The sequence below is a fragment of the Pseudophaeobacter sp. genome, assembly GCF_048267565.1.
GTDB classification, from domain to species: domain Bacteria; phylum Pseudomonadota; class Alphaproteobacteria; order Rhodobacterales; family Rhodobacteraceae; genus Pseudophaeobacter; species Pseudophaeobacter profundi.
The window spans coordinates 337293-383330 of sequence record NZ_JBLWXG010000004.1 but is presented as its reverse complement, the minus strand read 5'-3'; the positions used below and the strand labels follow the sequence as shown (position 1 = coordinate 383330).

The window sequence follows — 46038 nt, the reverse complement described above, 5'->3', positions numbered from 1 at the left end:
AATCCGACACATGCGTGCAGCGATGACATCAGGTCATCAGTAAGACTGCGAAGAGAAGCGTGACCCGGATGAGTGACAAAGACCCAAAGGAAAGAAGGAAAACGAGCTTGACCCAAACACCCAATTAGAGAAGCGGACAATTATCTTGACGTCCGACGCCGCGTCGCAGCTTCTTCAAAGCTGGCCTTGGGCCTGAAAATCACCGTTAGGTCATTCAGTTCCAACCGAACTCTTCGACAATGCGAGCTCTGTAAGCGGTTGCAATCTGATCGGGTGCTTGGCGAACGTACTCTTCAGCCCTAGCGGCAGAATGTCCCGAAAGACCGCCTAGGTGCGAGATGACATCCTCGACAGAAGGATAATCGTTGTTCTGCTTTGTGACTGGAGATTTGGGGGGTAGACCAGTCCATACGACGCCCGCGAGACCAAGCTTGTTTGCCCAAGCCCCAACTAGCTCAGCGCCAAGATGACCAGATGAACTATCACAAGTCCAGAATGCTGCATTCTTTGTGCTTGGGAGGCCTTCGCGGTTGGCGAGCGCTTGGCGCGCTTCCTCCAATGAAGTAGATGAGAGCGTGTTCCAGAGCGTCGAACACACAGTACCCCGCTCGCAAACAACAAGTGTCATACGACCGTCACTAGATTTTCGCGCGAACTCAAGCGGCATCTTGGGCCCGTCTTCGTGCCACTCATGGTAAATGGGTAGATCGCCTGGCTCCCAAATCAACGACCCCCAACCGAGGCAAGCAAATCTAGTCCTGTCCATACTTCCCTTCATTTTCATGCCATTCGCGGATGGTTTTGGTCAGGTTTGACAAGGCAAGCCCTCGACTGGTCCGGACATCGAGCATCGAAAAGCCTTCCGCGAACTTCACAAGATTTTCCCCGTCCAATAGGAACTCAAATTGCCCGCTCGAGTACTCGTTCTCGCGGTCATAGTCTACGACTCGCCAGCTTCCGAGATCTTCGCCATCGCGAGTGATGACATCGCCATGCGCCAGCTTGGGCTCGTATCCGCTGTCGAGCCATTCATCGTGGCCGACGAAGTTTATCGGGTAAATCAAATCCATATGTTGCAGGTTAGACCAAATCTCAGGCAGTACAAGTGGAGTATAAAATAGGCCGCTTGCTCCTCCGGCCCATTGCAGACTCTCGACATCACACTGGAGTGCTGCAGTCGCAGCCCGCTTTGCCACCATTCGCTGCGAACGCAATACGGATGGCACCACATTTGTCACTACAGAGACGGGCGAGCCTTGTCTTCCATTACCAGAGTGAACACATATAAATTGTTTTCCAGAGATCTTACCATTTCAAACCAAAAAAAAGGCAAACCAGATGAGCAGTGAGCTACCACTTCCAGAACAGCTTGGTGGAACCCGAGATCACGATGAACAACATCCTTGGGTAGGGCTTGTGGGGCGCGGCAGAAGCGGATCGAGTTACGCAACGTGGCGAAAAGGTGGTTTTAGTACAACTGGAAATCCGGGCTTGGCCTACACCTTTGCCACACAAGAGGCTGCCTTGGCATTTGCGAACAGCTTTCCGTTTGGAGGAAAGAAGTCCGCCAAGCGACTAACAGTTTTAGGCAACCCAACATCTCAGGGCGACCGATACTGGCAGCGGTGAAAATCGGACAATGCCATACGATGCGTGTTGTTTAGCGGGTTCGACCCAGAGCTGCCATTCGTCGGGTTTGCTATCTCTGCAGTACAGCTTCCCAAAACCGGCCTCTGGCGGCATCGTGCAGCATGATCTGGCAGGCCAAGGTCGACTGTGCGGAAAGAAGCCAGCGTTTAGTTGCGGAGATTCAGTAGATCAGTGTCTTCAAGGCATTTAGTAGGTACGCATCTTGGTAGTGTCCCGCCACGAAGGACAGCCCGACCGGGCAACCTTCGACGGTCAGCATTGGGGCAGAGACTTCAGGCAACCGTGCCACGCCAGAAAACGCGGTAATGGTCATCGTCGGATCATAGAATTCCATAACGGCCTCAAGCGTATTTAGAGACCCTTTGAGCGGTGCCTTCTTTGGCGTCGTAGGAAAACAGACAACCGTATCCTCGGTGAAAAACGCATTAATTCGTTTGAACAGATGTTCGCAATTGGCGATATTGTCCAGAACCGCGACGCGGTCGAAAGTGCGGACGTTCTCATAGGCCATCGCGAAAGTGGCACCCAGTTCGGGTTTGCAGGCTTCGATCCAGTTTCCCACGGTGCTCTGAAATTCGGCAGTTTGCAGGTCGCGCAAACCTTCCATATTGCAGGCATTCAACGGGGCATCCTCTCCTATAATCTCGGCAAAGCTTACAGGCTCAAGCGTGATCCCGCTGCGATCTGCAATCTGTTGAAGAGCCGTCTCGGCCTGACCGCGAACGGCAGGATCGGCGATTTCGAGTGCATCCTGTAACACGACGATGTGTTTCGGCGCCGGGATGTTTGTCGTGTGTTCGTTGAGCAGAACGCGCATCGCTCGGTCCAGCACGTCGAACCGATCCGCCAACACCCCTACGGTGCTCACGCTTGGTTGGAAGGGCAGGACACCGGCCTCGGAAACTCGGTGAAGTGAAGGACGCATACCCCACAGACCGCAGAGGCTAGCGGGCACGCGGATTGATCCCCCAGAATCCGTGCACAGCGAGAAGTCCGCGAACCCGCCCGCCACCGACGCGGCAGAGCCACTGGATGAACCGCCCGGTACTCGATCCGGCGCCTTTGCGTTGCGCGGCGTGCCGAAGTAGAAGCTCTCCCCATCAAGGCTATAGGTGAACTCGTCCGCGACGACCTTCCCTATGCACCGCGCGCCTGCGGCAAGCAATTGGTCGACACAAAGCGCGTTGTGAACCGGCGCCACGTGGGCATCACGCCAAGTAGGACTTCCATACGATGTTCTATACCCCGCAAGATCTATGTTGTCCTTCACGGTGAATTTCAGGCCATCCAATATCCCCTCGCATAGCGGCGGCAAATCGAAATGTTCGATGAAGGCGTTCGAAGGATCGTTTGTGGCAATGCTCATTTACGTATCGTTTTTTTTCGAGTGCAGACTGGGGGGGGGCGGCGCAATGTGCTGATATCCCGGCAAACTGCTGCCGTGGAGCACTCAGGTGACCAAGGCTAGGTTAGCTTTTCGGCTATCGAAGCACAATGACCGAACAGGGTTCAAAGCCGACTTGCGGCGACGCGGCAGGTCGCGTGACTACCTTGTGGCAGACCACCACGACGCTTTGGCCCAATGCTGCCGTTCGGCGGGTTGACAATCTCTGCTGTGCAGCTTTCCCAAAGCCGACGGTCGCGCCCTACGCCTGACGCTATCGTACCCGGTCGTGAGTCGCCATTCGCCAAGATGGTCTCGGTGCAACGCCGCTTCTCCGAACCAGCCTTTCGTGAGTCCTGGACCCCAAATCGCCACTTCCTGCGAATCCGTAAGCGCTGCCGGGACCCTGCCCAGAAGCGTCCGCATTTGCAGACCCATCGAGCCTGAGACTAGGCTACCCCCGACTGGCGTGCAGCCCGACCAACCGCGACAACAGGATCACTGTATAGAGCGTCCCCCCAATAGCTTCGAATGCGACGAAGGACTGGGCATAGAAGCCCACCGGCGTGATGTCGCCATAGCCCAGCGTGGTCAGCGTGACGTAGCTGAAGTACACCATCTGCTGCCAGTCGATTGCCGCACGGGAGCTTGCCACGAAAGACCCCGGCACGCACCATTCGATGAAGGCTAGTACGGCGGCAAAGCCCGAACCGATCACAAGATAGAGCGAGGTTGCGGAGATCAGTACGTCGGTCATCACAGTCTTGGCCCCGAAGGTGTAACGCGCCAGTGCGACGACCATCCCGAGGTGATAGGCAATGGAGGTCAGATAGACAGCCAGCGCCGCGCTGCTGGAGGGGGCATAGGAGTTCAAGAGGCCCGCGATAAATACGGCAAGCCCTGCGCCTCCAACGAAGGCACGCAAGGTCTGGTTATCCGTAAGCGCCCAGGTCGCCACCACGAAGATTGCCGCGTAGAAGGCATAGAACAGCGCGGGCCAAATCCCACCCGCTGTCGACAGCGGATAGGTCAGGTTGTGGATCAGGATCGCGGCCAGAAAGCCGGCATTGGCGACGACCTTGTTCTGGGCAGTGGGCAGTGTCAGCACTTCAATCTGCCTTTCGATGGCCCAGAGCTGCCATGACCATCACGATCAACAGAACGCCCGTACCGAGCCACAACCCGTTCAGGTGCAGGTTCAGTGCCAGCCAGCCCCAGACCGCAAGCGCCGCTACGGCCAGCAGGTACAGCCCACGCAAGCGTTCCGCCGTGACCCGGTGGAAAATCGTGCAGCCAAGAAGAAACAGAGACGGTCCGGCAAAGGCGATGATCGCGGTCTCGGCATGGATCGCGTCATGGGGATGAGCCACGATCATCTCAATGGCGACGGCGGTCACGATGGCACCACAGACTGCGACTCCATGCGCATAGGCCAGACCCGCGCGCGCGAGGCTTGTGTGATCCGTCTCATGTTCGAATCGATGTTCGCCCGGCTCGGAAAGATCGACGAAGTAGATCCACCACAATGTCACGATCAACAGGAAGCCGATCAGTGCGGCGGCACCCGTGTCCAGATGGATCTCATGACTGACCAAATAGCCGCCCAGCAGCAGGATGGATTCCCCGAGCGCGATGATAAAGATCAATTGGTTGCGCTCGAAAAGATGCAGCCCTTTCAACGTCCAGCTCGACATCGGCGTCGCGCCTTTGCCGGGCAGCCAAAAACCGACGTAGGGCGCGGCATAGTCGATCAAAACGGCGACGATCCAGAGCTCCAGACGCGCGGATGCGATGAACGCTCCCAAGATCCAGAAGAGACCGGAGATCGCGCTCCATGCGCCAAGCTGGGCATAGTTTTGCCCCATGACCTGACCGCGAAACACAATGGCCATATAGCCCGCCCGGATCAAGGCCATGGCCACATAGGCAAAAGCGAAGAGCGCCGCGCGTTCGCTGAAAGCCTGCGGCGCCGCCACTGCCATCAGAAGCGCGCAGCCCATCAAGATGACCATCAGCCCGCGTCCGCTGGGATGATCCGGGTTGACCCAGTTCGCCGCCCAAGCGGTGTAATTCCAGGCCCACCAGACCGCGGCAAACAGCGTCACATATTCCAGCGCCCCAAGCCAACTCGCATGTTCGAGGAGGTAATGGGAAAGCTGGATGATGGTGAACACATAGACGAGATCAAAGAACAACTCCATCGTCGTGACGCGGGGCGTGTCCTCGGGGCGGAGCGCCCGTAGGGCGTTCGTCGGAACAAGGCGGTGCAATAGGGTAGACATGAATGCTTCCTGTTGAGTTTTCGCGATTATCCATAAAACCCGCCTGCGTTCAAATACCGGCGTTCCTCGGATGTTAGTGCGCGTTCGAAGATCAGCTGCCTGTGGGGGAAACATCCGAAGCGTGCGATGATGTCGCGATGGCGTCTGGCCCGGTGAAGTCCCAAAGGCAGATAGCGGCGATGCAGCGCGACCGATTGGTCCTGATCCTCCAACGTTTCGGAATGCGCGAAAGGCAAAAGCATGAACAGGCGGAGGTCCTGCGGTACTCGGTCGATGAAGCCCTGCCGCCAGGCATAACGCGCCACGGACAGGGCCTTAGGATCTGCGCGATACATGCCCCGGGTGCCACGGAACGCATTGCGTGGATATTGATCAAGCAGAATCAAAAGGGCCAGACAGCCTTCCGGCGTGTCTCGCCACCAGGTGATCACCTCGCCGATCCGGGGATCGATCATGCCCACCGCCGCGCCAGAAGCCAAGCGACAACACAAGGGATGCCAAAGACGGCAAGGAAGATCGGCAACTCTTCCGTCACGGCATATCCGGCGCGGGCCACGCCGATCCAGAGATTGGCTGCGGAAGCTATCACCCACATAATTGCATAGACAGGAAAAGCCCGGCGCAGAGACGTGCCACGCCATAATGCTATGACATAGGTGATTGCCAGCAGGACAAAGCCGCCAAAGATCACGAGAACAGTATGCATATCGAAATTCCTGTGCTGGGCGGACCTTCGATTTTAAAGGCGGCGAGGCGCCACTCTGGCCCCGCCGCCCCGGGCGCTATTCGTAAACCGGAACCACTTAACTGCCCCGACGGCTTACTTGGTCGTGTAGCCGCCATTCACAAGGATCGTCTGGCCGGTCATCCACCATCCGCCCGAGACCATAAACGTAATCCAAGGCACGATATCCTCGATGTCGGTCAGACCGGTCTTCGAGAAAGGCGAAAGCGCGGCGGCGGTCTTGTGATATTCCACCGCCTCTTTTTCCTCCGCCGGATAGAAGAACGGAGTGTCCATCGGCCCCGGTCCGATCGCGGTGACCGAGATTCCGCGACCACCCAGTTCCTTCGATGCTGCGCGGGTGAAATGCTCGACCGGTGCCTTCAGGCCCTCATAGGCCGCGTAGAAGGGGGTGTAAGCCCCTAAAAGCGAGGTCACGATGGTGCAGATTTTGCCGTTATCATTGACGTGCTTGCCAGCCTCTTTCAGGAAGAAGAAGGCGGATTTGACGTTGACCGCGCAGGACTGGTCGAAAATCTTTTCGCTCACCTCGGCCATCGGTTTCTTCACCACCATGCCGACGGTGTTGATCGCGATGTCGGGGCGACCGACGGCAGCAACCGTATCCGCGAACAGCTTTTCCATCGCTGACGCTGAGGTCAGGTCGGCCTGAAAGGCCACCGCTTCGGCGCCTGCCGATTTGATTGCCGCAACGGTGTCTTCTGCCGCCGCTTTGGTGGCGTCGCTGTTGTAGTGAATGGCAACGGCTTTAGCGCCGGAGTGCGCGAACTCACGCGCCAGCAAACCGCCCAAGTTTTTCGCGCCGCCGGCGATCAGAACCACTTTTCCTTCAATGCTGTTTCTCGACATCTGATTGTCCTTTCCACGTTGTGTGCGTCGTTCGGAGCGACGCCTTGCGTGGAATATGGCCTGTCACTTCATTCAGATAATCACACCCTTCTTGACATCATCCGCCAGAAATGACGAACAATAGGCATGGATCGAATTCAACAGATGCAGGTGTTCGTTCAGGTCGTGGAAAGCGGGAACTTTACCCGCGCCGCGGAGGTGCTCGGCTTGCCCCGCTCAACCGTGTCCAGCACGGTACAGGCATTGGAGGACAGGCTCGGCGTACAACTTCTACAACGCACCACCCGCGTGGTGCGACCGACGCAGGAAGGATTACAATTTGCCGACACCGCCCGTAATCTGGTCGATGCGTTCGCACAGGCCGAAGGACAGTTCCGGCTGCGGCCCGATGACATTTCGGGACGCCTGCGGGTTGATATGCCCAGCCGGATCGCACGGCGTCTTGTCATCCCGCATTTGCACGACTTCCGCGCCCGTTATCCGGCGGTGACGCTGGAGATCAGTGCGACCGACCGGATGATCGATCTGGTGTCCGAGGGGATCGACGCGGTGGTGCGTCTGGCTGTTCTGGAGGACAGCGAGTTGATCTGCCGCAAGATCGGTGATGTTCCGATGCTGACTTGCGCCGGGGCGGAGTATCTCGCGGAATTCGGGGTGCCGCAAACGCCCGCCGATCTCGCGGAACATCATCTGGTCAACTACGCGCTGCGCATGCCCGCAGCCTCATCCGAATGGGAAGGTCTTGAGGACGGACGTGAGATCAATGTCGCCATGCAAAGCCACCTTTGCGTCGACAATGCTGAAAGCTATGTCGCAGGTGCGCTGCACGGGCACGGGCTGGTTCAGGTTCCCGTCTATGACGTAGCCGATGACATTTCAGCAGGCCGACTGGTCGAAGTATTGACCGAGTTCCGGCCCTCTCCTGTGCCGATTTCGATCCTATATGCGCGCAGGCGTCATCTCGCCCCTCGGCTCAGGGCGTTCATGGATTGGCTGGAGGAGGTGTTACAGGCAGAAGGTGTTGTTACCAACGTCCGAAACGGTCGAATTCAGCCCCAAGAAGTCTCCGGACTTTCGCTCAAGAGTGTCTATTCTTCCTAATCGGTGGGAATGGTCGCCGCCACCCGTAACAATAGCTTCGTTTGCATCATTTGTATGAGGAACTGCTATCTATACGTTCATTGGAAATCTCCGCCAATTGCGCTGTGCGTTGTTTGAATGACGGCTTGTGCTGTTTGACTGCGAGCGCCACGCTGTGTTGCTCTCAGTCGGCTTGCCGCCCTTCACGTCGGTAGCATCCCTACCAGTCCCCGGCTTTGGGTATGTCTCATCCGCGTTTGCAGCGAATGGCGGCTTCGCTTCCGATCCCGAAACGGCTATGGAGCCGAGTATCGCAACACGTGGGGCGTTTGAGCACACAGGAGGTGTATTTGCTGGGGAAGCTTGCCCTTACGGTGGAGCCCGTTGACCGCGAGACGCTCCCGTCGCTGTTTTCGTGCATGGCAATCCTGAATGGAACCGACGCTGCCAACTTCGCCCTCGATCTCGGTACCACCTTTCGGCGTATCCTGGAGCAGGACGAAGAGACCGTCGCGATTTTTGCAGAACGCGCAGGGCTGTCGGCCACGCAGCTCGCCGAAATGCTCTCCTAGACAGGTGAACGCATCGGAGACGTCCGGATGCGATTTCGGAAGGAAGTCTTTGTCTCGCGGGCCCTACGAAACCCGATCATTCGGGGCTGTCCACTTTGCATACGTGAGCATGCAGCCGATCAGCCCCATCCGTTGCGGCAAATTGCCTTGCGGGGCGACTGGCTCTGCAGAGGTGTTGATATGTGCCACCGTCACCACCATCTCCTAGTTCCCTTGTGGTCCAGCGCGCGCCCCATCGAACGGGATGATATCGGCGCACGATTGGCGGAAATCCTGCCAGGCCTGCGAGCAGGATCATTCGATTGCGTGCGCATTGATCCTACCGACTATGACCTTTGGCTTGATAAACGTCTCTCGCGGGGTACCGCTGCGGACAAAACATGGCTGGCCTCACAGCCGGTGTTTCCGGCGATCACACTCTGTGAGTTCATCGGTGCAGCCTTGCTGCGCAAACAGGGCAAGGCCCCGGACGATCGGCGCGCCAAGGCCACGGGCTTTGCCTTTGTCTCGCAAGGCCCTGATGGGATCCGAGCGGCGCTCGACATCCTCATGCGGTCACAGGACGGTGGCCACATCGTGACGCAGGGCGAGTCGGGTCCGCTCTTCAAACATCTCAAGGGCATCTATCTTGATGACGGTGCCTTTGCGGGCTTTCGCAGGATCCTTCGTGACTATTTTCTGGAGATATGGCCGTTGGCGCCAGGTGATGACCTTCTCGGGCAGGCCGTGACAGAGCGGCGCCTCCACTCCCTTACGTCAGCATCCAAGGAAACCGGCATCGGCCCGGCTGTGCTGGATGATTTCCTGACAGAAGCGGGCGCGTTTGCACCCGGTGACGCGCGTGCCGATGCCCGCAAGACCTTTGATGCGAAGGCCTGGCAGCACATTCTTGATGAAATCCCCACACTGGTTGGTCCGATTTCGCTGCGACAGGCAATCGGCGCAACGCTGGCCGAATTGAACGGGTTGAAGGCAGACGGTGTCCTCGTCCCGAGGACCAACGTCGCAACAATCAAATCGCCTTGGCGGATTGCGGACGGCCAAGCTCTGCTTGAGGAGTTGGAGGCCTATGCGCAGCCGGTCGCCTCAGAAGAGCTAGGGTGGGAGACGATCCAACTCGTTCACAAGCGGCTGGACCTTCCTGTTGGCGAGATCATTGCGGCCATCCGGACGGGTTCTCTGCGCCTTGGTCAGCGTCCTGATGTGTTCGGTTACCACGGGCTTGTGGTGGAAATCACTGAAGTTGCTGCGTTCAAGGCGAAGGCCGCGCCGCAGCGTAAGCCGTCGACAAACCAGGGAGAGATGACCGCGGCGACCTACGCCCGGTCGGCGGGTATTCGGGGGGAAGGTCAATTCCTGGTTCTGATTGAAGGTGGTCACACGCCTGCGATATTAGTTGTGAACTCCACGACCAGGCGTCGGGGATGGCGCATGAGCCGGGACGACATCGCCGCGTTTGAGGCCAGCTATACCACACCAACCCTTCTGTCCGCCGAAACCGGTGCGCATCGCAACACGATCCGGGCCGTTCTGCAGAGCGAGGGGGGCCAGCCGTTCCGACCGAACGGCCTGGATGTCGGACCGATCTATCTTCGGAACGCTGTTGAGCCCGTTGTGGCACTCCTGAAATCTCAGGGCGAAAAATGACCGCTAGCCGCGGGTCATGCAGAAATACCGTTCGATCCCAGTGTGCTGGAATAAACCTTCAACTTGGCACCCCAAGCCTCTTGACAGGGAGTGTGCATGAAAAATGCCAAATCGTGCAAGCTTATGGTGCATTGGCATTGGCAAATGGAAAGAAATGGCGAGCCGTGGAGGACTCGAACCCCCGACCTGAGAATTAGAAGTTCCCTGCTCTAATCCAGCTGAGCTAACGGCCCACTCTTCTTTCGGCTATATCAGCCAAATTCCCCGCCGTGTCAACGTGGTAGAAGGATGGGATGCCGACCCAGAAATTTCCATTTATTTTCACTGTAACCCCTGTCTGTGGCAGAAATCGGGGCTCTGGATATCGCTATCCCTTAAGACCATCCTGCGACGCGTAGGGCCAATAGCACAGGTCCAGCGCCGGACCATAGGGCTCTGCGTGCTGATACAAAACGCGTTCCCTTTTGGGGGCCATCCGTCGCGCGGCATTTACGATTTCCACATGCAAAGCAGACCATCGCCGCGCGCATCGTGTTCCTGCAAAATGGCTGCGTTACTGCCACTGTCGGCGATGTTTCCCCGTTCCGCATTGGTCAGGGGAAACATCTTTGCACGATCAGAACGCCGCCCCAAAGCAGGCGGCAAGGCCAAGGGCGGCAAGCAGAACCCGCAGCGGCAGGCGCAGCCGCCCGATAAGAGCGTAAGACAGACAGCCCAGGCCGGTACCGACCAGGGCAAAGGCGATGACGGCCCCAAATGGATTGGTGGTGAGACGGATCAAAGCGGGGTTTGCAATCATCGCCAGCGGAATCACATAGAGCCCAACCCCGAGCGCCATTGCCGTCAGTGCCACCTTCAGCCAGTTCTCTGCGATCATGCCGGCCGCGATAAAGACAGCACCGCAGACTGGCGGCGTAATGGTTGAGAGCAGTGCAAACCAGAACACAAACAAATGCGCCTGCAGGGGCTCCAGCCCCAATTCAGTCAGGGCCGGGCCTGCCACCGACACGCAGATCACATAGGCGGCGGTGGTCGGGACCTCCATGCCCAGCAGCAGGCAGGCCAACGCCGTGAGCAAAAGCGCGGGCCAAAGCAGCCCGCCCGCCCCGGACAGGATCACCGAGGTGATCTTGATGCCAAGACCGGTGATGCCCAGCACGCCGATGATGATAGAGGCGCAGATGATAATGGCAGCAATCATCGCAACCTGTCTGCCGATCGCCGTGAAGCCACCGCCCAAACGGGCCAGGCCCTGGGTCAGGTTCATGCGCGGCGTGGCGTCAAAGAACAGCGCGGCAGCACCCGCAAAGATAGCCAGAACAGCTGCATACTGCGGGGTAAATCCGGCGGCAAACATCGCTATCAGCAGCACCGAAAAGGGCACCAGGAAAAAGCATGAGGTCACAAAGACCATGCGCGGGCCGGGCCGTTGGTCTTCCGGCACGGCTTGCAGGTCAAAACGTTGGGCATAGGCATTGATGCCAACCCAGACCGTCAGGAAATACAGCACCGCAGGCAGCAGCGCCGCCAGCATGATCTGCGTGTAGGGCACGCCTGTCAGTTCCACCATGACAAAGGCCCCCGCCCCCATCAGGGGCGGCATGATCTGCCCACCGGATGAGGCAACAGCCTCTACCGCGGCGGCCAGGCGTTTGGGATAGCCAAGCTTGGTCATTGCAGGCAATGTGATTGCCCCGGTTGAAGCCACATTGGCCGAGGCCGAGCCCGAGATAGAGCCAAATAGCGCTGAAGAGAGCACCGAAACCTTGGCCGCACCACCGGTCAGACGCCCCGCAGCCGCAGCGGCCACATTCATGAACCCCTGTCCCGCTTCGCCCGCGTTCAGTACCGCGCCAAAGATCACAAAGATTGCGACAACCCCGACCGACACCCCGGTGAGACTGCCCCAAAGCCCGCCTTCGGCGATAACAAGCGTGCCCAGAAAACTGCGCAAAGGCGTGCCGGCATGGCCAAATTCACCGGGGATATGCTGCCCCCAAAGCCCATAGGCCAGAGCACAGAGCGCAACCAATGGCAGCGGCCAGCCGATCATCCGGCGCGCCCCCTCCATCGCGATCAGCAACAGGCTGATGGCCAGCACCACCTGAAAAGAGTTTTCCAGAAAACCATATTGGTTCCGCAGCATCTGATGGCTCAGCGCGATCCAGATGCAGCCTGCAATGCCAATAATGGTGATGACCAGACCGGACCACCAGGCCAATGGGGTCTTGGCGGAGTACAAGAACACCCAAGGCAGGATCAGCGCCATGTGCAGGGGGCGCGCGACCAGATTGGGCACCAATCCGTAAAAGATCAGCCCGATGTGAAACACGGCAGTGATAGCGCCAAACAGCATCCAGACATGGCCTGCATGTGGCGCGAAACGGGGGGATAAAGATGTCATGAGATCAGATCAATGCGCCCCACCCCGGAACAAGACCGGGGCGGGGCCAAAAATTACATATGCGCGGCGTCCAGCGCCACACCGATTTCTTGGTAATACCGGATCGCACCAGGGTGGATCTGCGTGGTGATGTTGCTCAGCATGTCGGCCGAAACACCCGCCCACCAGGCCGCGTCCTTGGCCATGTTTTCGCGGGTTTCCCAATATGTCTTGGTCAGCATATAGGCCGTGTCATCATCCATCTTGGTGGTGGAATAGGCCACAACCGGCAGCGAGGTTGTGGTGATATCTTCAGCCTGGCCCGTATAGGTGCCCGCTGGGATGGTCAGCCGGGTCCGCTTGGACGCAGCGATCTGGTCATCATCCAGCGACAACACGGTCACCCCGGTCGAAGCCGCCGCTTCGATCACATTTGGCGCCGGAAAGGACCCGGCGGTGACAAAGCCGTCGATCTGACCATTTTTCAGCGCATTCACCGCATTGGACAGTTCGGAATCGGCGATGGTCACCTTGCCCTCTAGCCCAAAAAGATTCAGATATTTTGCGCCCTCACGTGCACCAAAAGAGCCGCTGCCCAAAAGGATTGTCTTGCCTTCCATATCGGCAAAGCTGCTGATGCCGCTGTCTGTCGACATTACAAAATGCATAGTCAGCGACGGGATCGGGAACAGAGCGCGGATTTCATCAAAGGCGGGATCGCCCTTGCCTTCAAACATCGCCTTGCCACCCTGGGCCAGCCCCACCAGTGCCGGTGGCGTGGTAAAGACATAATCCCCCCCGCGGGCACGCACCTCCATCACGTTTTGCACCGATCCCTGGCTTTCTTCGACAGTGACAGAGATATCCCCGCCGGTGCCTGCCTTCATCGCTTCGGCAATCTGCGCAGCCATCTGGAAATAAGACGACCCCGCCTTGGCCGATTTATAGGTAATGCGCGTCTCAGCCGAGGCCACGCCGGTCATCATCAGGGCAACAGCCGCAGCTGCGCCAATAGATTTCATAAAGGTCATTTTGATCCCTCCCATTGAACTGCCGAGACAATTGAGCCTAGGCCGTGGAAATGCAAGCGGCGACAGCATTCTAGCTGCCGCCGCCTGCGTCTTTGTGCCAATTAAGCACGCCCCCAAGCCCCCCATCGCAAAGGCGACAGGCACACGCCGCAAGAGCAACCCGATCAGACTGCCGAGAATGAGAATGCTTTCCATGTCAGTATACCAATGTTTGCTTGGGTAGCTCGTCAGGGGCCCAAGTCCATATTTTGAAGATTTCCGCCAAAGCCTGCAGCGCCATCACATCAAAACCAACCCAGATCGCAGACTGTCCACCAGCCTGCGGTTGAAGGTATGGGGATTGCGGAAGGTGACATCAATGATGACATGGGCCTTGTGCTTCAGCACATAGCCAATCGCCAGATAGGTGGCCCAGACCTGAAAAAGCGGCTCATCTCATCGACCCAGATGGTGGGTGAATTCAGCACATAGCGCATAAAGACCTCAAAGGAGACGATAATGCCGGTGGTGAAAAACATCCAGGCGGCGATTGTTCCGGTGGTTTCCGAAACCGCATCCATGGTGCGAATATAGGTTTGAATTTTAGGCGCCATCTGTGCCCCATTCCCAAACAGAGCGCGGCCACCCAAGGGGGCAGCCGCAGTCTGGTTTTAGATTTTCAGTTTGCGCGGCGCGCACGGCGGCAACAGCGGCGCCACCCGCAGCGCCTTGTCGGCGGACAGGTAGTCATTGCGCCCATAGGCCTGCCACCATAGTGCCTTTGCCTTAATCCCCGTCTGCCACCCCGCGCATGCGCAACCGGGCGCGCCGGGCCCGATAGCTGGGCAGCACGACCAGCAGGACTGCCAGCACCAGCAGCCCCAGCGTGATCGGACGTTCCCAGATGAACGAGGGGCCATCAAACAGCTGCATCGAGCGTGAGAAGTTATCTTCAAGCATGCCGCCAAGAATGAAGCCGATCAACAGCGGCGCCAGCGGATAGTCGGCAAAGCGCAGTGCCGTGGCACAGACACCAAAGCCCACCAGCAGCAACAGCTCTGTTGCATTGTTCTGACCAATATAGGCCCCCATCAGGGTAAAGAACAAAATGAACGGAATAAGGTAGGTGCGTGGCACCGACAGGACCTTGGCAATATAAGGGATCAAAGGCAGGTTCAAAACCAGCAGTACCAGATTGCCGATGAACATCGACATGATCACCGCCCAAAACACCTCTGGCTGGTCAATCATCAGCCGCGGCCCCGGTGTGACATTCAGAGCGATCAACGCGCCCAGCAAGATTGCCGTCGTGCCCGACCCCGGAATGCCCAGCGTCAGCAGCGGCACAAAAGACCCGGTGCAGGCGGCGTTATTAGCGGTTTCTGGTGCCGCCAAGCCCTTGATAGAGCCCTTGCCAAATTCTTCCTGCTCGTGCTTGGGGGCGATATTGCGCTCCACCGCGTAGCCCAGAAAACTGGCAATGGTGGCACCAGCCCCCGGCAGCACCCCAATGAAAAAGCCCTGAACAGATTGCCGCCCGATCACCGGGGCAATGGCCCTGGCCTCGGTGCCGGTAATGCGCAGATCCTTGATCGCCTCGCCATCACCCTGCTGGGTGGTCTTGGGGCTTAGCACCAGAAACAGCGCTTCGGGCAAGGCAAACATCGCCATCGCCAGGGTGATAAAGCCAAACCCCGACTGCAGATCCATGATCCCCATGGTAAAGCGCGGTAGATTAAACAGCGCCCCCTCCCCCACTGTGGCCATGATCAGGCCAAGGGTTGTCATCAGCATTGCCTTGGCAACCTGCCCGGTGCCGGCAAAGGCGGCAATCGCCGACAGGCCCACAACCATCAGGGCAAAATACTCTGCGGAATGGAACAACAGGGCCACCGAAGACAGCGCCGGCGCAAACACCATCAGCAACAGCGCACCAATTGTGCCACCGGCAAAACTGGCCACGGCTGCAATGGTCAGCGCCTTGCCCGCCTTGCCCTGCTTCGCCATCGGATAGCCATCAAAACTAGAGGCAACCGTCCCCGCCACCCCCGGCGCGTTCAGCAGGATCGACGAGGTCGAGCCACCAAAAATGGCACCATAATAGACCCCCGCCAGCAGGATCAGCGCCGCCGAAGGGTCACCCATCGAAATGGCCACCGGGATCATGATCGCAATGATCGACATCGGCCCCAGCCCCGGCAACATGCCGATAAAGGTGCCAATCAGACAGCCGCCGATCACCATCAGCAGGTTCTGCATCGACAGCGCGGTTTGCAGACCAATCAAAAGTCCTTCAAGCATCTCAAGCCCCCCAAAAACCAGGCAACGGGCGCATGTAGATGCCCAAAACCTGTTGCACCAGATACCACACGACCAGCGCCGCACAGACCGCGACGGGCATCAGGATATACCACTTGCGCTCGCCCAGGATGGCGCCGCCAAGAAACAGAAACCCAGTCGTTGACAGCAAGAAACCGACAGGGCGCAGACAGAGCGCATAGACCACCATCAGCGCCAAGAGCAAAAGCGCCTGGCCAAGGTGGTAGTCACCCAGACGGCGGTAATCGATCTCTGCGGTTTTTTCCGCGCTCTTCTCCAGGCCAAACAGAATGATGCAAGAGGCAATCACCCCCAGGACCGACAGCACCTTGGGAAAGGTGCTAGGCCAGATTGGGTTGCGTTTCATAAACGGGGCTAGCCCGCTATCCATGGTGAACCAGGCGGTATAGCCATAGGCCAGACAAATACTTAGCAGGACCAGCGCGATCCATCGATCCAGGGCCATCTTTTCCTCCCCCTCATTTAAGATGTGGCAAAGCGATTGCCCGCTTTGCCACCAGATTTCTTGCCTGCACGGGCCTTACAGAAAGCCCAGTTTCTTCATCAGATCGCCGATGGCCTTTTCCTGATCTTCCAGGAAGCTTTTGAAATCATCGCCGGAATTATGGATATTCACCCAGCCGTTGCGCGCGCGCACCTCTTCCCATTCGGGGGTGTCATACATCTTGGCCAAGGCCTCCTGAAACAGCGCCAGCTGGTCTGCCGACAGATCGGGGGCACCAAAGAAGCCGCGCCAGTTGACAAAGCTGGTGTCGATCCCCTGCTCTTTCATGGTCATGGCCTCCGGAGCGGCGGCAACACGTTCCTCTGAGGTGACTCCGATAATCTTCACTTCGCCCGCGTTGGCCAGATCGACCGCTTCGGAAAATCCGGTGGACAGGGCCGCAATCTCGCCCGACAGCAGCGCTGCCATGGCCTTGCCGCCCGCGTCATAGGGGATGTATTTCACCTCCAGCGCGTCTTTGCCTGCGGCTTCCATCACCATGGCGGCAACCAGATGATCCATGCCGCCAGGCACCGAACCGCCGCCAATCGCCGTCTTGGACGGATCAGCATCATAGGCTGCCATCAGATCCGACATGGAGTTGATCGAGCTGTCTTTGCCCACAACGATCGCGGCGTAATCGCCGATGGTGCCGGCAACCAGCGTCAAGTCGCGGAAATTATAGGGAAAAACGCCGGTCAACGAGCGGATCACAATCGGGGTCGAATTGACCATCAAGGTGCCGTGGTTGCTTTCGGCGTTTTCGATCAGATAGCCAATCGCCTTGCCGCCGCCACCGCCGGACATGTTTTCATAGGAGGCGGTTTCCACCAGGCCTGCCTTGGTCAGGGCCTCGCCGGTGCCGCGCGCGGTGCCATCCCAACCGCCGCCTGCGCCGCCGGGGATGAGAAAGTGAATGCTGTCCAGCACCTTTTGCCCATCGGCCAGAACAGGTGCTGCAAAGCCCAGGGTTGCAATAGCACCCGCCAGCAGGGCGCGGCGGCCCAGTTTAAATGTCATCATGTTTTCCTCCCATTTGACAACTGTCCGAAAGGCGGCTCAGTTGCTGAGAGGCAAACACAAGAACCTGTCACAGACCTGTCACGCGATGAAAAAAGTGAAATGAGCGCATGAAATTCCTGCTGGTGGAAGACAATCCTGATCTGGCGGCTGCGGTCTGTGCCCGCCTGCAACTGGATGGGCATACCATTGATCATGCAGGAACAATTTCGGATGCTATCGCGTTTTCAGAGATCGGAGACTACGATCTTATCCTGCTGGATATAATGTTGCCGGATGGCGATGGCCGCAGCTTTTTGAAACAGCACCGCGACCAGAAACGCGACACACCGGTCATCGTTCTGACCGCAAGATCACAGGTTTCCGATAGAATCAGCATGCTGGATCTGGGAGCGGACGACTATGTCACCAAACCCTTTGATCACGAAGAACTACAGGCGCGCTGTCGGGCGGTCTTGCGCCGCAAGGCAGGGGCGGCACAGACCGTTCTGCAACTTGCGGATGTGACCTTTAATCCGGTGGCCGGCCATGTCACCGTCTGCGGCAAGGCCGTCAGCCTGCGCAACCGGGAATTGCGCCTGCTGGAACTTTTGTTCAACGCCCCGGGGCAGATCTTTCCCAAGCAGAAGCTGGTAGACCGGCTGTTTTCCTATGACGAAGATGTCTCTGCCAATGCCATCGAGGTCTATATCGCGCGGCTGCGCAAACATCTGGAAGGCTCTGCGCTGAAGATCACCACCCTGCGCGGACTGGGATATCGGTTGGATCATGGCTGAGCCGGGGCAGGTTCAGGGCAGCCTGCGCAATCGCCTTGCGGTGACGCTGATCGGGGGGGCTGCGCTCTTGGCGCTGCTGCTGTTTTTGGTTGTGCGCAGCTATGCCGCGCAGATCGCCCAACAGGGCCAGGACAGTATTCTTACGGCCTCTGTGTCCTCTATCCTGGATGCGGCGGTGCTGCGCGACGATCAGGTCGAGATTGATTTTCCCTATGCCGCCTTTTCCATGCTGACCACCCCCGCAGATGACCAGGTGTTTTACGCCATCTACCGTGATGGTGAGCTCCTGTCGGGATACGCAGACCTGCCGCAGCAGGCCGACAGAACCGCGCCAAAGCAGTTTCAGACCGCGCAGTATGATGGCAAGACTGTGCGGATTTCCACCGCCGCGCGCACCCTGCTGGGGGCGGATGTCAGAACCCGCATCACCGTTTCGGTGGCCCAGACCCAGGATGCGCTCTCTGAGACTCTGAACCAGATTTCCACCAATGTGGCCTCTTTTGGCTTTGGTTTTTTCATGCTGGCGGTGCTTTTGTCCTTTTGGGTCTCCTCGGTGACCATTGCGCCACTGAAACGGCTGACAACATCGGTTACCCGGCGCGGACCGCAGGATCTGCGACCACTCACCAAGCCTGTACCCAGCGAGATGCTGCCGCTTGTCAACTCGCTCAACACCCTGATGAGGCGGCTCAATCAGTCTCTGTCGCAATCCGAGGATTTCATCGCCGAAGCCGCCCACCGGGTGCGCACACCGCTGGCGACAGTGCGCTCCTACGCCGAAACCACGCTGCAGCGGGTCGACAAGGAAGAAAACCGTCAGGCCCTGCGCTCGATGGTCCGGGCCATTGACGAAAGTTCGCGCGCGGCGGGGCAACTGCTGGATCATGCCATGATCACCTTTCGCGCCGACCATCTGGAGCACGAAGATCTTGACCTGGGAGATCTGGTGCAGGAACTAGTGCAACGCCTGACCCCGGTGGCCGAGATGAAGGACATCGACCTGGTGTTGCAGATCGACAGGCCGGTGCGGCTCATTGGGGATGCGATCCTGCTGCAAAATGCCATTCGCAACCTGATTGACAATGCACTGAAATATTCCCCCAGCGAGAGCGTCATTGAAATTTCCGTCACTGCCAGTCCCCATCCGCAGGTCGCCGTGCGCGATCAGGGGGCAGGCTTTCCCAGCGACGAAATTGCCGATCTTGCCCAGCGATTTTCACGCGGCAACAATGCCCGCGGCACCATCGGGTCCGGCCTGGGGCTGACAATCGCCCAGGATGTGGCCGCCGCCCATGGCGGAAGCCTGACCCTGTCCAACACAGCCGGAGGCGGCGCATGCGTTATATTTTCTGTCTGATCCTTGCACTCTGGCCACTGGCGCTTTCGGCGCAAAACTGGGAGGATCGCCAGATCTTTCGCGGCGCAGCGCTGCACGACACTGCTGCCAATACTGATGCGGTGCAGCTGCGCATTCTATCCAGCACCGACACCGCCTTTTTCATCCCCATCATCCGCCGCTTTCTGGCCGATCGGCCAAGCGTGTCGATTGAATATCTGGTCGCCGGATCGGCGCAGATCGACCATATATTCCGCCAGGCCCCAGCCCAGTATGATCTGGTCATTTCCAGCGCCATGGACCTGCAATTCAAGCTGACAAATGATGGCTATGCCCAACCGATCGAAGATCTGGTGACCCCCGATTGGGCGCAGTGGCGCCAGAGCCTGTTTGCCTTTACCAGCGAGCCAGCCGCCATTGTCATCCGGCGGGCTGATTTTGACGGCCATCCCATCCCACAGACCCGGCAAGAGCTGATCGAAGCCATGCGCGCGCGCCCCGAGGTGTTTCGCAACCGGTTGGGCACCTATGATATTCGCCGCTCCGGGCTGGGGTATCTCTTTGCCACCCAAGACGCGCGGGCTTCGGAAACCTATTGGCGCCTGACAGAGGTAATGGGCAATCTGGGCACCCGGCTATACTGTTGTTCCGGAGACATGATCACTGATCTGGCCAATGGCAAGCTGGCTGTGGCCTACAATGTGCTGGGCAGCTATGCGCTGGCACGATCCGAAACCGCATCAGCGCTGACGGTGGTTCTGGCGGCGGATTTTCCGACCACCATGATGCGAACAGGTTTTGTGACCGCCTCGGCACCGCAGCCGGAACTGGCAAAGGAGTTCATCCGTCATCTGATCCGGGTCCAAACCCAAGCAGTTGATCCGGAAAGCTTTCTTCTGCCGCCACTGATCCAATCCCAGATAACACCAGCGCAATCGACCATCGCCCTTGGGCCCGCCCTTATGACCTATCTGGATAGGCTCAAGCGGCGCATGTTCTTGAAAGAATGGACCCGCGCCATCATCCGCTAGGGGCAATCCTCGCCCCGCGCCTTGCCACAGGCCGCCGCCATGCTAACCTTGCGCCTGTAGCGAGGAGATTTTGTATGAGTGTTTTTAGATACGCAGCGCCTATTGCGGTCGTGGCTGGCCTCTGGCTGGTTCCGTCAACAGGCGCTGGGAGCGAGGGTGGCGGCGGCGGCGACTATGGCGGCGGTTCCGGTGCCTCGCAGGGGCTGAACAACGCGACGACCCGCAGTGTTGTAAACATCCTCAACCGGGGGGCCAGTAGCTGTAGAAGGCTGCCCTGGACTTATAAATATGATTGTTACCGCTGGGTTTATAAACGCGCGGCGGATAAATTGGTGGGCAATACCGCCTATTCCGAGGCCTATAAGGCCCTGACAGATGTAGAGACCAGCCTAGACACCCTGGTGAGACAGAACCGCGACCCCAGCCAGCCCGTGCGGCGGCGGGCGCTGGAAACCTATACTCCGGTCAAACCCGAAAGCCGCCCCAAGGTGACCCGCGGCGCCGAACAGGCCCTAGACAGGGCCGAAACCGTATTGCTGCGCTCTCCTGCCAGCAAGCAAGTCCATTATGCCCGCATTGCCGATGCAGTGAACTCCAACAAGACCTTGCTGCGCTCTGCCCTGCTGCCCGGCGGGATAATCCGCTTTGCCGGTATTGTGTTGAACCGTCTGCTGCAGCAGACCTGAACCAGCCTGACGCCGCCCCAGATACCACGGGCAAGGCCTGCGATATCAGGAAGCGGCGGATCACAAAGACTAGGGCATTCACCTTGGTGGCAGTGCCGCCTAGCGCACAACATGCACAGCGCAGGCTGCGTGGCGCACCACCTGGCTGGCTGTCGACCCCAGCAGCAGATCCTGCATGCCCGGACGATGCGAAGCCATGATGATAAGATCCGGTTTGTTCTGCTCTGCCCAGTCCAGGATAGAGCGCCCGGAATGTCCCTCGATCACCAGCCCCACGGCCTGGTCCGGCAGGGTTTGGGCCAGCCCGTCAAGTTCCTGTTGCAGGGCGGCGCGGGCCTGGGCCATGTATTCGGTCGGCAGATATGAAATGGCATAGCTCGGAACCTGCTCAACCACATGCAACAGGGTAATTTTGGCATCTGGCGTCGCCAAAAGTTGGGCCAGTTTCAACGGCGCAGTGACATCGCGCTCTGGGTCGAAGGAAATCGGCACGAGAATATTGTGATACATAGGAAATCTCCTTTTCTGTTCGCATGAGGCTACACTAGACAACTTTGACCACACAGGCCTTGATCCAGGTCAGTGCAGGGCTGGCCAAGTGACATTTCCTGGCCAAACAGCGTGATATCCCCACGCCTCCCCCCCCATCAGAGGTCCAGTCAAAGGCTGGTGTCAGGGCGCGTCAAAGGTGGCTGCGACCTCATACATCACTGGCTCAAAGCTGCGGCACAGCTCGTTTATCTTGCGATTGCGCTCGCGCATTTCGGAAGAGCGCAGCATCCGCAAGAAATCCTCACGGGTCCGCCACTGTGAATAGTTCGCAATGCGGGTTTGGGCGTCATTCACATGCAGCCCCGCCGCCACAAATCCCGGCTGTTTAGAGATGAACTCGGCATAGGCGTCTTGAAGAGCATCCAGCAGATCCTGGCAGGTTCCCGGCGTCATCTCAAAGGTGGTGATGACTGTCTGGATCTCTGCCGTATCGGTGATTTTAGGCATTTGGGTCTCCCTCGCTGTTTCGCTGAGTGTGACCAGCCTACGATGGTTGCGGTAAAAAACGGAACCGTTTTTCCATCGGCTGATTACAGGCGTCAAAAACACACCTATAACGTGTATATGGTTTTTGGAAATTCCGGCGATTTTCTGTGCTGCCTTGGCCCGTTGACCAAAAGGCGGGGTTGCATGCGGGCACGGGTGCTGATCCTGGGGCTTTGCCTTACGGTGCTGCAGCCCCTGACCGCCACGGCTGGTGCCTGGAAGCGCCCAAAGGGTGAAGGCTTTGCCGCCACGAGCCTGACCCTGCGCGACACCGGTCAAGGGCTAGAGCCAGAGCTGAGCTATTATCGCGACTTTGGTGTCACCGGGCAGTTTGATCTTGGAATCGACCTCAACCAATCAGACATCCAATCCGGCCATGCGCTGCTGTTTGCCCGCCTGCCACTGCGTCAGGGCGGTGGGGGAACTCAGATTGCTGCGGAACTGGCGCTGGGGGCCAATCATGCGCAGGGGCTGTGGCATCCGATGTATCGCATCACCCTGTCGGCAGGGCGCGGGGAAAAGACCCGTCTGGGCGATCTCTGGGGCAACCTGGATCTGATGCTAGAACAGCGCGGCAATGCCGCCCATCCACTGTGGAAAATCGACGGCAGCTTTGGAGTGACCACTGGTCAGCGGTTCTCGCCGCTGCTCAGCTTTGAAACAGCCTTTGGCCAGAATGTTGACTTTGGCTATTCAATCACCCCGGCCCTGCGCATCAAGCTGGCCGGGCTGTCGGTCTTGGGCAATCAGCCGTTTGAGACCAGCGACCTGACCGTCGGCCTTGAATATCGGCGCAACCCCCGGCAAAGTCTGGGCCTCAAGATCTCCCTCTGGCAGCGGTTCTGATCCGGCCAGGCCAGACAAAGCGCCGATTCGCACAGCAGAAATGAACGGCAGAAATGGACCGCATGACCAACCCAATCCGCCCCACCGATGACGGTGCCCGTACCCTGGCGCAACAGCTGATGCGCGACGCGCGCAGCGCCGCATTGGGCACAGTGACCTCAGACGGCTGCCCGCTGGTCACCCGGGTTGCCTTTGGCCTCTGCCCCGCCGGGCATCCGATCAGCCTGATCTCCAGCCTGTCACAGCACAGCCAGATCCTGCGCAGCAACCCGGCCTGCTCGCTCTTGGTTGGCGACCCCGGCCCCAAGGGTGATCCGCTGACCCATCCCAGGATCAGCCTTGTTGGCCGCGCCACCTTTGTCGACCGGCAAAGCCCCGCGCATCCGCAGCTGGCGGCACATTATCTACGCAGCCACCCCAAAGCCAAACTCTACATTGATTTTGCAGACTTTTCCTTTGTGCAATTCGCACTGGATATGGGCTATCTGAATGGCGGATTTGGCAAGGCCTTTCACCTTGACCCGGCAGATCTGATCCCGCCCAGCACGCCCCAATAAGGGGATCCGGCAGGGCCACACCGGGGAAACAACGCCTGCCTCCCCGGTCGCCTTTTGTGCCGCTCTGACGGGCGGTCTTGGGATCGGCTACTTGTCGACCCGCACCACCACCTGCACTTCACCGCGCAGGCTTTCGCCCCAGTTCAGCCGGATCTCATCCTTGTTGCTGCCCTTCTCCAGCTGCACATAGGGGCGCGGATATTTGTAGGTGCCAGCGGAATCGCGCATCGGCCCAATTGCCACCACCGCATCCACCGCCCGGGCATGGCCCTGAAATGGCAGCCCGCCATCCGTCGACACCGCCCAACTGCTGGCAACCGTGGCCTGTTCATGACGCAGACGCAGCGGGCTCGCCACCTCTGTAGAGATCCCGTGAAAGGTATTGCCCTCAAAGAACACGGATTTGCAGCGGTTGAACTCCAGATCAGAAAAGCTGGTATCCACCCGGTCGGCCCGGTCAATATAGCCATTGATAGAACGGAACTTATTGCCAGAGATGCTTACCCCATTCAGGAAGTGCCCGGTGCCATAGGGTTTCACCACCACATAGCTGAACCAGGGTGCCACATCACTGGACAGGAAGACATTGTCGGTGATCGACAGCGCGCTAAAGGAAAACCCATTGGAAAAATCAGGCGTGGGATCCTGTTCATTGGTCCATTCGATAAAGCAGTTGTCGACATAGTTGTCCGACACTGTCGTGGCACAATAGGTCGTGGCCAGTACCACCCCCGCCGTCCGCACCCCGCCCGCAACACCATCGCCTTGGAAAAAGTGATTGCCGGTGATGGTATTGTTCGCCCCCGCCAACAGGGCAAAATGGCGAAACTTGGTCACCCTGTTGTTGCGCAGCTTGGCATCATTGGCATTGACGTTGATCCCGACGGAACTGCGATCAGGCACATCTTCGGCCTCTTCCGCCGACAGGAACTGGCAATTGTCGACCAGAATGCCCTGACAGCCCGACCCGATCGAAGTGATCCCGCGGTCCTTGGGCCGCGAAATAAAGCAGTGATCCAGGCTGAACACCGTCCCCGCCGAGGGCAGGCGCAGCGCGCTGCAGTGAGAATTGCACTGAATTTCCACCTCCGTCATGCCAAATTTGCTCAGGGCGCTAAAGCCGCTGAAGTCCAGCAGGTACTTGAAATCCTTGAAGGTAAAGACCTGCGTCCCCGCCGCATCATAGAGCGGCGCACTCAGCGTGATCTCACCTGCGCCAGTATTCTTGGACCGCACATAGATCTCGCGGCCAACACCGCTGCCTTCAACCAACGCGCCAACGGGAATATTGGCGATGTTGCTTACGTTCTTCAGCTTGCGCGGATCATTGGTGTCATAGGTGGCCTGCTCACTCCAGGTTTCAGTGTCCCAGGCGGCGCCGCCAGTGGCCGAAAACTGCCCGTTACGGACCACCCGCCGGGTCGAATATGAGCTGCGATTGGGCACCGCCGCCTGCATGTCGATTGGTGCAGTGACCGTTACCATACGCCCGCCCAGATCCAGCGATTCATGATCCGACGAATTCAACAGCGCCTGAAAGGCCTTTTTAAACCCCGTTTCCTCATCGGCAAAGGCAGCCGCATAACTGGGAAAGTCAAAATTTTTGCGCAGCAGCAATATCTTGTCCACCGGCATCCGCAGGCTGCCTTCAAAATATACCGGATTGTTCAACGACACCGTCTGCGCCAAAAAGAACGCGCCTGCGGGCACCAGGATCTGCCGCCCGGCCGCCGCCGCATCCGCCGCTTCAAAGGCGGCCGTATTGTCCGTTACATCATCACCAATGGCGCCGTAATCCGTGACATCCACGCGCGACAGCATATCGCGCAAAAAGGCGCTGGTCACATCGGTGACCTCGATATCGTCAATCCGCACCACACCGCCATTGGGACCAATCAGATCCAACCCCAAATGGCCATAGCCCGCCGCCAATCCCCAGGGCATATCCACCCCCTGCCGCGCCCCGGTGCCAATGATCGCCGTCACCTCCGCCACAGTGCCATAAGAGGTCAGCGTGGTGGTCGCCCCCACCTCGATCACCCCCCCGACATGTGTATCGCTGCTGTCGCCAGCCCACCCCGCGATACGCACCGTTGGCAAGGCGCCGCTTACCGCTTTGATCCGGGCCTTTACCTGCAGATAGCACCCCGACAACAGCGGCGTCTTGCCCATGTAGCGCAGCTTCTGTGTCGCCTGCAGCTTCTGCATTTCCAGGCAGCCGGCAAAATCCGGATCGGCCACCACGATGGCAGCGTTAGGCGCGCCATCATAGGTATCAGACCCTGGCGTTCCATCGCCACTCGACCAGATATCCAACCCCGCCTCGAACGCAGGCGGCATCAGTTCCAATCCCGCAGAAATCACTTTATTCATCCCATAACCCTTTCCAGCAGCGCAGACGCATTTCGCCGACAAGAGCTACCCCGCCCAACTTAAGGACCCAAAAGCAGGGCGCGCGCTGGCCCCGCACTGCCACCACGCGCCGCCGCTTTGCTTTGGAGCCGCCCATCACCTGAGGACCGCCCGGCAGGAAAAGAGAGCAGCAGGCAAGGAAAATCGCCGAGGGGCCCTGCCCAGGGGGCGGGGAGACGGCTATTTGCCTTGCCGGGTGCGACCGCCTCCTGCCAGGACCTCAATCAGGGGATGGGTGACTTCAAAGCTTTGCTTGGGTGGGCCCCGGATCCGGCCTTCAAACCCAAAAACAAAAAAGAGCGCCCCGAAGGGCGCCCATTATTCTAAATTCTTACTTCTTATGCTCCCAAAACAGGAAGGCTAGGCGGTGCCGATCTTTGCGCGGCAGGTCCGCCGCCGATTACGCCTCGGCCAGGGCCTTGTCGATCATCGCGATGGTTTCCTGCACACCGTACAGCGCGATAAAGCCGCCAAAACGTGGGCCCTGGCTGGCCCCCAAAAGCACCTCATAGATCGCGGTGAACCAATCGCGCAGCGGGTCGAACCCGTGGATTTTGCCAATGGCAAAGACCACCGATTGCAGGAAATCGGCATCGGCTAAATCTGCCTCTGGCAGTGCTTCGTCATTGCCGGCAATCTCGTTCTTCCTGGCAATCGCCGCCAGTGCGGCCTCTGGCGATTTCAGCGCCTCTGCCAGATCGCGCAGCGCGGCACGCTCCACATCGCTAGGGGCGCGGAACACCTTGCTGGGTTTCACGTAGTCATTGAAATAGGCCACCGCAAAACCCGCTGCCTGATCCATGGTTGGGTTGCTTTCGGGCGTCGCATCCGGGGCGTATTTGTTGATAAAGCCCCAGAGGGTCGCCTTGTCTTCGGCGCTAGAGGCACTGGCCAGGTTCAGCAGCATGCTGAAGGGCACCACCATATCGGAGGCGGGCACATCACCGGCGTGGATATGCCAGACCGGGTTGTTGAGCCGGGCCTTGGTGTCCTGCGTCGCATAGGCCCGCAGCTGCTGGTGGTATTCGTCAACCGCCTTTGGAATCACGTCAAAATGCATCCGCTTGGCCGTTTTGGGCTTTTGATACATGAAATAGGACAGGCTCTCGGCGCTGGCATAGGTCAGCCATTCGTCAATCGAAATCCCATTGCCCGAGGTTTTGGAGATTTTCTGCCCATTGGCGTCCAGGAACAATTCATAGGTGAAATGATCCGGTGCCCGATGGCCCAGAATGCGGCAGATCTTGTCATAGATCGGCGTGTTGGTGCTGTGATCCTTGCCATACATCTCGAAGTCGACCTCAAGCGCCGCCCAACGGGCACCAAAATCGGGCTTCCACTGCAGCTTTACATTGCCGCCGGTGACCGGCACGGTCCATTCCCTGCCCTCTTCATCATCAAAGGTGATGGTGTAGTTTTCGGCGTCAACCACCTTGATCGGCACATATAGCACCCGGCCGGTTTCGGGGTGGAAGGGCAAAAAGATCGAATAGGTCTGGCGCCGCTCTTCGCGCAGGGAGGCCAGCATGACCTCCATGATCTCGTCATATTTGTCGACGGCGCGCTTCAGCACCTCATCAAACCGGCCCGAGCCATAGAATTCGGTGGCGGAATAAAATTCATACTCGAACCCAAAGGTATCGAGGAACCGGCGCAGCATGGCGTTGTTGTGATGGCCAAAGCTTTCGTGCGTGCCAAAGGGATCCGGCACCGAAGTCAGCGGCTTTTGCAGATGTGGCACCAGGCTGTCGGCATCGGGCACATTGCCCGGCACCTTGCGCATGCCGTCCAGATCATCGGAAAAACAGATCAGTTTGGTCGGGATATCGCTGATGACCTCAAAGGCGTTCTTGATCATCGTGGTACGCGCCACCTCACCAAAAGTGCCGATATGCGGCAGGCCCGACGGGCCATAGCCGGTTTCGAACAGAACAAATCCCTTTTCAGGCGCGCCCTTTGCATACCGTTTGAGAACCCGGCGGGCTTCTTCAAAGGGCCAAGCTTTGCTCGTCAGAGCGGTTTCGCGCAGATCAGACATCTTGTTCTCCATCGGCGGCCCCGGTGGCCGCATACCCATGGCCCGCAGCCCCATGCCGCAGTCCCATTAACTAGGTCGGCCCGGTCTATGGCGCAGATGCAGCATAAGTCAACAAAGACAGCCGTGGCTGCGCTGCTTTCAGCCATGAAATTGCGCCTTTTCGGCAATCCGGTCGAGAATCTCACGCACATCCCCCCGTGCAGCCGCGCTATCACGCAACCCGGCAAAATCCCCCCGTGCCGAGGTGGTCGTTGGCGCCTGCAGCTGCAACAGGGCACCCGTCTCAAGCAAACTATCGACAATACCGCCCCAGGCCAGAAAGATCCCCTGCCCGGCCAGCCCGGCATGCGCCACCATGGCATTAAGAGCTGAAATCAAGAATTCGCGCCCCGATGTTGCCATCTATGTGTCCGCCAATGCCGAACATGGCACCCAGGGCGGCCCGGATGGTCTGCGCTTTTCCTATGGGTTTGCCGTGACCAGCTTTGAACAGATCACCTATCGCTTTACCGCCGCCGACGAAGCACAGGCTTAAAAGCGCCCCTGCGGATCAGCGCAGGCCGCAAAACAACCGCGAGTGGCTGTTTCCCGCCAGTTTCGCACCGACCGGCCAGAGGCAGGAGTTGAACCTGCCTCTGGCCAAGCCTATTCTTGAACAAGCAATTTCGCGCACAAAGGATGTCCCATGCCCGAGAAAAACGCCCAATCCATGTCCCCCCAGGACTGTCTCGTGGCCCTGATGGTGGCGGTCTCTGCCTCGGATGAAAACATCCGCACAGCCGAGCTGATCAAGATCCAGTCTGCCGTCAACATGCTGCCCGTCTTTGCCGATTACGACATCGACCGCATGACCCGGGTTTCGAACACCGTTCTGGACCTGTTTGAACAGGAAGACGGGCTGGAGGCCCTGTTTGGTCTGGTTCGTGACGACCTGCCCGAACATCTTTATGAAACCGCCTATGCGCTGGCCTGTGATGTGGCGGCAGCGGATGGCAAGCTGGCAGAAACCGAGCTCGAGTTCCTGGCCGAGGTCCGCTATGAGCTGAACATTGACCGGCTGCATGCGGCAGCGATTGAGCGTGGCGCCCGCGCCCGTCACATGGTCTAAGCCACCATAAGACTAGCGCAGGCAGATCAAATTGGTCTGCTGAAATTTTGCATTTTTGGTGCTTAATCACTGATCCAGTTCAAGGCTACACAGGCTCCAGCCACTGCAATCGGAGCCAGCCTATGAATACTCCTCGCGCGATCCGCACCCTGCCCACGGTCTGCCCGCTGGACTGCCCCGACACCTGCAGCCTTTCTGTCAAGGTTGCAGGCGACCGCCTGGTCGAGGTCAAGGGGTCCCGGGCCAACCCCTTTACTGCGAACGTGATTTGCAACAAGGTCGCCCGGTCCTACCCCGAGTTTGTCCATGGCAAAAACCGCCTGACCCATCCGCTGAAACGGGTGGGGCTGCGCGGCACCGGGCAATTTGAACGCATCAGCTGGGACGCCGCGCTGGATCTGGTCCATGCGGGCTTTACCAAAGCCATCGACAGCCACGGCCCGCAAAGCATCCTGCCCTTCAACTATGCCGGCCCACACGGAGAGCTGGCCGGTGGCTCGATGGATCGGCGCTTCTTTTATAAAATGGGGGCAAGCCTGCTGAACCGTGGGCCGCTTTGCGGTGGCGTGCGGGGCGGAGCCTATGCCAGCCTGTTTGGCAATGCGCCCGGCATGCCGCCGCTTCAAGTTATCCATTCTGATCTGGTGCTGGTCTGGGGCAACAATGTCACCGTCTCCAACCTGCATCTGGCGCCGCTGCTGAAAAAGATGCGCGCCCAGGGCGGGCGGCTGGTGGTGATCGACCCCAAGCGGGTCAAGATCGCGGAACAATGCGACATGCATCTGCAGATCAAACCCGGCACCGATGTGGTGCTGGCCATGGGACTGGCGGCCGAGCTAGAGCGCCGCCGGGCGCTGGATCTGGATTTCATCAATCGCTGGGTCGATGGCTTTGCCCCCTTCATGGAACAGGCGCGGCGCTATGGCATTGCACAGATCGTCGAGATCTGCGGCATCACCACTGCCGAGGTTCATGCGCTTGCCGATATGATGCAGGCGGCGCAGAACATGGCCTGCGCCTTTGGAAACGGGATTGAACGCGGCCGCTCTGGCGGGTCCGGACTGCGGGCGGCCATGGCCCTGCCTGCCCTGCTGGGGCATCATGGACGGCTGGGCGCTGGCGTGCTGGCCAAATCCGGCAGCGCCACCCCAAAGACCCAGGCACGGCTGCAGGGCGATCACCTGATCAAACCCGGCACCCGGACCTTTAACATCGTGGATCTCGCCGAAAAACTGCAGGACGACACGCTGGAACCCCCGATCAAGGCCACCATGATCTACAACCACAACCCGGTGGCAACCCACCCGGATCAGGCCAATCTGATGCGCGCCCTGATGCGTGAAGATCTGTTCATTGTCGGCTGTGATGTGGTGATGACCGATAGCATGGCCTATTGCGATGTGATCCTGCCCGCCGCGTCGCATTTTGAATTTGACGACATTTATGGCGCCTATGGGCAAAACTATCTGCAGCGCGCTGCCCCGGTGATCCCCCGTGTCGGAGAGAGCCTGCCCAATACGGAAATTTTTCGCCGCCTAGCCAAGCGCTTTGGCTATGAGGATGCACTGTTTCAGGCCAGCGACAGCCAGCTGATGGATGAGGCAATTGATGCCGATCACCCACAGCTGGACGGCCAGCGCCCCAGCGAGATCGCGCTGGATCGCGCCATCGAAATCAGGGCCGCCGATGGCGCGCCCATGGTTATGTGTCAAAACGTGCTCCCCGCGACGAAGTCGGGCAGGATTGAGCTGTTCAGCCAGGCGTATGAAACCCGGTATGGCTTTGGCGTGCCGCGCTATGACCCGGTGGCGCAGGATCTGCCGCTGGTGCTGATCAGCCCCAGCTCGGCCAAGCGCACCAATGCCACCTTTGGGTCGGACCCGGCCTCCTCTGGGCCAGAACAGCTGGAAATGCACCCAAAGGATGCTGCGGCCCGTGGCCTGAAGGATGGCGCGCTTGTCCTGGTCTCAAACGCGCGTGGCGCGGTGACCCTGCAGCTGAAAATCTCTGATGCGACCCGCCCGGGGGTGCTTTATTCTCCCAAAGGCACCTGGCGTGCGACATCGCAGACCGGCTTTACCGTGAATGCGCTGATCCCGGCTGATCTGCGCACCGATATCGAGGATGGCGCCTGCTATCACGAAACCTTTGTCGAGGTGCAAGCGGCGCTGTAACGCCCCCCTTGCGCCTTGCCCTTCCCGCAACGGGCAAGACAGGGGGCAGTTGGCGGCCTGGCCTCAGCTGCCGTAGCTTTGGCCCCAGCGTTCAATCAGTTGTTGCTGCAAACGCTTGGCCTGCTTGTTCCAGCGGCGCGCGCCCTTTGGCCTCTCGCGCTCTGCCCGGCTGATACGGGCGCGGGCCTGGGTATCGGCGGCAAAGATCGCAAAAGCCAGCACCGTGCCGCCAGGGGTCGTCAAAAAGCCCCCCAACCCGGAAACAAAGTTCAAGGTTCCGGTCTTGGCGGCCACTTTGATCGGGTGGCTTTTGATCACCCGGCCATTGCTGTCGCGCATGGGGAACTCTTTCAGCAGCGGCTTCAGCCTGCCCCCCTTGTATGCCGCGACCAGAACCTTCAGCAGAGCGCTTGGCGTCACCCGTGACGCATCACCAAGACCGGAATGATCCACCAAGCGGACGCCGCTGACCCCGTAGCGCGCCTCGACCCAGTGCGACATCTCATTGGCAGAATCCTTCAAACCCCTGGGGCGCTTGCCGCGTTTGGCCGTCGCCGCCATGCCAATCATTTCGGCCATCAGGTTATTGGAATATTTCAGCATGCCCTTCAGCATCTGATCCAGCTGCGGGCTGTGATGCTGCGCCAAAAGCGTCGCCTCTGGCAGGTTCTGCACCGATTTAGCAGCCTCCAGCTTGATCCCATGCGCCCGGGCCATGGTGCGAAAAACATCTGCGGCATAGTCCGCCGGACGCCGCACCGGCAACCAGCGCGACCCACCTTTGCCCAGCGCCTGCGAAGCCACGGTCCAGCTGTCAGCCCCATTGCGATCTGCATAGGTGTAAACCGGCAGCGCGCGATTGGCGACTTTCATCCGCGCCATACTGACCTCGGGGCGGTATTTCGCAGTGCGGGCATCCATGGTGACGGCCCAGCCCTTGCTGGCGCGCTTCCACTCAAAATGCACCCGGTTGAAATTCAGCGCGATACCGGAAACCGCCGGGCTATAGCCCACGTGATCTGGCTGTTCGCTGTCAATGCTGTGCACCTGCGGCAGCGCCCCGTCCCAGACCTTGAAACCACCGCGCACCTCGCGGATGCCGGCGTTTTTCAACGCCCGCGCCATCTGCGCCAGATGATCTGTGTTCAGCATCGGATCGCCGCCGCCCGCCAGGATCAGATCGCCCTTCAGTACGCCGCCCAAGACCGGGCCATCAGCCAATAGCCTGGTGGTAAAACGGTGTTGTGCGCCGAATGTTTCAAGCGCGTAAAGCGCCGTCAGCGCCTTGGCCACACTTGCCGGCGGCTGCCCGTCTTGGCTGCCTTCGGATTCCAGTACCTTGCCGCTGCCCACCTCGGCCACGGCGCAGGCCACCCGGCCCGACAGGCCGGACTGCGCCAGCAACGTCTTGAGGCTGACAGAAGGGCCCCCAGTGCCGCCCTGAAGCAATGCCCCCCCCGCCCGAGCCTGCGGCCGCAAAGAGGTTGTAGGCGCATTGGCCAGCGCACCAGACGCTGCCGGAACGACAAGGGCTGCTGCGGCAGAGGAAAGGAAAAAGCGTCTCGATAACATGTCAGTCAATATCTAATCAGAAAGCTACGATACAGCAAACAAAGACCCGCTATATGGCATGCTGTCTCGCTCATAATGCATTTTATACTGTGTCACCTGCAAAAAATGCAGATTGCCAGAGTGTTTTTTACAAGATGTACCACTGCTCAGCCCGGTTTGCTGGCTGGATGCGTCCCGCCATGATGCCGCGCGGGTCACGCAGATGGCGGCTGATCGGCCTCTGGCCCAGCGGCACATCCGCTGGCCACCCCGCCCGGCCATTTCCCGGCTGCCCGGATCTGGCTAGAGCTGGCGGCAATCAGCGGAATATTGACAAAACACCAGGCCGGCGCCGACGCCTGGGCCAGGGCCTGGCTATCCTGGTCACCGATCATCGCCCCGCGGTAAATCCGCGCCGCCGGAGAGAGCCGCGCCGCGATCCGGTCGCCAGGTCGCGCCAGCACCCCAATCGGCACCGTCTCCATGATCTGACGCCAGTCCTTCCAGTGGTGAAAATGGGCCAGATTGTCCGCCCCCATCAGCCAGGTAAACCGCACCCCAGGATAGATCCGCCGCAACGCCCGCAGCGTTTCCGCTGTGTAACGGGTGCCAAGGCGGGCTTCGATATCGCTGACATGCACCTTTGGGTGATCCATCAGCGCCGATGCCGCTGCAACCCGGCCAGCCATGCTGGCAGGGGCATGCGCCTTCAGCGGATTTCCGGGCGAAACCAGCCACCAGAGCCGATCAAGATTGAACCGCTTCAGCGCCGCGCGACTGATCTGAACATGGCCCTGATGGGCCGGATCAAAAGAGCCCCCCAGCAAACCGACGCGCAGCCCCGGCCGCAGATATGGAAACCCCTGTCTCATCCGTTTGGTGATGCACAGTTTCCAAGCTGAGATCAAGCCGACCACAACGTAAATGCACCCGGCTTCACCCCAAAGCCTGCATGGACCTTGGAAAGACATGAACCGCCGTCATCGTGCTGCCCCCAGCCGATTGGCGGGATGGCAAGGCCAGGCGCGGCGCGTGCGGAGCGGGCCACAAAATGGATCCGTCCGAGACGCATGAAATTCGCAAGCACTGCCTTGCCCGTATCCATGATTGCCCCCGCCCCTGCCATCAGCTATCACACCAGCCAGCTAGAATTACCCTCATCACGGAGCAGTCACATGGCCGCCTATCAATATGTCTACCACATGCAGGGGGTCTCCAAGACCTATCCCGGTGGGAAGAAGTGCTTTGAAAACATCCACCTGTCCTTTCTGCCCGGCGTGAAAATCGGTGTTGTCGGCGTCAACGGTGCCGGTAAATCGACCCTGATGAAGATCATGGCCGGCCTGGACAAGGATTTCACCGGCGAAGCCTGGGCCGCCGAAGGCGCCAAGGTTGGCTACCTGCCGCAGGAACCAAAACTGGACGAGAGCCTGACCGTACGTGAAAACGTCATGCTTGGCGTCAAGGAAAAGAAAGACAAGGTCGACCGCTTCAACCAGATCGCCGTCGAGATGGCCGAGAACTACACAGACGAGCTGATGGAAGAGATGACCGCGCTGCAGGACAGCATCGACGCGGAAAACCTCTGGGATCTGGACAGCCAGATCGACATTTCGATGGAGGCCCTGCGCTGCCCCCCGGATGACGCGGAAATCGCCAATCTTTCGGGCGGTGAAAAACGCCGGGTTGCGCTGTGCAAGCTGCTGCTTGAAGCGCCTGAAATGCTGCTGCTCGATGAACCGACCAACCACCTGGATGCGGAAACCATCGCCTGGCTGCAACAGCACCTGATCGACTACAAAGGCACCATCCTCTGCGTCACCCACGACCGGTATTTCCTGGATGACATCACCAGCTGGATCCTTGAGCTCGACCGTGGCAAGGGCATCCCCTATGAAGGCAACTATTCCGCCTGGCTGGAACAAAAGGCCAAACGGCTGGAACAGGAAGCCCGCGAGGACAAGAGCAAACAGCAGACCCTGCAGCGTGAGCTGGAATGGATGCGTCAGGGGGCCAAGGCCCGTCAAGCCAAGAGCAAGGCCCGGATCAACGCCTATAACGACCTCGCCGAACAGTCCGAGCGCGAAAAGCTGACCCGCGCCCAGATCGTTATTCCCAATGGCCCGCGTCTGGGCAGCAAGGTGATCGAGGTAAGCGGTTTGTCGAAACACTATGGCGACAAGCAGCTGGTGGAAGACCTGTCCTTCGACCTGCCCCCCGGCGGCATTGTCGGTGTGATCGGCCCCAACGGTGCCGGTAAATCCACCCTGTTCCGCATGTTGACCGGACAGGAACAGCCCGACAGCGGCTCGGTTTCTTACGGCGATACTGTGAAACTGTCCTATGTCGACCAGTCGCGCGATGACCTGAAAGACAATGAAACCGTCTGGGAAGCCATCTCTGGGGGTGCCGAGATCATCGAACTGGGCGACGCCCAGGTGAACTCCCGCGCCTATTGTTCTTCGTTCAACTTCAAAGGTGGCGATCAGCAGAAACCGCTGAACCTGCTGTCAGGTGGTGAACGCAACCGCGTCCACATGGCGCGTCTTTTGAAAGAGGGCGGCAACGTGCTGCTGCTTGACGAACCAACCAATGATCTGGACGTGGAAACCCTGCGGGCCCTGGAAGACGCGCTGGTGGATTTTGCCGGCTGCGCCGTGGTGATCTCGCACGATCGTTTCTTCCTCGACCGGATCTGCACCCATATGCTCGCCTTTGAAGGCGACGCCCATGTGGAATGGTTTGAAGGCAATTTTGAGGACTACGAAGAAGACAAGAAACGCCGCCTCGGCGCCGATGCCCTGGAACCCAAGCGTTTGAAGCACAAGAAATTCGTGCGATAAAATATCGGGGCGGGGGCGACCGTCTTCGGCCGCCCCCGCTTATCTACTGCCACGGCCCCCTGCGGGACGCTCCCTTTCCGGTGGGAACCTTCCTGGATGTTGCACGCCCCGCCGCTCATTGCCGGGTCAGCTACAGCCCGCCGGGCGTGTCGACGCCGCCCCCCTTCCACTTTTCCAAAAACAGTCTCGCCGCAGGCAAGGCCCAGCCCTGGCCCCTTCGCCGGCAAAGACGCATTTGGCGTTTTGCCCCCCGCGCGCTATCCTACGGGCACGTCATACAGGCGCGTCGCTTTTTCCAACGACGGTTAAACAGTATCATTTTTGAAAGGCCCCCTGCCCATGCCCATCACCGCAGCAGAGATCACCAGTCAGGTCGAGGCCCTGAGAGGCAGGAAAGCCAAACGAAAAAGGCTCGACACCGCGCCCGAAGGCACCAAGAGCCGCAAACTGCCCGGTGATCTGCGCAAGGGGCTAGAGGCGCATTTCGGCAGCAAGCTATCCCGCGTCAAACTGCATGTCGGCGGCAACGCCAAGGATCTGTGCAAAAAGCTGAAAGCCAAGTCCTTTACCATTGGCAATGACGTTTATTTTGCCAAACCCGCCAGCGCCAAGAAAGCCGATTTTCTGGTGCATGAACTCGCCCATGTCCTGCAACAGGGTCGTGGCCGGATGCCAAAACCAAGGGATGGTGTGGCGCTCGTGTCAAAATAATCCAACATCGACAGGGGTCTTCCCCCACTGTGATCATGTATTTTTGGGATTATTTGTAACACCTTGCCAAATATTCCTTATGCGCCATGCAAAAACCGGAAGGGTTTGAAGAAAATCTTAACCTTTTCAAACTGTATTGAAAGGACAGGGCCGCGCTAAGCTAGAGCCAAGATCTTTGGGAAAAGGTGAGACACAATGGCATTTGTCAGCATCATGTTTGGATCGCTCGTTGGCCTTGTCACGGCTGTGACAGGCTTTACCCTGTTTGATCTGCACATCTGGCACAGCCTCTTGCTTTACTCCGGCACCGGCGTTGGCGTTGCCGCGCTGGCGATTGGCATCCTGGTACTGCGCAGCACTCCCGAGCCGCAGTTTTCGGCCTCTGGGCCCGGCGGCGCTAACGCGCTTTGACCCACGCAACAATCTGACCTTCACGCAGGGCGCCCGACTGGCGCCTTTTTTCTTTGCCCCGTTCAAAGGCCACCAAGGTCGGGATCCCCTTGATCCGATAGCGCCCACCGGTGGATTGATGCCGTTGGGTATCAAGCTTGACCAAACGGGCCTGACCGGTCAGCTTGCGGGCTGCCTTGGTGAACTCTGGTGCCATCATTTTGCAGGGCCCGCACCAGGGCGCCCAGAAATCCACAATCAATGGCAGATCATCATTCTGCACCGCCTTTTGCAGGATCGCCGGATCCACATCCGTCGGCTGCTTTGACAGTAGCGCCGCGCCGCAGCTGCCGCATTTGGGGCCCGCCGTCAGCCGTGCCTCGGGCACTCGATTCAACTGGCCACAGGCCAGGCAGGTCAGGGTTTTTTCCGCCATAACAACGCTCCCAGTGCAGGTAATCGGCGCGATCATAGGCGCGCTGCTGCAATCTGCAAGGTCCAGCGCTGCCCAGCCTCCCTGCCCCTCGCCGTCTTGACGGAATGGTACCAGCACCACAAGATATACAGGCAGGTATGTTCCAAAATGTGAGGTTCAGATGATTTCTCGCCGCGTTTTTTCCACCTCCGCTCTTGCAGCCGTTTCGACCTTCTCCCTGTCGGGCCTTGCCATGCCCGCCCGCGCGAAACCGGCACCCGTTTTTGACCCGACACCGCAATACGTAAGGATCAAGAAAGATTACCAACCCGGCGAAATCCTGATCCTGCCGCGATCCTACTACCTTTATTTTGTCACCGAACAGCGCAAGGCAATCCGCTATGGCGTGGGGGTTGGCAAGGCTGGGCTGGAATTCACCGGCAGCGCCATCATCCAGCGAAAACGTGAATGGCCCGGCTGGCGTCCCACCCAGGAAATGATCGAACGCAGCCCGCGCATCTACCAGCGCTTTGTCGATAACAGCTACGTACAGCCCGGTGGGCCGGACAACCCGCTGGGCGCGCGGGCGCTCTATCTTTATCAAAACGGGGTGGATACCTACTTTCGCATTCACGGCACCACCCAGCCCGAAACCATTGGCACCTCAGCCTCGAATGGCTGCATCCGCATGTTGAATTCACATGTTACCGACCTCTATCAGCGGGTACCGCTGGGCACCAAAGTTACGGTTTTGTAGACCCGAAAATAGGTCAGCAAGCCCGACATAATGCACCAGGCAGCCCCGGAAAATCGCCAAAAGAATAATCATGCAAAAGAAATTTCTGCAACAGCCCCGGTAACATAGACACCGGCACCCCCCGCACAAAGGGGGGGTGACGATTTTTTCTTGCGCGAAAGCCGCTTCTGTCCAATGCTGTCATCGCGAGGTCATAAAGGGGGTGATATTTATCCCTGATGGATGGGCTACCACCAGAATGAGCAAGCCATACTGCCGCATGTTGCGGGCAGAAAGCGTGAGAAGAAACTAGGAGAAGAGACGATGGCAACTGGCACCGTCAAATGGTTCAACACCACCAAGGGATTTGGCTTTATCGCCCCTGACAGCGGCGGAAGCGATGTATTTGTTCACATTTCCGCAGTAGAGCGGTCCGGTCTGACAGGCCTCGCGGACAACCAAAAAGTGAGCTACGAAATGCAGCCCGGTCGTGATGGCCGTGAATCCGCGGTTGATCTCGCGCTGCTTTAAGCCCCAAAACATTTTTATTGGCGGCCCTGATTTTTTGGGGCCGCTTTTGCGTCCCCCCCCCCTTGCCCCTTGTCTTGTCCCCTAGCCGTTTTCCTCGGGGCTGGACAGACGCGACAGCAGGGTCATGACCGCAGGCCCAACTGCGGCCACATTCAGCGCAACGCCCTTGGCATTGGGGTGAATGTTATCCGCCTGCATATAGGCCTGTGCCGCCGCCGGATCCTGCCCGGTTTCAGCGCGAATTCCGGCAAAGGCATCGGCATGCAGCAGCGCGCCAAATTCCTGCGCCAGATCCGCATAAATGCTATCAAAGGCAGCTTTGTATTCCGGGCCATAGTTGCCCGGCGCCCGCATGCCGATCAACAGGACCTCAACATTGCGTGCCTGCGCCGCCTGTAGGATTTTGCGCAGGTTGGCGCGGGCCTCGGCGGCGGGCAGACCGCGCAGCAGATCATTGCCCCCAAGCAGCACAATCAGCCCCTGCGGCTGATCCGCCAGCGTCCAGTCAACTCTGGCGGCCCCGCCTGCGGTAGTATCCCCCGACACACCGGCGTTGTTCAGCGTCACCGCGGCCCCCTGCGCCTCAAGCCAGGCGGCCAACTGCGGCACAAAGCCCTGCCCCTGTGGCAGCCCGTAGCCCTGCACCAGACTGTCGCCAAAGGCGGTGATCCGCAGATCCTCTGCCTGGCTCTGGGCCGCAACGTTTACAGAAATTATCAATCCCAACAGGGCCAAAACCTTGCGCATCGCGCTAAATGCTCCATATCCGATAGAGTGTATTTCACAGGCGCAGCTTCATGACCGAAACAGAACCACCCGTTCTTCACCTCAAAGATGCGTCTTTAACGCTGAATGGCAATACCGGGCCGGTGCAAATTCTGCGCGGGATATCGCTGGATGTGCGCAAAGGTGAAACTCTGGGCCTGATCGGGCCTTCGGGGTCGGGGAAGTCCTCGCTCTTGATGGTGATGGGCGGGCTCGAGCTGGCAACAGGTGGTCAGATCACCGCCCTGGGTCAGGATCTCACCGCCATGGATGAAGACGCCCTGGCCCGATTTCGCCGTGCCCACATGGGTGTGGTCTTCCAGAGCTTCCATCTGATCCCCACCATGACAGCGCTGGAAAATGTCGCAACCCCACTAGAGCTGGCCGGTCGGCGCGATGCCTTTGACCTTGCCCAGGCCGAGCTGGAGGCTGTCGGGCTGGGCCATCGTGCCGGGCATTTCCCCGCCCAATTGTCTGGCGGAGAACAGCAGCGTGTGGCCCTGGCCCGCGCCCTGGCACCACGCCCGTCAATCCTGCTGGCGGATGAACCCACCGGCAACCTGGACGAGGCCAATGGCGCGGCGGTGATGGATCTCCTCTTTGGTCTGCGCGACCGCACCGGGGCCACGCTGATCATGGTTACCCATGCGCCAGAACTGGCCGCGCGCTGCGACCGGGTGGTTCGCCTGCGCGATGGCCAACTGGCCGCACCACAACAGGCAACAGAGGCCGCCGAATGACGGGGAGCGGCCCTGCCACAGCGGCGACCTCCTTTGGGCAATCCCTGTCGCTGGCCTGGCGCTTTGCCCGGCGCGAGTTACGCAGCGGCGTAAAAGGCTTTCGGATCTTTCTGGCCTGTCTGGCACTGGGGGTGGCGGTGATCGCCGCTATCGGCTCTATCCGCGCCTCGATCGAGGCGGGGCTGACACAGGAAGGAGCCAGCCTGCTGGGCGGCGATGCCGAACTGACCTTTACCTATCGCTTTGCCAATGCGCAGGAACGCGCCTGGATGGCAAAAAACTCTACCGCCGTGTCAGAGATTGTCGAATTCCGCTCTATGGCGACTCTGGGGGAAGAGCGCGCCCTGACTCAGGTCAAGGCGGTAGATGACGCCTATCCGCTGGAGGGGAAGATCGCGCTCACGCCCGAGATGCCGCTGGCCGATGCGCTGGCAGGCCGGGATGGATTGCCGGGGGTGGCGATGATGCCGGTTCTGGCCGACCGGCTGGGGCTGCGCCCCGGTGATCACCTCCGCTTTGGCACCCAGGATTTTGTCCTGATGGCCACCATCAAGACCGAACCGGACGCCGCCGCCTCGGGCTTTGCGCTGGGGCCACGCACCCTGGTGGCCCGTCCGGCGCTGGAAGAGTCCGGGCTGTTGGCACCGGGATCACTGTTTTCCACCAAATACCGGCTTTCGCTACCGGCAGACAGTGACCTGGATGCACTGCAGGCCGAGGCACGCACCCAATTTGAAGCCAGCGGCATGCGCTGGCGCGATGCCCGCAATGGTGCCCCCGGCATTGCCACTTTTGTCGAACGGCTGGGTGGGTTTCTGGTGCTTGTGGGCCTGTCCGGCCTGGCGGTGGGCGGCGTTGGGGTTTCGGCGGCGGTGCGCGCCTATCTGGCCACCAAGACCACCACCATTGCCACTCTGCGCACGCTGGGCGCCGACCGGCGGGTGATCTTTCTGACCTATTTCTTGCAGATTGGGGCGCTGACCCTGCTGGGGGTTGCCATTGGGCTGGGGCTTGGTGGGCTGGGGCCTGTTCTGTTGGGGCCGCTGATTGCGGCGCAGCTGCCCTTTCCGGCGCTGTTTGCGCTCTACCCTGGCAGCCTGGTTGAGGCGGCGCTCTATGGCTTTCTGACGGCCTTCATCTTTGCGCTCTGGCCGCTGGCGCGGGCAGAACGGATCCGCGCCGCCGCATTGTTTCGCGGCACCCTGGGCGAGGAAAGCCACCTGCCCGCCCCGCGTTATATCCTGACCACTGCGCTGGCGCTGGTGCTGCTGGTGGGATCTGCCGCCTGGTTTTCCGGCGCGCCTGAGCTGACGCTCTGGACGGCGGGCGGGCTGATGGGGGCCTTGCTGGTGCTGCTGCTTGCGGCGCTTGGCCTGGGCTGGCTGGCGCGCCATGGTACAAGGCTGAGCCGTGGCCGACCGGCGCTTCGCTGGGCGCTGGCCGCCATCGGTACAGCCCGCGATGGCGCGGTGCCTGCGGTGCTGGCCCTGGGGCTGGGGTTGACGGTTCTGGCCGCCATTGGCCAGATCGACGGCAATATGCGCCGCGCCATCGCGGGCAACCTGCCCGATGTGGCCCCGTCCTATTTCTTTGTTGATATTCAACGCGACCAGATGCCTGCCTTCCTGAAGCGGGTTGAAACCGATCCGGCAGTCAGCAAGGTCGAAAGCGCCCCCATGCTGCGCGCCGTCATCACCAAGATAAACGGTTCCCCCGCGCAGGAGGTGGCCGGCGATCATTGGGTGGTACGCGGTGATCGCGGCGTCACCTATGCCGCCGCCCAGCCCAAGGGCACAGAGGTAGTGGCCGGCAGCTGGTGGCCCGAGAATTACACCGGCCCGCCACAGGTCAGCTTTGCCGCCGAAGAAGCGGAAGAACTCGGCCTTAGCCTGGGCGATACCATCACGCTGAACGTGCTGGGGCGCGATATCCAGGCCGAAATCACCAGTTTTCGCAATGTGGATTTTTCCACCGCCGGCATGGGGTTTGTACTGACGCTGAACGAGGCCACCCTGGCGGGCGCGCCACACAGCTTCATTGCCACCGTCTATGCCGCGCCCGAAGCCGAAGCGCAGATCCTGCGCGATCTGGCCCGCGAGATGCCCAATATCACCGCCATCCGGGTGCGCGATGCCATCGACCGGGTGTCTGACATTCTGCGCCAGCTTGCGGCAGCCACCAGCTATGGCGCGGCGGCCACCCTGTTGACCGGGTTTCTGGTGCTTCTGGGCACCGCCGCCGCCGGGGAACCGGCACGCCGCTACGAGGCCGCGCTGCTAAAAACCCTGGGCGCGTCGCGGGCGCGAATCCTTGCCAGTTTTGCCCTGCGCTCAATCATCCTGGGCGCCGGGGCTGCGGCGGTGGCACTGACCGCAGGGATAGGCGGGGCCTGGGCTGTGAACCACTATGTCTTTGAAACCAGCTTTGTGGTGATCTGGCCAAATGCGCTGGCAGTCATATCAGGCGGGGTATTGACCACACTGCTGGCCGGGTTGATCTTTGCCTGGCGGCCCCTGGCAGCCCGGCCTGCGCGCATTCTGCGCACCCGCGATTAACCTGCGGCAGGCGCGGCCTGTGGCCTGGCATTTGCAGTAGCAACCCCTGCCGCTGTACCACAGGCCACCGGCTGAAGAATGCGCAGCAAGTCGACGTTGCCACAGACAAGATCTGCAACCGAAAGATCATCCAGCGACCGATAGAAGGCCTGCGCCGCCTCTGACAGGGCCAGCTTCAGGCGACAGGCCGAAGCCAGCGGACAGGTATTGTCGGTATCCGCAAAGCATTCGGCAATTGGCAGCGCGCCTTCGACATGGCGAAAGACCTGACCAATCTGGATTTCCGCCGGGTCCCGCCCTAGCGTCATGCCGCCGTTACGGCCGCGCTGGGTGTGTAGATACCCCAATTGGCTGAGTTGGTTGATCACCTGCGCCAAATGATTTTCAGAGATATTGCAACACTCGGCGATTTCGGATTTTGTCACCAGACGCTCTTCATTTGCGGCACAGTACATCAAGAGGCGTACGGCGATATTGGTCCTTTTGGTAATTCGCATGGTCTGGCTCCGCCCTAGTTTTCGATCATGCTATATTGCACAGCCCGCGAAAAAGAAGTTTGACATACATCAATCACCCAGCGTTTTAACAATGGAATGACGATCGCATGATGCCCCACCCCTATTTCTTTGGCTATGGCAGCCTGGTAAACACCGCCACCCATGACTACCTCGACCCTCAGCCTGCCCGACTGAGCGGCTGGCAGCGCATTTGGTGCCATACCGCCCTGCGCGACGAAGCCTTCCTGAGCGTGGTGCCGGCGCCGCAGGTGCAGATAGACGGGCTGATCGCGGCCGTTCCCAATGCCGATTGGCAGGCGCTGGACGAACGCGAATTCGCCTATGATCGCCTGCCAGGCAACGGGTTGATCAGCCACGACCTGTCACGCAGCCCAGAGATTTCGTTTTATTCGGTGCCCCCACACAGCCAGAGCCAAGACGACACCCGGCACCCGATTTTGCTGAGCTATCTTGATGTGGTCGTGCAGGGGCATTTGCAGATCTTTGGTGCGGCGGGGGTGGATGACTTTTTCTCTACCACCCTGGGCTGGGATGCCCCGATCCTGAATGACCGGACCGCACCGAAATACCCGCGCCACCAGCAGCTATCCGCCTCTGAAACCGCACTGGTGGATCGCTATCTTGCCGACCTGGGGTCGAAAATCATCCCCCAGGCATAGGCAGGCATAGGCGCCAGGCACAAACAAAACAGGCGGCGCGCTCGGCACCGCCTGTTGTATCTGTCATCCCTGCCCTGTCATTCCCCGCATAGGGGCCTGGGCCCTGCGCGTTCTAGCCGCGTGCCTTCACCACTGACATCAGCGCCAAAAGTGCGCTCATGTCCGGGCCACGTTCGCGCCCGGTGACCGCCTTGCGCAGCGGCATGAACAGTCCCTTGCCCTTGCGCCCGGTTGCCTCTTTGACGGCGGTGGTCCAGCTCTTCCAGCTGGTTTCGTCGTAGGGGCCTTCCGGCAGCAGCGCCATGGCCTCGGCGATGAACTCAGCGTCTTCCTCGGCGATCAGCGGCTCGGCGCCCTCACAGCAGAGTTCCCACCAGCCGGCCAGATCCTTCAGCGTGGTGATGTTTTCTTTTGTCAGCGCCCAAAAGGCCTCTTGCTTGTCCGCGGGCACGCCAAGCGCGTCGATATGAGGTTTTACATCCTCCAGCGACAGCGACTGCAGATAGCGGGCAGTCAACGGGTACAGGTCTTCGACATCAAACTTGGTTGGCGCAGCACCAAAGCGGTTGATGTCAAAGCCGTCAATCAATTCTGCCATCTCGTTGCGCACTTCAACCGGATCGGAAGAGCCCAGCCGCGCCATCAGAGACAGCAGAGCCATGGGCTGTACGCCCGCCTCGCGCAGATCACGCAGTGCTAGGGTGCCCAGACGTTTGGACAGTGCTTCGCCCTGCGGGCCGGTCAGCAACGAGTGATGGGCAAATTCGGGCACGGTGCCGCCCAGCGCCTTGATGATCTGGATCTGGGTCGCGGTATTGGTCACATGGTCCGAACCGCGCACCACGTGGCTCACGCCCATTTCGGTGTCATCCACAACCGAGGCCAGAGTATACAGGAACTGACCATCGCCCCGGATCAATACCGGATCCGACACCGAGGATGCATCAATCGAGATATCACCCAGGACGCCGTCTTTCCACTCGATGCGTTCATGGTCCAGCTTGAACCGCCAGACGCCATCACCGCGTTCAGCGCGCAGGGCGGCTTTTTCATCCTCTGACAGCGCCAGCGCGGCCCGGTCATAAACCGGTGGCTTGCCCATGTTCAACTGCTTCTTGCGCTTCAGATCCAGCTCGGTCGGGGTTTCAAAGGCCTCGTAAAACCGGCCAATGCTGCGCAGCTCATCGGCGGCGGCAACATAACGGTCCAGGCGGTCAGACTGGCGTTCAATCCGGTCCCAGGTCAGGCCAAGCCATTCCAGATCCTGCTTGATCGCATCGACATACTCCTCCTTGGAGCGTTCGGGATCGGTGTCGTCGATGCGCAGAATAAAACTGCCGCCAGCCTTGCGGGCGATCAGATAATTCATCAGCGCGGTGCGCAGATTGCCAACATGGATATAGCCGGTGGGCGACGGGGCAAAACGGGTGGTGGTCATCAGATGTCTCCTGTTGCCTTGCCCATGTCACATGAGGCTGGCTTTGTCCAGTTTTTGCCAGTCTCAGCCCGGCCCTGTCGGCCTGCCACACATCAAGACACACATAGCCATGGCGATTACCGCTGCCACACTGGATGCCACCGCCTCTGGGATGCCACCTTGCGTGCACAATTGCGTGAGTTTTCGCCGAAATCCCTTTGTTTTGCTCAAGGCAAGGCTAGCATCGAGCTGGATGCCAAAGCCAGCACATCCCAAAGCGATCCTGAAAGCACACTCCCGCCTTGCTGCCCCTACAGAGAGGACCCTTCGATGACCGCAACCTTCACCCGACGCTCCGCCCTTGCCGCAGCTGCCGCCCTGCCCCTTGCGGCGACGGCCCGCCCAACCCTTGCTGCCAGCGACAGTACCGAGATGGCCAGGGCGCCAGCCTCCCATAGCCGTAGCTTCAAACTCGGCAGCTTTACCGTAACCACCCTGCTTGATGGCAGCCGCCCCGTGGACGGCGCCAAAGCAATTTTTGGCGGCGGCGCAACAGATGAAGAATTTGCCGCCACCTCAAAGCAGAACTTCATTCCAGCCGATATGGCGCAGTTTTTCTTTACCCCGACGCTGGTGGATACTGGCGCGGAAAAGATCCTGTTCGACACGGGCCTGGGCCAGGGCGGCATTCAGATGGCCCTGGCAGAGGTCGGCCTGACACCGCAGGATATTGACGTTGTTGTCCTGACCCATATGCAC

General features: G+C 59.5%; 45 protein-coding genes, 1 tRNA gene and 1 pseudogene (1 of these 47 cut by a window edge). 22 read left to right on the top strand and 25 right to left on the bottom strand.

Annotation, left to right across the window (positions count from 1 at the left end):
• Nucleotides 1-752 precede the first annotated feature (752 nt).
• The 7 genes from ACN0VH_RS12625 to ACN0VH_RS12595 all read right to left on the bottom strand — a co-directional run bounded on the left by ACN0VH_RS12625 (nucleotide 753) and on the right by ACN0VH_RS12595 (nucleotide 6910).
• Nucleotides 753-1070 (bottom strand): hypothetical protein, encoded by a 318-nt coding sequence (locus tag ACN0VH_RS12625; RefSeq protein ID WP_417700778.1) that lies wholly within the window; start codon nucleotides 1068-1070, stop codon nucleotides 753-755.
• A gap of 740 nt (nucleotides 1071-1810) precedes the next feature.
• Nucleotides 1811-3016: an amidase family protein gene (locus ACN0VH_RS12620; RefSeq protein ID WP_417700777.1), complete on the bottom strand. Its 1206-nt coding sequence runs from the start codon at nucleotides 3014-3016 to the stop codon at nucleotides 1811-1813.
• Between the two features lie 472 nt (nucleotides 3017-3488).
• On the bottom strand, nucleotides 3489-4142 hold the full coding sequence (locus tag ACN0VH_RS12615; RefSeq protein ID WP_417700776.1) for an ion channel: 654 nt from the start codon (nucleotides 4140-4142) through the stop codon (nucleotides 3489-3491).
• A gap of 1 nt (nucleotide 4143) precedes the next feature.
• A complete protein-coding gene (locus ACN0VH_RS12610; protein ID WP_417700775.1) occupies nucleotides 4144-5235 on the bottom strand; it encodes a low temperature requirement protein A in 1092 nt (363 codons plus the stop codon).
• A 107-nt stretch (nucleotides 5236-5342) separates the two neighbouring features.
• On the bottom strand, nucleotides 5343-5771 hold the full coding sequence (locus ACN0VH_RS12605) for a DUF924 family protein (protein ID WP_417700774.1): 429 nt from the start codon (nucleotides 5769-5771) through the stop codon (nucleotides 5343-5345).
• Nucleotides 5768-6022: a hypothetical protein gene (locus ACN0VH_RS12600; RefSeq protein ID WP_417700773.1), complete on the bottom strand. Its 255-nt coding sequence runs from the start codon at nucleotides 6020-6022 to the stop codon at nucleotides 5768-5770. The genes ACN0VH_RS12605 and ACN0VH_RS12600 overlap by 4 nt, the downstream gene beginning before the upstream one ends.
• Nucleotides 6023-6136: 114 nt before the next feature.
• Nucleotides 6137-6910 carry an SDR family oxidoreductase gene (locus ACN0VH_RS12595; protein ID WP_417700772.1) on the bottom strand — a complete coding sequence of 258 codons (774 nt, stop codon included), beginning with the start codon at nucleotides 6908-6910 and terminating at the stop codon, nucleotides 6137-6139.
• Between the two features lie 126 nt (nucleotides 6911-7036).
• Between ACN0VH_RS12595 and ACN0VH_RS12590 the strand changes: the two genes are divergently transcribed.
• The 4 genes and pseudogenes from ACN0VH_RS12590 (at nucleotide 7037) to ACN0VH_RS12575 (ending at nucleotide 10209) form a co-directional block, all read left to right on the top strand.
• Nucleotides 7037-8011 (top strand): LysR family transcriptional regulator, encoded by a 975-nt coding sequence (locus ACN0VH_RS12590; protein ID WP_417700771.1) that lies wholly within the window; start codon nucleotides 7037-7039, stop codon nucleotides 8009-8011.
• A 329-nt stretch (nucleotides 8012-8340) separates the two neighbouring features.
• Complete coding sequence (locus ACN0VH_RS12585) at nucleotides 8341-8562, top strand: hypothetical protein (protein ID WP_417700770.1); 222 nt, start codon at nucleotides 8341-8343, stop codon at nucleotides 8560-8562.
• A 12-nt stretch (nucleotides 8563-8574) separates the two neighbouring features.
• Nucleotides 8575-8757: pseudogene (locus tag ACN0VH_RS12580) on the top strand (TniQ family protein); the annotation flags it as partial.
• Between the two features lie 66 nt (nucleotides 8758-8823).
• A complete protein-coding gene (locus ACN0VH_RS12575; RefSeq protein WP_417700769.1) occupies nucleotides 8824-10209 on the top strand; it encodes a hypothetical protein in 1386 nt (461 codons plus the stop codon).
• Between the two features lie 155 nt (nucleotides 10210-10364).
• Here the strand turns inward: ACN0VH_RS12575 and ACN0VH_RS12570 are convergent.
• From ACN0VH_RS12570 to ACN0VH_RS12540, 7 genes are all read right to left on the bottom strand, one after another.
• Nucleotides 10365-10442, bottom strand: a tRNA-Arg gene (locus ACN0VH_RS12570).
• A 383-nt stretch (nucleotides 10443-10825) separates the two neighbouring features.
• Nucleotides 10826-12613 (bottom strand): TRAP transporter permease, encoded by a 1788-nt coding sequence (locus tag ACN0VH_RS12565; RefSeq protein WP_417700768.1) that lies wholly within the window; start codon nucleotides 12611-12613, stop codon nucleotides 10826-10828.
• A gap of 53 nt (nucleotides 12614-12666) precedes the next feature.
• The gene (locus ACN0VH_RS12560; protein ID WP_278923554.1) at nucleotides 12667-13623 is read right to left on the bottom strand and encodes a TAXI family TRAP transporter solute-binding subunit; all 957 of its coding nucleotides are present in this window, start codon (nucleotides 13621-13623) and stop codon (nucleotides 12667-12669) included.
• A 380-nt stretch (nucleotides 13624-14003) separates the two neighbouring features.
• On the bottom strand, nucleotides 14004-14216 hold the full coding sequence (locus ACN0VH_RS12555) for a hypothetical protein (protein ID WP_417700767.1): 213 nt from the start codon (nucleotides 14214-14216) through the stop codon (nucleotides 14004-14006).
• A 172-nt stretch (nucleotides 14217-14388) separates the two neighbouring features.
• Nucleotides 14389-15903: a tripartite tricarboxylate transporter permease gene (locus tag ACN0VH_RS12550; protein ID WP_278923556.1), complete on the bottom strand. Its 1515-nt coding sequence runs from the start codon at nucleotides 15901-15903 to the stop codon at nucleotides 14389-14391.
• A 1-nt stretch (nucleotide 15904) separates the two neighbouring features.
• Nucleotides 15905-16387: a tripartite tricarboxylate transporter TctB family protein gene (locus ACN0VH_RS12545; protein WP_278923557.1), complete on the bottom strand. Its 483-nt coding sequence runs from the start codon at nucleotides 16385-16387 to the stop codon at nucleotides 15905-15907.
• Between the two features lie 75 nt (nucleotides 16388-16462).
• On the bottom strand, nucleotides 16463-17449 hold the full coding sequence (locus ACN0VH_RS12540) for a Bug family tripartite tricarboxylate transporter substrate binding protein (protein WP_278923558.1): 987 nt from the start codon (nucleotides 17447-17449) through the stop codon (nucleotides 16463-16465).
• 107 nt (nucleotides 17450-17556) lie between these two features.
• Between ACN0VH_RS12540 and ACN0VH_RS12535 the strand changes: the two genes are divergently transcribed.
• The 4 genes from ACN0VH_RS12535 to ACN0VH_RS12520 all read left to right on the top strand — a co-directional run bounded on the left by ACN0VH_RS12535 (nucleotide 17557) and on the right by ACN0VH_RS12520 (nucleotide 21275).
• Nucleotides 17557-18222 carry a response regulator transcription factor gene (locus ACN0VH_RS12535; protein ID WP_417700766.1) on the top strand — a complete coding sequence of 222 codons (666 nt, stop codon included), beginning with the start codon at nucleotides 17557-17559 and terminating at the stop codon, nucleotides 18220-18222.
• The gene (locus ACN0VH_RS12530) at nucleotides 18215-19579 is read left to right on the top strand and encodes a sensor histidine kinase N-terminal domain-containing protein (protein WP_417700765.1); all 1365 of its coding nucleotides are present in this window, start codon (nucleotides 18215-18217) and stop codon (nucleotides 19577-19579) included. Before ACN0VH_RS12535 ends, ACN0VH_RS12530 begins: the two co-directional genes overlap by 8 nt.
• Nucleotides 19558-20589 (top strand): ABC transporter substrate-binding protein, encoded by a 1032-nt coding sequence (locus ACN0VH_RS12525; protein WP_278923561.1) that lies wholly within the window; start codon nucleotides 19558-19560, stop codon nucleotides 20587-20589. Before ACN0VH_RS12530 ends, ACN0VH_RS12525 begins: the two co-directional genes overlap by 22 nt.
• A gap of 74 nt (nucleotides 20590-20663) precedes the next feature.
• Nucleotides 20664-21275, top strand: a complete 612-nt coding sequence (locus ACN0VH_RS12520; RefSeq protein WP_417700764.1) for a hypothetical protein — start codon at nucleotides 20664-20666, stop codon at nucleotides 21273-21275.
• 99 nt (nucleotides 21276-21374) lie between these two features.
• On the opposite strand, the gene ACN0VH_RS12515 is transcribed toward ACN0VH_RS12520, so the two are convergent.
• Together ACN0VH_RS12515 and ACN0VH_RS12510 are read right to left on the bottom strand one after the other, a co-directional pair.
• Complete coding sequence (locus tag ACN0VH_RS12515) at nucleotides 21375-21785, bottom strand: universal stress protein (protein ID WP_278923563.1); 411 nt, start codon at nucleotides 21783-21785, stop codon at nucleotides 21375-21377.
• A gap of 162 nt (nucleotides 21786-21947) precedes the next feature.
• Nucleotides 21948-22274, bottom strand: a complete 327-nt coding sequence (locus ACN0VH_RS12510; protein ID WP_278923564.1) for an antibiotic biosynthesis monooxygenase family protein — start codon at nucleotides 22272-22274, stop codon at nucleotides 21948-21950.
• Nucleotides 22275-22457: 183 nt separating this feature from the next.
• Here ACN0VH_RS12510 and ACN0VH_RS12505 point away from each other — a divergent pair, with 183 nt between their 5' ends.
• Both ACN0VH_RS12505 and ACN0VH_RS12500 read left to right on the top strand, forming a co-directional pair.
• On the top strand, nucleotides 22458-23159 hold the full coding sequence (locus ACN0VH_RS12505) for a hypothetical protein (protein ID WP_278923565.1): 702 nt from the start codon (nucleotides 22458-22460) through the stop codon (nucleotides 23157-23159).
• A gap of 62 nt (nucleotides 23160-23221) precedes the next feature.
• A complete protein-coding gene (locus ACN0VH_RS12500; protein WP_278923566.1) occupies nucleotides 23222-23716 on the top strand; it encodes a HugZ family pyridoxamine 5'-phosphate oxidase in 495 nt (164 codons plus the stop codon).
• A gap of 87 nt (nucleotides 23717-23803) precedes the next feature.
• On the opposite strand, the gene ACN0VH_RS12495 is transcribed toward ACN0VH_RS12500, so the two are convergent.
• The 3 genes from ACN0VH_RS12495 to ACN0VH_RS12485 all read right to left on the bottom strand — a co-directional run bounded on the left by ACN0VH_RS12495 (nucleotide 23804) and on the right by ACN0VH_RS12485 (nucleotide 28544).
• Nucleotides 23804-26089, bottom strand: coding sequence for a right-handed parallel beta-helix repeat-containing protein (locus tag ACN0VH_RS12495; protein WP_417700763.1), 2286 nt, complete (start codon nucleotides 26087-26089; stop codon nucleotides 23804-23806).
• Nucleotides 26090-26528: 439 nt separating this feature from the next.
• Nucleotides 26529-28166, bottom strand: coding sequence for a lysine--tRNA ligase (locus tag ACN0VH_RS12490; RefSeq protein WP_278923568.1), 1638 nt, complete (start codon nucleotides 28164-28166; stop codon nucleotides 26529-26531).
• Between the two features lie 138 nt (nucleotides 28167-28304).
• Complete coding sequence (locus tag ACN0VH_RS12485) at nucleotides 28305-28544, bottom strand: hypothetical protein (protein WP_278923569.1); 240 nt, start codon at nucleotides 28542-28544, stop codon at nucleotides 28305-28307.
• Between ACN0VH_RS12485 and ACN0VH_RS12480 the strand changes: the two genes are divergently transcribed.
• The 3 genes from ACN0VH_RS12480 (at nucleotide 28522) to ACN0VH_RS12470 (ending at nucleotide 31448) form a co-directional block, all read left to right on the top strand.
• The gene (locus ACN0VH_RS12480; RefSeq protein ID WP_278923570.1) at nucleotides 28522-28701 is read left to right on the top strand and encodes a hypothetical protein; all 180 of its coding nucleotides are present in this window, start codon (nucleotides 28522-28524) and stop codon (nucleotides 28699-28701) included. The two genes, ACN0VH_RS12485 and ACN0VH_RS12480, sit on opposite strands and share 23 nt — an antisense overlap.
• Nucleotides 28702-28851: 150 nt before the next feature.
• The gene (locus tag ACN0VH_RS12475; protein ID WP_417700762.1) at nucleotides 28852-29274 is read left to right on the top strand and encodes a tellurite resistance TerB family protein; all 423 of its coding nucleotides are present in this window, start codon (nucleotides 28852-28854) and stop codon (nucleotides 29272-29274) included.
• A gap of 122 nt (nucleotides 29275-29396) precedes the next feature.
• Nucleotides 29397-31448, top strand: a complete 2052-nt coding sequence (locus ACN0VH_RS12470; protein ID WP_278923572.1) for a molybdopterin-containing oxidoreductase family protein — start codon at nucleotides 29397-29399, stop codon at nucleotides 31446-31448.
• Between the two features lie 63 nt (nucleotides 31449-31511).
• Here ACN0VH_RS12470 and dacB read toward each other — a convergent pair whose 3' ends face one another.
• Both dacB and ACN0VH_RS12460 read right to left on the bottom strand, forming a co-directional pair.
• Complete coding sequence (dacB, locus tag ACN0VH_RS12465) at nucleotides 31512-33020, bottom strand: D-alanyl-D-alanine carboxypeptidase/D-alanyl-D-alanine endopeptidase (protein ID WP_417700761.1); 1509 nt, start codon at nucleotides 33018-33020, stop codon at nucleotides 31512-31514.
• A gap of 194 nt (nucleotides 33021-33214) precedes the next feature.
• Nucleotides 33215-33871 carry a nicotinate-nucleotide adenylyltransferase gene (locus ACN0VH_RS12460; RefSeq protein ID WP_417700760.1) on the bottom strand — a complete coding sequence of 219 codons (657 nt, stop codon included), beginning with the start codon at nucleotides 33869-33871 and terminating at the stop codon, nucleotides 33215-33217.
• Between the two features lie 303 nt (nucleotides 33872-34174).
• Between ACN0VH_RS12460 and ettA the strand changes: the two genes are divergently transcribed.
• The 3 genes from ettA (at nucleotide 34175) to ACN0VH_RS12445 (ending at nucleotide 36964) form a co-directional block, all read left to right on the top strand.
• Nucleotides 34175-35842: an energy-dependent translational throttle protein EttA gene (ettA, locus tag ACN0VH_RS12455; RefSeq protein ID WP_278923575.1), complete on the top strand. Its 1668-nt coding sequence runs from the start codon at nucleotides 34175-34177 to the stop codon at nucleotides 35840-35842.
• 339 nt (nucleotides 35843-36181) lie between these two features.
• Nucleotides 36182-36553 carry an eCIS core domain-containing protein gene (locus ACN0VH_RS12450; protein WP_417700759.1) on the top strand — a complete coding sequence of 124 codons (372 nt, stop codon included), beginning with the start codon at nucleotides 36182-36184 and terminating at the stop codon, nucleotides 36551-36553.
• A gap of 195 nt (nucleotides 36554-36748) precedes the next feature.
• Nucleotides 36749-36964 (top strand): hypothetical protein, encoded by a 216-nt coding sequence (locus ACN0VH_RS12445; RefSeq protein ID WP_278923577.1) that lies wholly within the window; start codon nucleotides 36749-36751, stop codon nucleotides 36962-36964.
• On the opposite strand, the gene trxA is transcribed toward ACN0VH_RS12445, so the two are convergent.
• Nucleotides 36951-37379 (bottom strand): thioredoxin, encoded by a 429-nt coding sequence (gene trxA / locus ACN0VH_RS12440; protein ID WP_417700758.1) that lies wholly within the window; start codon nucleotides 37377-37379, stop codon nucleotides 36951-36953. The genes ACN0VH_RS12445 and trxA overlap by 14 nt on opposite strands.
• A gap of 160 nt (nucleotides 37380-37539) precedes the next feature.
• Here trxA and ACN0VH_RS12435 point away from each other — a divergent pair, with 160 nt between their 5' ends.
• On the top strand, nucleotides 37540-38115 hold the full coding sequence (locus ACN0VH_RS12435; protein WP_278923579.1) for a L,D-transpeptidase: 576 nt from the start codon (nucleotides 37540-37542) through the stop codon (nucleotides 38113-38115).
• Between the two features lie 303 nt (nucleotides 38116-38418).
• Entirely contained in the window at nucleotides 38419-38625 is a 207-nt protein-coding gene (locus ACN0VH_RS12430; RefSeq protein ID WP_027241328.1) for a cold-shock protein, read from the top strand.
• An 81-nt stretch (nucleotides 38626-38706) separates the two neighbouring features.
• On the opposite strand, the gene ACN0VH_RS12425 is transcribed toward ACN0VH_RS12430, so the two are convergent.
• Nucleotides 38707-39372, bottom strand: a complete 666-nt coding sequence (locus ACN0VH_RS12425; RefSeq protein ID WP_417700757.1) for an arylesterase — start codon at nucleotides 39370-39372, stop codon at nucleotides 38707-38709.
• Nucleotides 39373-39422: 50 nt separating this feature from the next.
• On the opposite strand from ACN0VH_RS12425, the gene ACN0VH_RS12420 reads away from it, so the two are divergent.
• Both ACN0VH_RS12420 and ACN0VH_RS12415 read left to right on the top strand, forming a co-directional pair.
• Nucleotides 39423-40130, top strand: coding sequence for an ABC transporter ATP-binding protein (locus ACN0VH_RS12420; protein ID WP_417700756.1), 708 nt, complete (start codon nucleotides 39423-39425; stop codon nucleotides 40128-40130).
• Complete coding sequence (locus tag ACN0VH_RS12415) at nucleotides 40127-42685, top strand: ABC transporter permease (RefSeq protein ID WP_417700755.1); 2559 nt, start codon at nucleotides 40127-40129, stop codon at nucleotides 42683-42685. The genes ACN0VH_RS12420 and ACN0VH_RS12415 overlap by 4 nt, the downstream gene beginning before the upstream one ends.
• Here the strand turns inward: ACN0VH_RS12415 and ACN0VH_RS12410 are convergent.
• The gene (locus tag ACN0VH_RS12410) at nucleotides 42682-43182 is read right to left on the bottom strand and encodes an RrF2 family transcriptional regulator (RefSeq protein ID WP_417700754.1); all 501 of its coding nucleotides are present in this window, start codon (nucleotides 43180-43182) and stop codon (nucleotides 42682-42684) included. The genes ACN0VH_RS12415 and ACN0VH_RS12410 overlap by 4 nt on opposite strands.
• Before the next feature lie 110 nt (nucleotides 43183-43292).
• Between ACN0VH_RS12410 and ACN0VH_RS12405 the strand changes: the two genes are divergently transcribed.
• Complete coding sequence (locus tag ACN0VH_RS12405) at nucleotides 43293-43862, top strand: gamma-glutamylcyclotransferase family protein (RefSeq protein WP_417700785.1); 570 nt, start codon at nucleotides 43293-43295, stop codon at nucleotides 43860-43862.
• Between the two features lie 112 nt (nucleotides 43863-43974).
• Here ACN0VH_RS12405 and gltX read toward each other — a convergent pair whose 3' ends face one another.
• Nucleotides 43975-45300 (bottom strand): glutamate--tRNA ligase, encoded by a 1326-nt coding sequence (gltX, locus tag ACN0VH_RS12400; RefSeq protein ID WP_417700753.1) that lies wholly within the window; start codon nucleotides 45298-45300, stop codon nucleotides 43975-43977.
• Between the two features lie 309 nt (nucleotides 45301-45609).
• On the opposite strand from gltX, the gene ACN0VH_RS12395 reads away from it, so the two are divergent.
• A protein-coding gene (locus ACN0VH_RS12395) for an MBL fold metallo-hydrolase (protein WP_278923585.1) crosses the window boundary here: on the top strand, nucleotides 45610-46038 show its 5' portion. It continues 513 nt past the right edge of the window; only the first 429 of its 942 coding nucleotides appear in the window; the start codon lies at nucleotides 45610-45612; its stop codon lies off the right edge, out of view.

Bases quoted from the DNA above. Each gene is read 5' to 3' on its own strand.
- ACN0VH_RS12625 (WP_417700778.1), bottom strand. From the start codon at position 1,070: ATGGATTTGATTTACCCGATAAACTTCGTCGGCCACGATGAATGGCTC.
- ACN0VH_RS12620 (WP_417700777.1), bottom strand. From the start codon at position 3,016: ATGAGCATTGCCACAAACGATCCTTCGAACGCCTTCATCGAACATTTC.
- ACN0VH_RS12610 (WP_417700775.1), bottom strand. From the start codon at position 5,235: ATGGAGTTGTTCTTTGATCTCGTCTATGTGTTCACCATCATCCAGCTT.
- ACN0VH_RS12605 (WP_417700774.1), bottom strand. From the start codon at position 5,771: ATGATCGATCCCCGGATCGGCGAGGTGATCACCTGGTGGCGAGACACG.
- ACN0VH_RS12600 (WP_417700773.1), bottom strand. From the start codon at position 6,022: ATGCATACTGTTCTCGTGATCTTTGGCGGCTTTGTCCTGCTGGCAATC.
- ACN0VH_RS12595 (WP_417700772.1), bottom strand. From the start codon at position 6,910: ATGTCGAGAAACAGCATTGAAGGAAAAGTGGTTCTGATCGCCGGCGGC.
- ACN0VH_RS12590 (WP_417700771.1), top strand. From the start codon at position 7,037: ATGGATCGAATTCAACAGATGCAGGTGTTCGTTCAGGTCGTGGAAAGC.
- ACN0VH_RS12565 (WP_417700768.1), bottom strand. From the start codon at position 12,613: ATGACATCTTTATCCCCCCGTTTCGCGCCACATGCAGGCCATGTCTGG.
- ACN0VH_RS12560 (WP_278923554.1), bottom strand. From the start codon at position 13,623: ATGACCTTTATGAAATCTATTGGCGCAGCTGCGGCTGTTGCCCTGATG.
- ACN0VH_RS12555 (WP_417700767.1), bottom strand. From the start codon at position 14,216: ATGGCGCCTAAAATTCAAACCTATATTCGCACCATGGATGCGGTTTCG.
- ACN0VH_RS12550 (WP_278923556.1), bottom strand. From the start codon at position 15,903: ATGCTTGAAGGACTTTTGATTGGTCTGCAAACCGCGCTGTCGATGCAG.
- ACN0VH_RS12545 (WP_278923557.1), bottom strand. From the start codon at position 16,387: ATGGCCCTGGATCGATGGATCGCGCTGGTCCTGCTAAGTATTTGTCTG.
- ACN0VH_RS12540 (WP_278923558.1), bottom strand. From the start codon at position 17,449: ATGATGACATTTAAACTGGGCCGCCGCGCCCTGCTGGCGGGTGCTATT.
- ACN0VH_RS12535 (WP_417700766.1), top strand. From the start codon at position 17,557: ATGAAATTCCTGCTGGTGGAAGACAATCCTGATCTGGCGGCTGCGGTC.
- ACN0VH_RS12530 (WP_417700765.1), top strand. From the start codon at position 18,215: ATGGCTGAGCCGGGGCAGGTTCAGGGCAGCCTGCGCAATCGCCTTGCG.
- ACN0VH_RS12525 (WP_278923561.1), top strand. From the start codon at position 19,558: ATGCGTTATATTTTCTGTCTGATCCTTGCACTCTGGCCACTGGCGCTT.
- ACN0VH_RS12520 (WP_417700764.1), top strand. From the start codon at position 20,664: ATGAGTGTTTTTAGATACGCAGCGCCTATTGCGGTCGTGGCTGGCCTC.
- ACN0VH_RS12515 (WP_278923563.1), bottom strand. From the start codon at position 21,785: ATGTATCACAATATTCTCGTGCCGATTTCCTTCGACCCAGAGCGCGAT.
- ACN0VH_RS12510 (WP_278923564.1), bottom strand. From the start codon at position 22,274: ATGCCTAAAATCACCGATACGGCAGAGATCCAGACAGTCATCACCACC.
- ACN0VH_RS12505 (WP_278923565.1), top strand. From the start codon at position 22,458: ATGCGGGCACGGGTGCTGATCCTGGGGCTTTGCCTTACGGTGCTGCAG.
- ACN0VH_RS12500 (WP_278923566.1), top strand. From the start codon at position 23,222: ATGACCAACCCAATCCGCCCCACCGATGACGGTGCCCGTACCCTGGCG.
- ACN0VH_RS12495 (WP_417700763.1), bottom strand. From the start codon at position 26,089: ATGAATAAAGTGATTTCTGCGGGATTGGAACTGATGCCGCCTGCGTTC.
- ACN0VH_RS12490 (WP_278923568.1), bottom strand. From the start codon at position 28,166: ATGTCTGATCTGCGCGAAACCGCTCTGACGAGCAAAGCTTGGCCCTTT.
- ACN0VH_RS12480 (WP_278923570.1), top strand. From the start codon at position 28,522: ATGGCATTAAGAGCTGAAATCAAGAATTCGCGCCCCGATGTTGCCATC.
- ACN0VH_RS12475 (WP_417700762.1), top strand. From the start codon at position 28,852: ATGCCCGAGAAAAACGCCCAATCCATGTCCCCCCAGGACTGTCTCGTG.
- ACN0VH_RS12470 (WP_278923572.1), top strand. From the start codon at position 29,397: ATGAATACTCCTCGCGCGATCCGCACCCTGCCCACGGTCTGCCCGCTG.
- dacB (WP_417700761.1), bottom strand. From the start codon at position 33,020: ATGTTATCGAGACGCTTTTTCCTTTCCTCTGCCGCAGCAGCCCTTGTC.
- ACN0VH_RS12460 (WP_417700760.1), bottom strand. From the start codon at position 33,871: ATGAGACAGGGGTTTCCATATCTGCGGCCGGGGCTGCGCGTCGGTTTG.
- ettA (WP_278923575.1), top strand. From the start codon at position 34,175: ATGGCCGCCTATCAATATGTCTACCACATGCAGGGGGTCTCCAAGACC.
- ACN0VH_RS12450 (WP_417700759.1), top strand. From the start codon at position 36,182: ATGCCCATCACCGCAGCAGAGATCACCAGTCAGGTCGAGGCCCTGAGA.
- ACN0VH_RS12445 (WP_278923577.1), top strand. From the start codon at position 36,749: ATGGCATTTGTCAGCATCATGTTTGGATCGCTCGTTGGCCTTGTCACG.
- trxA (WP_417700758.1), bottom strand. From the start codon at position 37,379: ATGGCGGAAAAAACCCTGACCTGCCTGGCCTGTGGCCAGTTGAATCGA.
- ACN0VH_RS12435 (WP_278923579.1), top strand. From the start codon at position 37,540: ATGATTTCTCGCCGCGTTTTTTCCACCTCCGCTCTTGCAGCCGTTTCG.
- ACN0VH_RS12430 (WP_027241328.1), top strand. From the start codon at position 38,419: ATGGCAACTGGCACCGTCAAATGGTTCAACACCACCAAGGGATTTGGC.
- ACN0VH_RS12425 (WP_417700757.1), bottom strand. From the start codon at position 39,372: ATGCGCAAGGTTTTGGCCCTGTTGGGATTGATAATTTCTGTAAACGTT.
- ACN0VH_RS12420 (WP_417700756.1), top strand. From the start codon at position 39,423: ATGACCGAAACAGAACCACCCGTTCTTCACCTCAAAGATGCGTCTTTA.
- ACN0VH_RS12415 (WP_417700755.1), top strand. From the start codon at position 40,127: ATGACGGGGAGCGGCCCTGCCACAGCGGCGACCTCCTTTGGGCAATCC.
- ACN0VH_RS12410 (WP_417700754.1), bottom strand. From the start codon at position 43,182: ATGCGAATTACCAAAAGGACCAATATCGCCGTACGCCTCTTGATGTAC.
- ACN0VH_RS12405 (WP_417700785.1), top strand. From the start codon at position 43,293: ATGCCCCACCCCTATTTCTTTGGCTATGGCAGCCTGGTAAACACCGCC.
- gltX (WP_417700753.1), bottom strand. From the start codon at position 45,300: ATGACCACCACCCGTTTTGCCCCGTCGCCCACCGGCTATATCCATGTT.